We start from the raw sequence: 44,614 nt of genomic DNA on the forward strand, positions 1-44,614 counted from the left end.
CCGTGGGCGTGCTGCCCCGAAATACCCGGCTGGCAATTTGGTAGCTGTCGTCTTCTGACAACTCCTTGCCGCGCAGGTAGTTGTACACCTCGATGAAGTTGGCACCGTCTTCGGCCAGGGTGACCGCTCGCACGCGGTTGATCAGTTTGTACAGGCGCGTGGGTGTGGAGCGCAGGGTGATAATTTCGGTGAGCACCGCCAGGCCTTCTTGCGTCACAGTGGACGAGGGCTGGCCCTTGCCTAAAAAGGTGCAATAGGGCTGCGCCATGCCGTTCAGGGTGGTGCCCAAATGCACCCAGCCCTCGTGGGCTTCCAGCACGTCGATATCGTTGTTGTTGAGCTGGGCGCCCTTGCGGATTTTGATGTAATCGGTGCCGGCGGCGGCGTCGGCAGTGATGCCGTCGCTGATCATGACCCTGATGCCGTCGTTGGGAAACACCTGGCCCATGCGCAGGTTGAGCTCGGTCACGGCGGCCTCGGCGTCTATGTGTTTGGGCTCCTCCTGCATGGACTGGTGTTTCAACAGGCTCACCAGGGTGGTCTCCATGTTGGTGCCCAGCTCCGCCACCGTGGGGTCGCCGGCGTGAAATACGTCGGAGGCGGAGCCGTACAGCTCTTGCGACAGGTCGCCAAACTCATCGGTGCCGCGCGCCTCGAGCATGCGCACCACCATTTGGTATTCCCGGCAGGCCCGGCGCATCATGCCGGTGACGGGGCTCAACTGGCCCAGCTGGCGGTTGATGTCGCGCTCGATCTCGTGAAACTCCTTGCGCTTGTGGTGCGGATCAAAGCCCAGGGGCGTATTGGCGTAGTAGTCGCCGGTGACCGCTGGTTGATTGCGGCACTGCTGGGCAAAAAACTGCTGTTTGATCTGGCCGTCCCACTTCACGGCATCCAATATGCGAATGGGCTTTTGGGCCTCCACTATCCGGTCTGACAGCAGTTTGACGGCGGCGAGGTATTCGGGTGTGGCGGCCATGTGCGGGTTCCTGTGGGGCGTTGGCGCAATAAAACGCAAAAGGGGGCCTACTTTATAGTAGCTTGTGGCGCGAAAACAGGAGCATGGCATAGGCTTTCGCCTTGGGGTAGAATGCCGGCCAATACCTGAGCGCTGCACTCGGAATTGAAGGCAGCAACCGTCCGGTTAAATTGGCATTATGAAGTGGGGGTTACCAGTGGACACAATTGAGACCATCAAACAACAAATCAGCGAAAACGCCATCATCCTTTATATGAAGGGCTCGCCCAACGCGCCCCAGTGCGGTTTTTCGCAGCGCGCATCCCAGGCGATCATGGCCTGTGGCCAGCGCTTCGCGTACGTGGATATTCTGTCGAACCCAGAAATCCGCGCCGAGCTGCCCAAGTACGCCAACTGGCCCACCTTTCCCCAGCTGTGGGTGAAGGGCGAATTGATCGGCGGTTGCGACATCATTACCGAGATGCACGGCAACGGCGAGTTGAAAACCCTGCTGGACGAAGCGGCCAGCGAGTAGCGCAAATGGCACAGATCAAGCCCCTCACGCAGGGGCTTTTTTGTGGGTGGAGGGTTTGCTCCGCGGTCTTGTTAAATTAACTTTGGTTATATAAACAGCGTCAAATAATCTTAGACTTTATAACGTCGCTATTTTATGTTGCTGCGCTACAACTCTTCACTGGCGCTGGTGTCACTCCATTTATGGTGGATTTACTCGGGTATTCTGAATCTCTGTCGCTGCTACTGGTCGCGGGCCTGCTGGCGTGGATGCTGTACGCCTTTGTGCGCGAAAAATTCAGCCCGGATGTGGTAGTGGGCATCGCCGTGGCGGTGTTGCTGTTGACGGGCTTGCTCAACAGCAAAGAAGTGCTGGGCGTGCTCAGCAACAATGCCCCGGCGACTATCGCCTGTATGTTTATTTTGTCGGCGGCATTAGAGCGCACCGGCTGTGTGGACTGGCTGGCCAACCGCATTATGGCGATGTCGGGAACCAGCCCGCGCCAGGCGCTGCTGGTGCTGATGCTGTCGGCCATGGCCATGTCGGCGTTTATCAATAACACGCCGGTGGTGGCAATTTTTACGCCCGTGGCCATCGCCCTGGCCGCCAGCCGCAATATCAAACCCTCGAAGCTGCTGATCCCTCTGTCTTACGCCACCATCTTGGGCGGCACCATGACTATGATTGGTACCTCCACCAATATCTTGGCCGACGGCGTGGCGCGGGATTTTGGCATGACGCCCTTCACCATGTTTGAAATTACCGCCCTGGGCCTGGGCATGGCGCTGGTGGGCGTGACCTTTATCGTGCTGTTTTCGCACCGGCTGCTGCCCGACCGGGAGACCCTGTCCAACCAGCTGCGCATCAGCGGCGAGCGCACCTTTATGACCGATCTGATGGTGCCTCACAATTCGCCCATGATTGGCAAAACCATCGCCGAAGCGGATTTAAACGGCAACAGTGGCAACCAGGTATTGCGCATTTTTCGCGGCGACGAGGAACTCACCGAGCCCGCCCGCACCACCACGCTGGAGTCCGGCGATCGCCTGATACTGCACACCAATATGCAAGACGTAGTGGAGCTGCGCGAGAACGGCCTGCTGGAATTTACCGCCAACGGCGACGAAAAATTTGAAACCATCGCCACCCGCGATGTGATTTTGGTGGAGGCCATTGTGGGCCGCAACTCGCGCTATTGCGATCGCCCCATGCGCGACCTAAACCTGACCGCGCGCTACGGTATTCACGTTTTGGCTGTGCACCGGCAGGATGAAAATATCCAGACCAACCTCGATGATCTGCAGCTGCAGTTTGGCGATGTGATGTTGGTGGAGGGCAGTGCCGGGCAAATTAAGAAGTTTTCAGACAACGGCGACATGATTTCCTTGAACGCCGTGCAGGAGCGCGCCTACCGCCGCGACAAGGCACCCCTGGCCATATTGTCTGTGGTGGCGGTGATGGTACTGGCTGCGTTCAATGTGATGCCCATCGAAGGCTTGGCCATCGTAGCCGCCGCCACGGTCATCATGACCGGCTGCCTGGATGTGGACGACGCCTACAAATCCGTCGAGTGGCGTATTTTGATGATCATTCTGGGGATGCTGGCCTTTAGCATCGCCATGACCAAAGTGGGGCTGGTGCAATTGATTGTGGATCAGTTTCTGGTGTGGGCGCCTTACCTGGGGCCCTGGCTGATGCTGAGTCTGATTTATTTGTTGACCTCGGTGCTCACCGAGATTCTCAGCAACAATGCGGTGGCGGTGCTGGTGGTGCCAGTGGCTATCGGCCTGGCCCAGCAGATGGGCGTAGACCCGCGCCCCTTTGTGGTGGCGGTGATGTTTGCAGCCAGCGCCAGCTTTGCCACGCCCATTGGCTACCAAACCAATACCTTCGTGTATTCGGCCGGTGGCTACCGCTTCAGCGACTTCCTGCGCCTGGGCGTGCCCCTCAATGTCACCATGTGGCTGGTGGGCTCTGCCGTGATTCCGCTTATTTGGGCTTTCTAAGCCACCTTCAAACCTTGCTTTAACACCCTGTCGGGCGTCGAATTCGGTGCCAGGCAGGGCTGTGGGCCGTCTGGCGACTCTAATCGTAAGCAAAAGTTCAATGACATTGTAGATGCAGTTGATAATGTTTCTCAAAAGCATTAACATCCGCGCCATCTTGAATTCAGACCCACCTAAGGAAGGTAGCATGTTGAAAAAATCCCTGTTGGCGCTGGCTGTAGGCAGCATCGCAATGAGCGCCGCCGCGCAAGAGCCCACCAGTGCGGAGTTGTACCAGCTCATCAAACAGCAGCAGGCGCAAATTGAAGCCCTGCAAAAGAAGCTGGAAGCAACTGACAAGAAAGTGGTGGTGACCGAGCAAGACCTGAATGCCAAGCTCGAAGCTACAGCCGACGCCGTCGAGCAATCAGCTGCCAGCAGCAGCGCCTCTAAGACTTCTATCGGCGGTTACGGCGAGTTGCACCTGAACCGCTTGAACGGCGTTAACGGTGTCGCCGACGCCAACGAGATCGACTTCCACCGCTTCGTGCTGTTCTTTGGCCACCAGTTCAACAACAGTGTGCGTTTTTACTCTGAGTTTGAGCTGGAGCACGCCCTGGCAGGCGATGGCAAGCCCGGTGAAGTCGAGTTGGAGCAGGCTTACGTTGAGTGGGACTACGCCGCTAATCAAAGTGTACAGGCCGGTGTTTTCCTGATGCCCGTCGGTATCCTGAATGAAACCCACGAGCCCGATACCTTTTACGGCGTTGAGCGAAACAACGTCGAGAAAAACATCATTCCATCCACTTGGTGGGAAGGTGGTTTGAACTTCAAGGGCGAACTGGCCGAGGGTTGGAGCTACAATGCGGCAGCGCACTCGGGTTTGTACCTGGACGACGGCAAGTACAAAGTGCGCGACGGTCGTGAAAAAGTGGCCAGTGCACCCGCCGACACCTTCGCCTACACCGGTCGCATAAAATACACCGGTATCGCCGGTCTGGAATTGGCCGCAACCCTGCAATATCAAGACGATCTGCTGCAAAGCGAAGACCGTTTAGGTCAGGGCAAGCTGGACGCCAGCCTGTTTGAAGCCCACGCGGTTTACCAGACAGGCGCTTTCGGCCTGCGCGCCCTCTACGCGCAGTGGGAGCTGAACGACATGATCGAAGATGTGAAAGCGGGTGCCAGCGAGCAGAGCGGCTGGTACATTGAGCCAAGCTACCGCATCAATGACAGCTGGGGTACCTTCCTGCGCTACAGCACCTGGGATAACCAGGCAGCCGATGCGGCGGACTCCGAGTATGTGGAGTGGTCTGTGGGCGCCAACTACTGGCTGGCTCCGACTGCAGTACTGAAGCTGGACCTGCTGCAGCAGGAGTATGCGGGCACTGCGCGCTACGAAGGCTTTAACCTGGGCGTTGGCTACTCTTTCTAAGCTGACTGCCTGAGCGAGGCGCCGCTGGGCGCCATTTCGACAGCTGTTGCCGGCCAAAGCGGGCAGCAGCTGTTTGCACATTCGGTGGATGGGTTTACAGACGATGATCTTGCGCAGTTTATTAATCACCCTTTTGCTGGCCGCCCCCGCGGCGCAGGCCCAGCGCGGTGTATTTTTAACTGTCGATCAGTTTTTGGCCCAGCACTTCACCGCGACGCCCGCTACGGAAAGTTTCTGGCTCTCGCCCGAACAAAAGCTTGCCGCCGAGGAGATCCTGCAACGCCGCCCCGGTCTGCGTGCGCGCTACTACCGCGCGGCCAGCCGCACAGCCTGGATTCTGGAGGAAATTGGCAAAGAGCTACCCATCACTGTGGGCGTGGTAGTGGAGCAGAACCGCGTGGTAAGCCTGGATGTGCTGGAATACCGCGAAGTGCGCGGCGGCGAGGTGCGCTATCCCAGTTTTACCCGGCAATTTGAAGGCGCAGCCCTTGAAACCGCTGAATTACAGCTCGATCGTCCTATCGACGGCATTTCCGGCGCCACATTATCCGTGCGCGCACTGCAAAAGATCGCTAGACTTGCGCTCTATTTTCATCAACAGATAGAGGCGGCTCACGCCGACGCAACGCCATCAACATGCTCCGAAAAACTTGGCGACCCATCCTGTGGCGCTGGCACAAACGCATCGGCCTCTCGCTGATCTTACTGCTGCTCTGGCTTTCTGTTACCGGGCTTTTCCTCAATCACACCGACGACATAGCGCTGGCTGAACAGCCCTTGCGCCACGAGCTATTGCTGAAACTCTACGGCGTGGATCAGGTGCCCGTGACGAGTTTGGCGGTGGGGCAGGCGCAGTGGTTGTCGCGCGCAGGCGACGTGTTGTATTGGAATACTCGAAAGCTCGGCCAGTGCGGCGCCGGCCCCTTTAGCGCGGCGTTAGTGGATGACGAATTGGTGTTGGCCACCTGCGGACAGGCGCTGCTGTTGCTGGCCGAGGGCGAGATAGCCGAGCGCTTGGGCGCCAGTTACGGCACGCCTCAACCCCTGGGGCTGCTGGGCCAGTGTGCGGGTCAATTGTGTATGCAAAGTGGCGCGGCTCGCTATTGGTTAGATTTGGATCAGCTGCGCTGGACGCGCACCGACGCTCCCCTTGAATCCACACTGCAGCCTGTGCCCGCGCCGGCGGCGCTCACGACCTTCCTGCGCGAACAGTGGCTGACGGCCGATGTCAACTGGGAGCGACTGATGCTCGATTTACACGCCGGTCGAAGTTTTGGTCTGGGCCCCTGGCTGATGGATGCCGTGGCTATGCTGATCATTGTGTTGTCGCTGAGTGGCTTTGGTATCTGGTTGGCGGGGCGCAAGCGGCGGCATTGAAGTCCCGTTATTTGGCGAGTAATAACTCCATCTTCAGGCCTATGGAGATAACACCCGCCAGGGTGCCCGCCTGGTAGTGGGGCCAGGCTAGGTGCGCAATGAATCGATGGCTGGATTCGTCGTAGTTTATGGCATCAATCCACATGTCGTTGGCGGGCAATTGCGCCGCCTGTAAAAATTTATCCTCGTCGCCCTGCCAGTAATCTGTGGTCTTGTGGGCCGCCGCCAACGTTTCCCCGCGCGCGCCCATGACGATGATTTCGCCAATTTCTACATGCCGCCGCTGGACGTCCACGAGTTGTGCGGATAGCGACTGAATAATGTGCGGATTCTCGTTAAAGGGTTGCGTTCGCCAGTGCGCTTCGCGCTCGCTTAATTGGCCCACCGTTAGGGGAATTCGCAAACTGCTGGCCAAGTGCGCGCGCACCAATTGATTGATCTCCGGTTGCAGTTGGCGCACAAATGACTGGGCAATGTGTTGCTCTGCCTGCGTGAGTTGCATGCTATTGCGCGCGCACTGGCCAGTGAGGTGGTTGATGTGTTGAAAGGTTTCCGGCGGGCTGCTGGCTTTTTGGTGGACCGCCATAAATAGGGGCACAAATCGCAGGAACCGACGCTGCCATTGCCGGGTATCCACTTGGTGTTTCGCCGCCAAATAGTCGAGCGAGTGGGCGTCGGCAATGAAGCGATCTATGCGTTTTTGTTGGAGCAGTTTTAACAATTGGTGTTCACTGCTCACCAACATGCTGGGCGTTTTGCCGTGAGCACTAAGCCACAGGTGTTCATTGCTGCCGCGCACGGCGCCGATACGCACTCCCTGATCTTGATTTCGGCTAATCCACTGCCAGCGCTCGATGGCTATTGGGGCTGTAAGCTGGCCGTTTTCGGGCGCGCGATACACGGGAAACAGCAGATGAGCGCGGCCTTCGCTAAAATTGTGCAGCGCGCGCGCCCAGGGTACCAGGACGATGTCCCAGTGGGTGTTTTGCGCCTGTTGAATACAGTGCAGAGTGTCTATGGTAGTACCGGTCAGATTGCCGTCGCGCAGGTATTGATAGGGCGGGCGCACACTGGTGTTGGCAATCATGTTTGCAGTTGCAGGCAGCCATAGCCCGCAACTCAACAGTGCTGCCCACAGGACTCTGATCGCAGCGCGCATGGTCCACCCTTATCGCTAGCGTTTCAGATAGCCTAGCATTACATCCAGATTTGCGGCGCCCAAATGTTTACTGCGCGCAGGCGACCAGCCGGCGTCTGGTTCGGGCGACTCAACCGTGTCTTTAAAGGGCATTTCCAGGGTCATGGCCAGGCAGTTGAACGTGTGCGCAATAAAATTGGTGCAGATACTCAAGTTAGCGGTGCCCGGTTTGTCCACTTGATAGCCTCTGGCCACCTGAAAGTCCGGATTCACCGCCATCAGCAGCTGCTTATAAAAATCCAATTCAGCTTGCATCTGGTCGTTCCAGGCCTCGATGCCTTCGGCGCCGGCAATGAAGTTGTAGGGCAGGGCTTCGTCGCCGTGCACGTCCAGGCAGAAATCCAGGCCCACGGCTTTCATTTTGTTTAGCACATACAACACTTCTGGGCTGCGTTTAGCCGTTGGCGACAACCATTCGCGGTTTAAGTTACTGCCCACCGCGTTGGTGCGCAGGTGACCGCGCCGACTGCCGTCCGGGTTCATGTTGGGCACTACGTAAAACGTGGCGCGCGCGAGGGCTTCGCGCGCCACCGGATCATCCGCATCCAACAGGCGCTCCAGGAATCCCTCGATACACCACTCGGCCATGGTTTCGCCCGGGTGTTGGCGGCCAATGACCCAGAATTTCTTTTTCGCGGGGCTCTGGTCGCCGATAACTAACAGGTCCATATCCTGGCCATCTAAGGTGTGGCCCAGGTGTTCATAGGTCACTCGGCTGTCGGTGCTCGCCCAACTGATGAGATCGGCGTGGCGCTCCATGGAGTAGGGCGCGAAATAGGCAAAGTAGATGCTATTGGTGGCCGGTGTGTGGCTGATGGTGAGCGCGTTGCCGTCAAACTGGGTGTCCACCCGGAACCAGTTTTCCCGGTCGTAGGAGGCCACTGCCCGGTAGTCTTTAAAACCGTCCACGTAGGCGGCTTTGCCGGCGTTGGTGATGCGCAACTGGCACGCCTGGCCTTCGGCTCCAGTCAGTCGAAAATAGAACCACTGGTAGAAATCGGACTGGTTGTCCGTGCGGATCGCAAGTTGAATGTCATCCGGCGCGGTGCACTGGATGACGTCGATGTTGCCGGCGTCAAACTGGCTGCTGATCTGCATAGCGAAAGTTTTCCTGTTGTCTGAAAATGGAGCGCTGTGCGCTAGTTAAGAACGCGGTAGCCGCGTCCGCGCAGGCAGTTTTTTACCACCTGCTGTTGTTCTCGATTGCCGGCCGCGGCACCCTTGGCCGCGCCGCCCACGGCGCCCGCACCGGCGCCCCGTTGGGCACCTTTGGTGCCGTTAAAGATGGCGCCGATGGCACCGCCGACGACGGCGCCGCCGGCTGCACCGGCGGCAACTTTTTCGCCGGTGTTGACCTGCTCGGCATACTGCTGGCAGGCCGCTAGGTCTTGGTGGTAGCGCGCCATATTCACGCCCTGGGTGTCGACAATGGGCTTATTGCGAGCGCAGGCCGTTATCATTGCGACGGCCATACTGAGAAGGAGTAACCGTTGTAGGGTTTGCTGCAGCGTTTGCATAGGGCGTCCTCATTGGCCGTAACAGTTATTGTACAACGCACGGGCGCGGCAATCGTTGACAGTTCACTCACAGACTAGCAGCCAGTGCCCACACCTTCGCGGTCAACCTTCGCTCGGTGGCAGCGTCGCAAGGCCCGCCACTAGGCAATCCCAAAAGGCGGCGACCGAGCCGATGTGCACTCGCTCGTCGGGCGAATGGGCGCCGCGAATGGTGGGGCCAAAGGAAATCATGTCCCACTGGGGGTAGATGGCGCCCAGTAAACCGCACTCCAGCCCCGCGTGAATCACCTTAACCGCAGGCTCCTGTCCGTACTTGTCACGGTAGACATTGCGCATGTGGGCCAGCAGGGACGACTGCATATTGGGCTTCCAGCCGGGGTAGGCGCCGTCCAGCAGTGTTTCGGCATCCAGCAATTGAAAGTGGCGCGCGATGGTGTTGGCGAGATCGTCGCGGGCGCAATCGCTCAAACTGCGCACCAGGCACCGGATTGTCAGGTGTTGTTGCGTTAGCGCCACCGAGGCCAGGTTATTGGACGTTTCGACAATGCCCGGCAGCGCTTGGCTCATGCGCAGGCTGCCGTGGGGACAGCTGAGCAGGGCGCTGACCAGCTGCCGGCTTTGCAGCGCCGAGAGAGCCTGCGAAGGTGGGGCCGCATGGCTGAGCGTCAAGGCCATTTTGGTTTCTAGGTCGCCGTAAATACCCTGCATGTCGGCACAGAACTTGTCGAAGGCGGCCGTCACGGCGTCCCGCAGGGTTGCGGGAACAACCAGCAGTGCTTGTGCCTCGCGGGCGATGGCATTGCGCAGCGTGCCGCCGTTGAATGCCGCCACTTGCACGGGCAGCGCGTCGGACAGGCGCGCGATAAAGAGTGCCGCCAGTTGGTTGGCGTTGGCGCGCCCCAGATTGATGTCGAGCCCGGAGTGGCCGCCCTGGAGGCCGCTGGCGCTCAGGTGCAAGGCGCAACTGTTGGGCGCTACGGCTTGCCAATCTGGACTGACCTGGGCGGTGACATCCACACCGCCGGCGCAGCCGACGTAGAGTTCGCCCTCGTCTTCGGTATCCAGATTAAACAGCAACCGCCCCTGTAAAAGCCCGGGCGCCAGGCCCTTTGCTCCGGTCATACCGGCTTCTTCGTCAATAGTAAACAGCGCTTCAAGGGGGCCGTGGGTCAGTTCGGTGCTTTCCATAACCGCCAAGATTGCCGCCACGCCAATGCCATTATCGGCGCCCAGGGTGGTGCCCTCGGCCGTGACCCAGTCGCCCTCGATGCGGACAGTGATTGGGTCTTGGGTGAAATCGTGCGGTGATTCACTGTTTTTCTGGGGCACCATATCCAGGTGGCTTTGCAAAATGACGCCGGGCCGATTTTCCATGCCGGCAGTGGCCGGTTTGCGCAGGATTACATTGCCGACTTGGTCGCGCACCAGTGTCAACTGGTGGCGCTCGGCGAAGTGTTGGATGTTGGCGATGACGGCCGCTTCTTGACCCGAGGGGCGGGGGGTATCGCACAGCATTTGGAAGTGTGCCCACAGGGGTTGCGGAGCGAGTTGTGACAAGGGCGACGAATCAGACATGCAGTTTCCTGTTGGCAAAGACGGGTGTTTTCAGGGCTCTGGGTCACAGACGAACGAGCCGGCAATTGCCCCAATGGGGCGCGCGCGATAGCGCCACTTGCGCAAATGCTGATCAGTGTTGGCTGAATTGTAAACAGCAAATAGCCAGGGGCGCCTGAGAGAATTGACTAAACTTAAGCAACACGGCATAAAGACGGCTCACCACCACATCTCCACGCGAGCCATCCGCCGCTGAACCAACCGGCAAAACTAAAACTATAAGGCCTCATGGACATACCGGGTTATAAAATTATCGACAGGCTGGGGCAGGGCGGCATGGCCACTGTCTATCTGGCCATTCAGGAGAGCTTTGAGCGCGAAGTTGCGCTCAAGGTGTTGTCTCCGGAATTACTGCGAGACCCGGCCTTTGGCGAGCGATTTTTGCGCGAGGCAAAAATCGTTTCGCGCCTGGTGCACCCCAATATCGTGACTGTTTACGATGTGGGCGTACAAAATGGTCACCACTATTTGTCCATGGAGTATGTGCCGGGTAAAGATCTCAAGCAATTGCGCACGAAATTGAGCCGAGCCCAGGGCCTGCAGGTGGTAAAAGACATCGCGCGCGCCTTGGATTACGCGGCGCGCAAGGGCTATGTGCACCGCGATGTAAAGCCCGAAAATATCATGCTGCACGAAGAGGACGGGCGTGCGGTGTTGATGGATTTCGGCATTGCGCGGCCGGCCGGGGTGGAAAGCGGCATGACCCAGACGGGCACGGCCATTGGTACCCCGCACTACATGAGCCCCGAGCAGGCCAAGGGCAAATCTGTGGACGCGCGCTCGGATATCTACAGTCTTGGGGTGGTGCTGTTCCAGCTTATCACCGGGCGCGTGCCCTTTGATGCTGACTCGGCGGTGGCCGTGGGCATCAAGCACGTGGCCGAACCCATTCCGCGCCTGCCTGCCGCCTTTGCCGTTTTCCAATCCATTGTGGATCAGGTGCTGGCTAAAAATCCGGACCAGCGCTACCAGACGGGCGCCGAATTGGTGGCGGACCTGGAGCAGATTGACGACGACGATTTACGGCGCGTGGATGAGCTCATTGAATTGGCTGCGCAGCGACTAGAGCAGGCGGATACCAATGCGCCCACGGTGATTAGCAGCGCGCTAGATACCCGCGAAGTGCTGGCCGCAGACAGCGACGAGGCTGCGGTGGCACAGCACTGGCCACAATCGGGACAGGGCACACCGGTGCAATCCATCGGCCGGCGCGGCAGCGATAACCCCTTTGGCGGTGGCGGCGGGGCGCTGCGCTGGGTGCGCAATGGATTGCTGCTACTGCTGTTGTGTGCAGGTATTGCCTTTGGCTTTCGACAGCAGCTGCCGGCCCCTTGGCCTGCCACCATTACCCAACTGCACCACGGCGCACTGGACTGGTTAAAGGCGCGCGCGCTACCGCTCTCGGATGCGCAGTGGCAGTGGTTGTATCAACTCGGCGGCGCCACAGTGCCGGCAACAGAGCCGACCCAAGTGGTCGCCGTACCACAGGTTACCCCAACGACTGCACCCAGCCCGGTGCTGATCGCGCCAACTCCCACGCCCGCCAGACAGCGAGCCGATGCGGTATTGGCCGATACGCGCCCGGTGCTTAGCGAAGACGGTGTGTTGGCCAAGCCTAAGGCGTCGGCGCCCACGGTGGACCCGATAAATGGCGGCGAGGCGCGCGATCGCGAGCGCCAGTTGCAGGCCGACTTACGCGCCGATTTGGCGGCGAGCGCGGCCTTGGCCGACTATTATCGCGCGCTGGCGCAACAACCGGCGCAGGCCGAACAGCTGCGTCAGGGCCAGCAGTGGGTGGCAAGTTTTTTCCAAGAGGCCTTAACCCAAGCTCAGGCGCAGGGGGATTTGGCGAGAGTACAGGCGCTGTTGGACACGGTGCAGCAGCACTTCCCGGCGTTGCAAGATGAGCCGGCCGCGCAAGCAGCCGTCGAATTTCTAGAGCGCGAGCAAGAAATTCAGGGATTGATGGCAACGGCCAGTGCGCAATTTGCGCGCGATGCATTGCTATCGCCGGCGGGCGACAATGCCGTGGACAGCTACCGGCAGGTGCTGGCGCTGGCGCCAGAGCACACCGCTGCTCGCCAAGGCTTGGCGGCGGTGGCCGAGCGCTACCGGCAGTTGGCACAGGAAAAACTCGACGCCGGCGATTGGCGCAACGCCAGCGCCTTGGCGCAGCGGGGGCTGTCGATAGATGCCGAGCACGCGGGCCTGCGCCGGTTGCGCGCCGATGCGCGGCGTGCCGAGCAGGCGGCCAGCGCGCGCGCCCAAACGCTAAAACAATTAACAGCGAGTGCCGATCAAGCGCTGGCCGCCGGCAATATCTACGGTGCCGAAGGCGCGGTGGCGCAATACCTGGCCATGCTTGAGGTGGCGCCCGAGCACGCGCCGGCGCGGCAGGGCATAGCGGCCCAGCTCGCCGCAACCCAAACACAGGTGCGCGAGTTTATTGCACAAAAACGCTTTGAACGCGCCCAGCAAAGTTTTAATCAGGCGCAGCAATTGTTGGCCCAGGAACCGACCTTGCGCGCGTTGAAATCCGAATTGGACGCCGCAGTAGCCGCCGCGATGCCGCTTATTGCGCTGGTGCGCATCGGCGCCAACACGCCGGTGGCTTTTGCCGATCGCCAACCCTTGGTGAAGGGAGCCGATCGCACGCTCTACATCGGGATGAAGTTCCACAATTTTGATGAAACGGCGGTGGTGCAGGCCATCTTGTTAGACGGCGCCCGCGCCATTCAAATCGCCCAGGTGCCGGTGGTGGTCAGCGGTCGGGTTGGCGAAAAAGTATTTCGCATCGACCGCCCGGTGGAGGGTTTTGCCGCGGGCGGCTATAACTTAGATCTTATGTTGGGCGATCAGTTACTGGTCAGTCAGCACTTTCAAATTGCCAATCCGTAAGCGCGGATAGTAACCGGGAGACAGATATGCGCAATGCCGCCGTGTGGTTGTTGCTGAGCCTGAGCCTAGTGGCCTGTCAGGCGCCAAAAAATGTGCAGCAATTACAGCAACAAAATCAGCAGCTGGAAGCGGAGCTGGCCAGTGCCCGTCAGTCGATTGCGCAGCTCCAGGCTAGCGAGGCCGCCCTGCAGGCCGACGTGGCGGAGCTAAATCGCGTGATGAATGTGCTGGGTACAGAAAAGTCGTCGCGCGTACAGGAATCTTCACAATTGCGCGGCTTGATGCGCAGTTTCGTGCAGGACCAAATTGATCTGTTGAAAGACTTTTTAGTTAAGGGCGATCTGCTGGATTATGTGGGCGGTGAATTAGTGGCGCGCAATGGCGTGGCCGACAAGCCCGAGCAGCAACTGCTGTTGGTGGACTTGCAAAACCCGCTGCCAAGCGAGGGCGTGCTCACGGGCGTGGGGGCCTACTTTACCCAGCCCGGTAGTTTTAGGGTCAAGGTGTTGCGGCGCATTGGCGACGATCTAGTGGTGGTATGGGAAAGTAAAACCCTGCCGGTGGCGGCCGCGGGCAAGCAGCGCATTAATTTTCCGGTGAGTGTGGGCGTCGAGGCGGGCGACTTGTTGGCCTATTACTTTCCCAACCAGGTGATCGTTGCCGCCGATCGGGGGACCGGCGACACCCGCACCTACAGCGGCGATTTAGCTCTCGGTAAAACCCTCGCCCTGCGCTCGCTCGACAATGCCAAGCAAAAGCGCGCCTATTCGCTGGGCGTCTACGGCTTACTTAAATCCTCTTGAATTCACTTAGGCTGGCGCGTTGCCAGCCTGTGCTCGCGCCTAAATCAGTCCTGGGTGACAAACGCAAAGTCATCGCGCCCAGGTTGCGGTGTAAAGCCAAACAGTGCGCCGTAAAAATTCAATTCCAATTCGAGCTGATCGACAATCGACTGGGCTTCTCTAAAGCCGTGGCCCTCGGTGGCAAAGGTAATATGCGCGGTGGACACGCCTTTGTTAACCAGTGCGTCCACCATTGCCTGGGCCTGATTGGGCGGCACCACGAGATCTTGTAAACCCTGGAAAAAAATCACTGGGCAATTGAGCTTATCGGCGTGGAGCAGCGGCGAGCGCGCGCGGTAAACGGCTTCGCCCGCCGGCCAGGGTGCGATCAGTGAGTCGAGATAGCGGGATTCAAATTTGTGGGTGTCGGTGGCCAAGGCGGTTAAATCGCCAATGCCGTACAAGCTGGTACCTGCGCAAAATACTTGGCGAAATGTCAGCGCCGCGAGCACCGTGTAGCCGCCGGCGCTGCTGCCTTTAATAATCAAACGCTGTGCGTCTGCCAGGCCCTGGTCTGCCAGGTACTGGGCGCCAGCGCAAACATCGTCCACATCGTAAACGCCCCATTGGCCGCGCAGGGCATTGCGGTAGGCGCGGCCGTAGCCGGTGCTGCCCCGGTAGTTCACATCCAGTACGGCAAAGCCGCGCGACGTCCAATACTGAATTTTGAAATTTAACGCTGTGCTGGTGGCACCCGTTGGGCCGCCGTGACTGAGCACGATTAACGGCGGTTGCGCGCCCGGCGGGCCCTCGAAACCTGTGTTGTGCGGCGGGTAGTAAAACCCGTGCGCGCTGGCGCCCTGGCTGGTGGGAAAGGTCACTGGTTGGGGCGAGGATAGCTGCGCCGGTTCGATTGGGTTGTCCAGCGATGCTTTGTCGCAGTGCCAGGCGCCCTCACGCCAGCGCCAAACGCCTTCGGGGGTGTGGGCATTGGCGGCCAACATGATCGCCTGGCCCGAGTGGCAGGCTATGTCGGCGATATGGGTAAAGGGCGTGGGCAGGGGTGTGAAAGCGAGAGTTTTTAGATCCAGCGTTGCGCAATGCCACAGGCCTTGCTGCGTATAGGTGACCAAGAGCGTATGTGCGTCGATAAAACCGTAGCACGACATACCGAATACCCACTGCGGGGTGGCGAATTCTGCCGCCATAGGCGCAAGGGGTTGCCAGTGGCCGCGGTCATAGCGGTAGAGGTTCCACCAGTCGCTGGCGTCGTGGGTGGCAATTAGCTCGCCGCCCGGCGACCACAGGGGTTGAAAACTGCTGCAGTTTTCGGGACTGATACACTGGGGTTCGATCACTTCGCCCGCGTCGGTCAGCTGGGCGAGCCACAATTGATTGGTATCCCAGGGCATGTTGGGGTGATCCCAGCTGAGCCAGGCCAGTTGATTGCCGCAAGGGCTGAGTGCTGGACTGGCGTAGAAGTCGGCGCCCTCGGCCAGGGTGTGAATGTCGCCATTGGACACGTCAATGGCCACTAGCCGATGAGTCGTTTGAATTGCTTCTTCGGTTTGTGTTTCCTGCACGGCTATGAGGCGATTGCGCCGCCTATCGAATCGTAAATCGGCAAACCGACTGGCGGGCGCCCGGGTAATGGGCTCGGGTGCTGAAAGTGGCTCGGTTGAAGACTGCCGGTAGATTTGCTGATCGGCGCCATTCACAAAATACACCCAGTCGGTGGCTAAGTGGTAATCGCCACCACCGTATTCGTTGGCTTTGGTGCGCACGCTAAAATTAGCGGGCGTCATATCTTGGGCTGTCGCGCCAAACTCTCGGCGCACAAGCACGGTGCGGCCGCGCTCCGACGGTCGGGATTCCAGCCACCAGCTGGCCTGGTCGTCGACTTGCGGCAGACTCAGGCGCACGCCACTTTGCGTGAGCAATTGCGCTTGCACTGGCGAAGGCCAGCTACCGTAAGGAAGTGCTTGTTTCGCGGGCATGCTGAGGTATCCTGTGGCCGAGTTGATGGGGGCACACTTTACCAAGTTGTGCGGGCAGGTTCACAGTCGCCGATGGCCGTCGTGTAGCCGTCGTACAAATATTGCGAGACTGGCAACTCGCGGCAAGGGCGATGCCTGCAGGGGAATTCGCCGGCCGAGGCCCAAATGCAAACCATCGCAGTTACCGCGTTCAATAATCTCTAACGATTTACCCGCTGCTACCGCCTGTAAATTAGGAAACCGCGCAATGGAGCCACATATTTCGGATGTACACCACCAGCTAGAGCGGCGCTATCTCGTTTTGTTAGCGGTGGTAATGGCGCTGGCGGCGCTGTTGCGCTTTTGGCAGTTATCCGCCGTGCCCCACGCATATTTTGACGAGATTAACATTCCGCAGTTTGGTTTTGCGCTGCTGCAAGACTTGCGGCAAACCCCGTTTATGACGGCGCACCCGCCGTTGCCGCATTATTTATTTGCCGGCGCTATTGCACTCTATTATCAACTGCCTTGGATTGACGGCGGTTTGCCCGACCAGTGGGCAGCGATTGATCCACTCAGCTATCGGTGGTTGACCGCACTACTGGGTGTTTTGTGCTGTGGCTTGGTGGCGGGCACCGTACGCCGCCTGGGTGGCGGCCATTGGGTGGCGTTGTTGGCGGCGTTGTTCCTGGCCATAGACGGCGCACTCATCGTGGATTCGCGGGCGGGGCTTAACAATATTGTCATGTTGTTCTTTGGTTTAGCCGCCCTATGGTTGTTTGCCCTGGCAGTGGCAGATCAGTGGCGTTGGCGTTACCTGTTGTCGAGCGGTGTGCTTTTGGGTGCCACTGTGTCGGTCAAATGGAATGGCCTGGGATTTTGGTTAGTGCCGGCTGGCTGTGTTGCGCTGCTTTGGCTTTGGTCTGTTCCTCTGCGCCGCTCCGAAGCCCTCAACGATGGAGTGTTGTTAAATCACCGGCAGCTGGACACAGGGTTGGTTGTGCGGGTAGGTGTGGCGCTGCTGTTGGTCCCGCTGGTGGTGTATTGGCTGTTGTGGCAGCCCTACTTATTGCACGAGCAACAGTGGGGTTTTGGCGAGATACACGCGCGCATGCGCGCGTTCCACACCCAACAGGTGGGGGCCAATGACCACCCCTATTGTTCGGCTTGGTACCAATGGCCCTACCAGGGGCGGCCCATGAGCTATTTTTTTGAGCGCGTACCGCTCGAGGGTGGGCAGGGGTTTAAAGCGATACATCTGTTGGCGAACCCCTTACTTTATCCCTTGAGTTTCCTGGCGGTGCTCTGGTGCAGCTGGCAGTGGATACGACAGTGGGGTGCCGTCTTGATGGCGCGGCCGGTGCGTCAACCCGTGAATATGGCGTTAATCACTTTTGTGTTACTGGGTTTTTGGGGCAATTTTTTGCCCTGGGCGCTGGTGAGCCGCTGTCTGTTTGCTTATCACTATGAGCCGGCGAGCGCCTTTGCTTTTGTGGCCCTGGCCGCTTGCTTGGTGAGTGCATGGGGGGCGGGCGCCTGGCCGAGGCGGCTGGCGGTGCCGGCAATTTTGGTGTTAATTATTGCGGCCTTCATTTACTGGTTGCCATTGGCCCTTGGTTGGCCCATAACGTCCGAGGCCTTTTATCAGCGCATGTGGTTTACCTCGTGGATCTAATTCTTGGTGGCGGTGCCTGGGGTTTATGCAGGCGGTGGCAGGAGGCGAAGCGATGACTCCTCAGCAGCAAGCACGCGCTGTGGTGCTGGTGCGCCAGGCATGCGAGGCACAACTGTCGCAGTTGTTAGATATCCCGTCGTCGCCCGCAAGGGTTTGGCTCGCCTACTCGGGCGGGTTGGATTCGACGGTGCTGCTGCATTTGCTGGCGCAACAAGGGCTGGCATTTACGGCGTTGCACGTCAACCATCAATTGTCGCCCAAGGCCGACCAGTGGCAGGCGCATTGCGAGGCCCAATGCGCGGCATTGGGGGTGCCCTTTGTGGGGCAAAAAGTACGGGTTCAGGGCCGGGGCAGGGGGCTAGAGGATGCGGCCCGCGAAGCCCGACACGCGGTATTTGAAGCCACTGTGCCCTCCGGCGGTTGGCTGTTAACGGCGCACCATCAAGACGATCAAGCGGAGACAGTGTTGCTGCGTCTGCTGCGCGGCGCCGGTGTTGAGGGTATGGCGGCCATGGCACTGACCAGACCTCTGGGCGCGGGCCAACTGCTGCGACCGTTGCTGGGCCTTACCCGCGCGGAGCTTGAAGCCTACGGGCGGGCGCACGAACTGCGTTGGGTGGAAGACGACAGCAATAGCAATACCGACTTCGATCGCAACTATGTGCGCCAGCACATAGGCCCGCTGTTGTCGGCGCGCTGGCCGGGGCAGTCGGCCAGGCTGGCGCAAACCGCCGCCCACTGCCGCGAAGCGCACGCGCTGCTGACAGAAGTGGCCCTTGGTGATGCGCCATTGCTGGATGAACGGCGCGAGCGCTGGGGCGTGTCTGTGGCGTTGACTGCACTTGAGGTATTGTCGCCTGCGCGGCTAACCAACCTGCTGCGCTATTGGCTGTCTAGCCAGGGGCTTGTGCTTTCTACCGAGCAATTTGCCGAACTCAAACGGCAGTGGCTGGGCGCTGCGGACGATGCCCAGCCGGCCCTGCGCATAGGCGCCCATCAGCTGCTGCGTTTTCGGGGTCGCGGCTACCTGATGCCCCAGTTGCCGCCCGAGGTCACACTGGCACCTCAGCCATTGGCGCCCGGCGCTGTTTTGGCGGCGGGGCCTATGCGTTTTACGCTGCGCCCGGCCGCGTCGGGTATTGCCTTGCCTCCCGAAGGGCACTGGTGGGTGCGCACTCGGCAGGCGGGCGATCGCTGCCAGCCGTTGCACAGGGCGCGCTCGCAAAGCTTGAAAAAATGCCTACAGGAGTCTGCACTCGAACCCTGGTGGCGGGCCTGGGTGCCCCTGGTGTGCGCGCCCAAGGCGCCCGAGGAAATTTGGGCCGTGGGCGATTTGTGGCTCGACAAGCGTGCGCCGCAGCCGGAGAAGGGCGGCTATCAGCCCGTTTGGTGGTTTGAAAGCGACGATTCCTGATTGAGGCAGCAGGGCTTTTCTGGTAGTCTGGCGTCCCATCTCAAGGGTGGTGGCTCTCTAATCCCCCCAGTCGCAATTGTTCGTCGGAAAGCACCGGATAACGGTGAGGCTTTCTGGCGTTTTGTGCATTTGTGTGGTGTGGGCCAGCCCAGGTTATGGCCCCGTCATGCAAGGTGTCTGGGAGCCTGGCCAGCTGTCTTTAAACACCGCAGCACTGCTGCACTTTGTTCTGGAAAAAGGTTCTCATGACCCGTTATATATTCGTTACCGGTGGCGTTGTCTCATCATTAGGCAAGGGTATTGCCTCTGCTTCTTTGGGTGCCATTCTCGAAGCCCGTGGCCAAAAAGTCACCATCATGAAGCTGGACCCCTACATCAACGTCGACCCGGGCACCATGAGCCCCTTCCAGCACGGTGAAGTGTATGTGACGAGCGATGGCGCAGAAACAGATTTGGATCTGGGTCACTACGAGCGCTTCTTGAAAAGCCAGATGACCCGCCGCAATAACTTCACCACTGGCCGGGTGTATGAAACCGTATTGCGCAAAGAGCGCCGGGGCGATTACCTGGGCGGCACTGTGCAAGTGATCCCGCACATCACCGATGAAATTAAACGTCGGGTGCTCGAAGGCGGTGCCGATTACGACATCGCGCTGGTGGAAATTGGCGGTACCGTGGGCGATATCGAATCGCAACCCTTCCTGGAAGCCGTGCGCCAGTTGAAAGTGGAGCTGGGCTCCAACCGCGCACTGCTCATTCATCTGACGCTGGTACCCTATATCGCCACCGCCGGTGAAACTAAAACCAAGCCCACCCAGCACTCCGTCAAAGAATTGCGCTCCATTGGCTTGCAGCCCGATGTGCTGCTGTGCCGTTCAGAGGTGGAAGTGGACGAAGACTCGCGCCGCAAGATTTCATTGTTTACCAACGTCGAGGCCCGCGCGGTGGTACCGCTGCCCGATTGCGATACGATCTATCGAATTCCCGGTCTGCTCCAGGCCCACGGTCTGGATAACTTTGTGGCCGAGCGTTTTGGCCTGGATTGCCCGCCGGCAGATTTGTCCGAATGGGACAGTGTGATCGATGGCAAGCTGAACCCCGAGCGCGAAATTACCGTGGCTATGGTCGGCAAATACATGGATTTGCTGGACGCCTACAAATCGCTGAATGAATCGCTGAGCCACGCCGGCATTCACACCAAAACCAAAGTCAATGTTAACTACATAGACGCAGAAGACGTAGAGAAACAAGGTACCAAGTTACTTGAATCGGCCGATGCCATTCTGGTGCCCGGCGGCTTCGGCGAGCGCGGTGTCGAGGGCAAATTAATGTCTGTGCGCTACGCGCGCGAAAACAAAGTGCCTTATTTGGGCATCTGCCTGGGCATGCAATCGGCGGTGATTGAATTTGCACGCAACGTGCTTGGCCTGGAAGGCGCAAACTCCACTGAATTTAACAAAAAGGCCGAGCATCCAGTGGTGGGCCTGATCACCGAGTGGATCGACAAAGAGGGCAAGCGCGAAACCCGCGATGAGTCTTCCGATTTAGGCGGCACCATGCGCCTGGGTGCACAGGAGTGCCGGTTGGTGGCGGGCTCGCGCATCCGCGATATTTACAATGCCGATGTGATAGTCGAGCGCCACCGCCACCGCTTTGAAGTTAACAATAACTATGTGGATCAACTGCAGAAGGCGGGCCTAAAAATCGGCGGCTGGTCGGCGGATGACACATTGGTAGAAACCGTTGAAATTGAAGACCACCCGTGGTTTGTGGCCTGTCAGTTCCACCCGGAATTTACCTCTAAGCCACGCGAAGGGCACCCGCTCTTTACCAGCTATATTCAGGCGGCCATTAAACACAGTGGCAAAGCGTAAGCTGAGTAGATTATTTTTAGGAATTTGAGGCATGAGTAAATCGATAAATGTTGGCAGCCTGACCGTGGCAAACAATGCGCCTTTTGTATTGTTTGGCGGCATGAATGTGCTGGAGTCGCGCGATATGGCGATGCAAGTGGCCGAGAGCTACGTGCAAGCCACCGAGAAGCTGGGCATTCCGTACGTTTTTAAGGCGTCGTTCGACAAGGCGAATCGCTCGTCGATCCACTCGTACCGGGGTCCGGGTATGGACGCGGGCTTGAAAATATTTCAGGAAATTAAAGACACCTTCAAGGTGGCAGTGATCACGGATGTGCACGAAATCTATCAGTGCCAGCCGGTGGCCGAAGTGGCTGATGTCATTCAATTGCCCGCTTTTCTCGCGCGCCAGACAGATCTGGTCGAAGCAATGGCGAAAACGGGCGCGGTGATCAATATCAAAAAACCACAATTTCTGAGCCCTTCGCAGATGAAAAACATTGTGGAAAAATTTCGCGAGTGCGGCAACGAACAGGTGATTTTGTGTGACCGCGGCACCTGTTTTGGCTACGACAATTTGGTCGTAGACATGCTGGGTTTTCGCACTATGAAAGAGGTTAGCGGCGGTGCGCCGGTCATCTTCGACGTCACCCACGCACTGCAGTGTCGCGACCCCTCGGGAGCAGCGTCTGGCGGGCGCAGGCAGCAGGTTGCAGAGCTGGCTCGCAGCGGCATGGCGTTGGGCTTGGCCGGCTTGTTTTTAGAGGCGCACCCCGACCCAGACAGCGCCAAGTGCGACGGACCGAGTGCATTGCCATTGAATAAACTTGAGCCTTTCTTGGCGCAAGTGAAAGCGGTGGATGATTTGGTAAAGAACTTTGCCGATTTAAACATTGATTAAGAGTCCACAGAGGCTTTAACCACAACCTACGGAATTACAGCTGGAGTTTACACAGATGACAAAGATTGTTGACGTTCGCGCGTTTGAAGTACTGGATAGCCGCGGCAACCCCACCGTCAATGCGGACGTAGTCCTTGAAAATGGCATGGTTGGCAGCGCTTGCGCACCCAGCGGTGCCTCCACCGGCTCGCGCGAAGCGCTGGAGTTGCGCGATGGCGACAAGTCGCGCTACCTGGGCAAAGGTGTGCTTAAAGCTGTTGCCAACATCAACGACACCATTAAAGGCCTGTTGGTGGGTATGGATGTGACCGATCAGCGCGCCTTGGATGACGCCATGATCAAAGCCGATGGCACCGAGAACAAGTCCAAGCTGGGCGCCAATGCCATTCTGGCGGTGTCACTGGCCGCCGCCAAAGTGGCGGCCCAGGCCAAAGGTGTGCCTTTGTATGCACACATTGCCGATGTCAACGGTACGCCCGGTAAGTACACCATGCCCGTTCCCATGATGAATATCATCAATGGTGGTGAGCACGCGGACAACAACGTCGATATTCAGGAATTTATGATCCAGCCTGTTAAGGCAGCCACGTTCACTGAAGCCTTGCGCCAGGGTGCGGAAATTTTCCACGCGTTGAAAAAGGTGTTGAGCGAGCGCGGTTTGAGCACTGCCGTGGGCGATGAGGGTGGCTTCGCCCCCAATTTGCCGTCGAACGAAGCGGCCTTGCAGGTTATTGCCGAAGCCGTTGAGAAGGCGGGCTACAAGCTGGGCGAAGAAATTACCCTGGCGCTGGACTGCGCCTCGTCCGAATTCTACAAAGATGGCAAGTACAATATGTCAGGCGAAGGCAAAGTATTCAGCGCCCCTGAATTTGCCGACTACCTGACGGCGCTGGCCGACAAGTACCCCATTCTGTCTATCGAAGACGGTATGGACGAAAGTGATTGGGATGGCTGGGCCGACCTGACGAATAAAGCGGGCAAAAAAGTACAGCTGGTAGGCGACGATTTGTTTGTGACCAAGACCAAAATTCTGCGTGAAGGTATCGAAAAGAAAATTGCCAACTCTATTCTGATCAAGTTCAATCAGATTGGTTCGCTGTCTGAAACACTGGACGCCATCAAAATGGCGCAGGATGCGGGTTACACTGCCGTAATTTCTCACCGCTCCGGCGAGACTGAAGACACCACCATTGCCGACCTGGCTGTGGCGACCGCCGCAGGTCAGATCAAAACCGGTTCTCTGTGTCGCTCCGATCGCGTCGCCAAGTACAACCGCTTGATTCGCATTGAAGCCGAACTGGGTGCAGCGGCGCCTTATCGCGGCCGCGCCGAATTTAAGGCGTAGCGACTCGCTTGAAGACGACGGGTAGCGCAGGCATCACCTCGCTACCCGTTTTTCGTTTAAGCTTGGGCTTCTAAAACCATGTTGATGCAAAGATGAAGTGGCTTCTCCCTGTTCTGTTAGCGCTGTTGGCTGCGCTGCAATATCGCCTCTGGGTGGGCGAAGGCAGTTTCGCCGAGGTTGCTCGACTCGAGGAGGCCATCGCGCGCCAGCAGGTTGAAAACGACAAGATGCGCGAGCGCAACCGGGTACTGGCGGTGGAAGTTAATGAATTGAAATCCGGGCTGGATGCTGTCGAAGAGCGCGCGCGTTTAGAGATGGGCATGATAAAAGACGGCGAGACCTTTTATATGTTGGTCGAGCCACAGCAGAACACTGCACCTAAGGGTAATCAATAGTGCCGGTTATCTGGGTCATTGTGCCCGCCGCGGGCATCGGAAGTCGCATGGCGGCTGATGTACCAAAACAATACTTGTCACTGGCAGGTAAAACAGTTTTAGAGCACACGCTGACGCGCTTGCTGCACGCGCAGTACCTGGCCGGCGTGGTGGTAGCACTGCACCCGCAGGACTCCCGGTTTGCGACACTGCCTATTGCTGCCGATGCGCGCATTGCCACGGTGATCGGCGGCGCTGAGCGGGCCGACTCTGTCATCCATGCACTGCAATCCTTGGCGCCAGTACTTGGCCCCGATCACTGGGCGCTGGTGCACGATGCCGCTCGCCCCTGTTTAACGGTGGCGCAACTCAATCGCTTTATTGAAACTATTACCAGTCAATCAGGTGGTGGCATTCTGGCTGCACCGGTGGCCGATACACTGAAGCGCGTAGACGACCGCCAGCAAATTATAGAAACACAAGATCGCCAGGGGCTGTGGGCGGCGCAAACCCCGCAGCTGTTTCCGGCGCAATCGCTATTGCAGGCGCTACTGGCAGCGCGCGCCGCGGGCCAGGCCGTGACCGATGAAGCTAGCGCTATGGAGGCCGCCGGCTTTCGCGCGCAGGTTGTGCCGGGCCCCAGCCACAACTTTAAAATAACCCGGCCTGAAGACCTGCCATTGGCAGAACTCATTCTTCAGGCGCAACACAAGAGTTAACTTCCATGCGAATAGGGCAAGGTTACGATGTCCACGCCTTTGGCGACGGCGATAAAATTGTACTGGGTGGCGTGGTTATACCCCATACGCGAGGGCTGATCGCGCACTCAGATGGCGACGTCTTGTTGCACGCATTGGCCGATGCACTGCTAGGAGCTTGTGCGCTGGGCGATATTGGCAAGCACTTTCCCGACACAGATGCTCAGTTTAAAAATGCCGATAGTCGCGCGCTCTTGCGTATGGTGTTCGCCAAAGTGAAAGCGATGGGTTTCAAGTTGGCCAATACCGACATGACGATCGTCGCACAGACACCTAAAATGGCACCCTACATCCCGCGGATGGTGGAAAATATTGCCGAAGATTTACAAGCCACGGTAGCGCAGGTGAATGTGAAAGCAACCACCACGGAAATGCTGGGATTTATCGGTCGCAAAGAAGGAATTGCCTGCTACGCGGTGGTGTTGCTGGAGCCAGCGCTTTGAGCCGCGAGTTCGATTTACATTTCCCCTTTGCCCATGGCGAGCCTAGTGCACAGGCAAATTTTCGCACAGAGTGCGAAGATTTTGTGGTCAATGAGGTATTGGGGTTTACGCCTGCCGGCGATGGTGAGCATGTGCTGCTTGAGGTGCTTAAGCGCGACGACAACACGCCCTGGATCGCCAAGCAGATTGCCCGGCTGGCCGGTGTCCAACCCATGGATGTTGGCTACTGCGGCTTGAAAGACAGGCGAGCGGTTACGCGTCAGTGGTTCAGTGTATACCTGCCCGCTCAGGCTCCGGTGAATTGGGCAGAGCTGAACAGCGACAATTGCCAGTTATTGAGCCAGACGCGCCACACGCGCAAGTTGCGACGTGGTGAACATCAGGCCAACCAATTTATTATTCGCCTGCGCGACTGTCGCGGCGATCCAGAACAGGTCGCCGAGCGACTGCGCGCCATCGGTGACCGAGGTGTTCCCAATTACTTTGGCGAACAACGCTTTGGCCGCGCCGCTTCCAATCTACTTGCGGTTGACGAGTTGTTGCAAAATGCGCAATTGGAGCGGGCGCGCAGAGGCAAAGGCAAAGGAAAAGGCGGACGAAAAAAGCCCACTGGCAGCAGCCCTAAGGGCATGGTGTTATCGGCGGCGCGCAGTTGGTTGTTTAATCTGGTTTTGGCCGAGCGCGTGCGTCTGCAGTGTTGGCAGACCCCCATGGCCGGCGAGCCCGAATCTGTGCCAACCGGCCCTCTGTGGGGGCGCGGGCGCTCGGCCGCAAGTGGCGACTTATTGGCCTTGGAAGCGCAACAATTGTCAGGCTGGAGCGACTGGTGTGACGGCTTGGAACACGCGGGCTTAAGTCAGGAGCGTCGGCCCTTAGTGCTGCAACCGAGCGAGTTTAGCTGGCGCTGGGAGACCAGTGACCTGGTGCTGAGTTTTGCGCTGCCGCCGGGCCAGTTTGCCACGTCGGTGCTGCGCGAGGTGTGTTGCCTGCACAGCCCAGACACCGAGCCGCAATGACAAGTACACCCAGGTGTGGGACGAACATGAATGGCGCTGTGATATAGTTCACAGCGCTAAAGGCCGCCAGCCGGCCCAAAAGAATAAGCAGGACTAGTGGGGATCATTGCGTGACCAATTTGTTATTGCAGGGCGTCGGTATGACGTCCCAGCGCACCCGTGAAAGACTTATCCAACGCCTGATGGACCAAGGCGTTTCCAGCGAGCAGGTATTGGATGTCATTCGCAATACACCGCGCCACATTTTTCTAGACGAGGCGCTCTCGCACCGGGCCTATGAAGATTCCTCGCTGCCCATTGGCTTTGGTCAAACCCTGTCCCAACCCTATATCGTTGCCCGCATGACCGAGTTGCTGGTGGGCGCGGCTGCGCGACTCGATAAGGTGCTCGAGATAGGTACTGGCTCTGGCTATCAAACCGTGGTGCTGGCGCAGTTGGTTAAGCAGCTCTACAGCGTGGAGCGTGTCAAGCCGCTGCAGGACAAGGCGCGCGAGCGACTGCGGACCCTGGGTGTGCGAAACGTGTTGCTACGCCATGCGGACGGGGGCTTTGGCTGGCCGGAGCAGGGGCCCTTTGACGCCATTTTGAGCGCCGCGGCACCGCGGGTGGTGCCCGAAGGCCTTAAGCAACAGTTGGCGCCCAATGGCGTGTTGGTCATTCCCGTAGGCGGCGAGCAGCAGGAGTTACAATTGATTATGCGCGATGGCGATAGCGATACCTTTGTCACCCGCAGTATTGAACCGGTTAAATTTGTGCCTTTGTTATCGGGTACCACGCGCTAAAAGGAACGCTTCCACATGAAAGCAGTCGTTGGACGTTATTTACCTGTCTTTATCAAAGGGATGGCCATGGGGGCCGCCGATGTTGTACCGGGTGTTTCCGGCGGCACTGTCGCCTTCGTGACCGGCATCTACGATGAATTTCTAAACGCACTTCGCAGCATTCGACCTGCAACGCTGGCGCTGTTGTTCCGCGAGGGGCCGGGCAGTGCCTGGCGGGCTATCAACGGCAATTTTTTGTTGGCCGTGGTGGCGGGCATCGCCACTAGTCTGTTTACCTTTGCCGGTATTATCAGCTACTGCTTGGCGACCTACCCACTGCTTGTTTGGTCGCTGTTTTTTGGATTGATCTTCGCGTCCTCGGTGTACATGTTCCGGCAGTTGGAGCGGCGCGGTGGTTTGGAGGTGGCCTGTTTACTGGCCGGGCTGATCTTTGCCTGGGGGGTGAGCATCGTGCGGCCTACGGAGTTCCCACCGCACGACTGGATGCTGTTTTTTGCCGGTGCCTTGGCCATCTGCGCCATGATATTGCCCGGCATATCCGGCAGCTTCATCCTGTTGTTGATCGGCGCCTATCCGCTGTTTCTACACGCCTTAAAAACGCCGGACTTGATTATGTTGGGCTATTTTATGGCCGGCTGTGTGACGGGGCTGCTACTGTTTTCCCATGTGCTGGGTTGGTTGTTGGGACATTTTCGCTCTCAAACCCTGGCTGTGCTGACGGGGTTTTTATTCGGCTCGCTGAGTGTGATCTGGCCCTGGAAACAGGTCATGTCGACGCGCATTAACAGCAAAGGCGAGACTGTGCCCTTTATCCAAGATAATGTATGGCCAGCACAGTTCGAAGCGGCCTCCGGATTGGACTCTCAGTGGTTGTCTTGTTTGTTTATGATGGTGCTGGGCTGTTTGCTGGTTTGGGGTATCGAGTGGATCGCCGGCCTGATGGCACGTAAGTCCTCTCGAAAATCTGAAATTGGCCAAGATGGACGTAATTCGTTCACAAACTAACCGATCGAATTTAGATAATTTTCTAATATGTTTAAGCTGTTAATTATTAAATCGAATATAAGGCCGGCGTTTAGGTTGTGGGATTGCAGGGGATAGCAGGTAAAACACGACGGAGCACTTTTGGCCAACTTGGCCGAGTGCTGACTGTATTATTCCCCCTCCTTTTTCTCTCCGCCTGCGTTTCAAATGGGGGCAGTGCACCCGTCCACGATCGCACTCGGCCTAGCGTGCCCCAGGGTGTAGATCGGCATATTGTGCAAAAAGGCGACACTCTCTATTCCATTGCGTGGCGCTATGGTGTTGATTATAAAGAACTTTCTCGAAGAAACGGCATCGATCGAAATTACACCATCTATCCGGGCCAAATTATTTACCTCTCGGGCCCCGCAAAAAGTGTGACTGCCAAGTCATCTTCATCTAGTTCCAGACCTTCGGCCACAACGCAGAGGCCAGTGGCCAAAACGCCCACCTCTAAACCTGTCATTCCTGACATTTCTGCTACTATATCTGGGCCGGTTCACTGGCAGTGGCCAGCGAAAGGGAGAATCATTCGCAACTATTCTCCCACTAGTGGCTTGAATAAAGGGATTGATATTGAGGGGCGTTTAGGCGAGCCTGTGCATGCAGCCGGTGCGGGCGTTGTGGTCTACGCCGGTGATGGTTTAAGGGGTTATGGTCAGCTGCTGATCATTAAGCATGACGAGGTTTACTTAAGTGCTTACGCCCACAACAGCAAATTACTGGTAAAAGAAGGAGAAAAAGTTAAAGGCAATCAGAGAATTGCCGAAATAGGGTCAAGTGGTACTGATACCACTAAGCTTCACTTTGAAATACGACAGAAAGGACAACCGGTAGATCCGCTGAAATTCTTACCAAAGCGGAAATAACAATAGCCGGGCCTGGAGTAAGTGCAAGCCGACATTTAGCCAATAAACGATAAGCAGTCTTAAACTGCAGGCTAAATAGTCCGTCAAGGGTGTAGGGTTTGGGAAGTGCCTGTTAGGGCTTTCTTAGATTTTGCTAACCGAGAAGAAAGGGCTAGAACTATGGCAGTACAAAATAACAGGGATATTGCATCCTACGGAATAGAAGAAGTCGCTGTTCATGGCGCCGAAGAGCTGCTGAAAACAGCCACCAAAAGCAAAAGTGATTCCACGCGATTAACCAGTGCCTTTGAAGAGGCCGGTTCCTACCAAAAAACGCTAGACGCCACCCAGCTTTACCTCAATGAAATCGGCTTTTCGCCGCTATTGTCTGCCGAAGAAGAAGTTTACTTCTCGCGCAAGGCCCTTAAAGGCGATGAGAGCGCACGCAAGCGCATGATAGAGAGTAACCTACGGCTGGTGGTCAAAATTGCTCGCCGTTACGTCAACCGCGGATTAGCGCTGTTGGATTTAATTGAAGAGGGCAACCTTGGCCTGATTCGGGCTGTAGAAAAGTTTGATCCCGAGCGAGGTTTCCGCTTTTCCACCTACGCAACCTGGTGGATTCGCCAAACCATTGAGCGCGCTATCATGAACCAAACGCGGACTATCCGTTTGCCGATTCATGTGGTGAAAGAATTGAATGTCTATTTGCGAGCCGCGCGCGAATTGGCTCAAAAGTTAGACCACGAACCCACGCCGGACGAAATTGCTAACCTGTTAGAAAAGCCCGTTGCCGATGTAGAGCGCATGCTCAAGTTAAATGAGCGCGTCACCTCGATGGATGTGCCCATGGGGCCCTCTTCGGACAAGGCGCTGGTCGATTCGATCCCCGACCAACAGGAATCTGATCCAGTTATGTTGCTGCAGGATTCGGATTTGCACGAAAGTCTAGATGGCTGGTTGTGTGAATTAACGGAGAAGCAGCGCGAAGTGATCGCTCGTCGGTTCGGCTTGCGGGGTTTTGAAACCAGTACACTCGAAGAAGTGGGCCGGGAAATTGGATTAACCCGCGAGCGGGTGCGTCAAATACAGGTTGAAGCCTTAAAGCGGCTTCGCGATATTCTAGAGAAGCAGGGGCTCGACGGCCAGGCACTGTTCAGCGCCATGTAGCCGTGTCGTAACCATAAAAAATAACCCGGCATGCCGGGTTATTTTTTGCCTGCTATTTGGTAGAGGTTACAGCAGCGTAAAGTTTAATTTGCGGGTGTCGTTTTCTATGGCATCCAGTCTTACTCGTACCGAGGCATCCAGATGCAATACGCGAGCTTGTGCCTGTTCCTCGGTGGGCGGTAAAGTGAGCGTGAGTGCAATAGGATCGAAATCGGGTTTGCAGTCGCCTGTGCGCACCAGTGCAAAGCCTTCAGCCCCGTTTTCCACCAACCGGATACCAATGCCGGCGCTGTTAACCATGCTGATCTTGCCCTCAAACTCCGCGCCGATTTGATTGGCCAAGAATTGACAAAGCAACCAGCTCTCCGTTTGCCTTACCGCTTGGCGACCGCGACTTACGCGATCTTGCAGCAGCGCAATCTCCTGCTCCGGCAGCGCGGGTAGCGGCTGGTCGGTGAGCCAGGCGACAATAAGTAGTTGATTGTATAAGTCGTTAAAGCGGCGGATTGGCGACGTGATGGTGGCGTAATGGGTAAAACCCAGACCCAGATGCGGCTTGGCCTCGCCAGAAAGTTGGCCGGGTTGCAGTTGACGGCGGAAGTTAGACAGCAGGTGCTGCTGATCCTTGGCCTCTAGGGTCTTCACCAATTGCACGTAACCTGCCAGGCTTTGGACATCCAGCGCTGCCAGTGCTTCGTCGCCTGCCAGCATCTGCCTGATGGTGTCCAGCCGCTCTTCCCGGGGCCCCGCATGGCTAGAGTAAATAGCGGGTAAAGATTCGCGCGCGAAAAATTCGCCGGCTGCCACATTGGTAGCGAGCATGGACTCTTCAACTATTTGGTGGGCCTGCGTGCGTGCAACCACTGCAACTTCTTGAATTTTTAAGTTGTCATCCAGGGTGAAGGAATAGTCAGGTCGGTCTTCCATGATCAGGCAGTGGCTTGCTCGCCATTGGTGGCGGGCTTGGCTGAATGCATAGAGTTGCGCAACGGGTTGGTGCAGTGCCTCGGGAATAGCGCTGTTTTCGCCGTCGATAAACTGTCCAATTTGCTCGTAGCTCAGCTTTGCATGGGATTTAATGGTCGCTAAACAAAACTGCGTTTGGCTGATGGCGCCCTGGGCGTCAATGTCTAGCTTAGCCACCAGTGCCGGCCGCGGCTGCTCGGCAATCAGTGAAAAACTCTCGTGCGACAAAGCTTTCGGCAGCATGAGCTTTTGATTACCGGGAAAATACAAGGTATTGGCGCGCAACAGGGCCTGTTTGTACAACGGCTCCTGTGGGGTGACCAGACAGCTGGGCTGCGCGATGGCCACTTGTAGTTTGAAGCCGCCATCATCCTTGGCTTCCACGTGCAATGCGTCGTCCATATCCTGTGTGGTTGCACTGTCTATGGTGACGAAGGGCAGGGCCGTTAAATCTTCTCGTGCGCTGTCGGCAATCGCCTGAGGCAATTGGTCCGCCAAGACTTGCACGCTCTCGTCTGACTGTTTAGGGTCGTCGTGGTTGAGCACTGCCAAGTCGAATTTAGCGAGCATATATTCCGTTTCGATGCCGGGCTTGTCATCGCTGCCCACAATGCGCTCGACTCTGGCCTGCGCTTTACCTTGGTGGTGAAATGGGTGTTGGGCAATAGTGCACAGCAGAAAATCGCCGGGTTTGGCATTCCTTCGCGCCTTGGGGGGTAAAAAGATCCACCGGCTGAGTTGTGGCAAATCCGGCGCGACAAAATGGCCCTGGCCGCGCACGGTGTAGCGCCCCACAAACCGACCGAGGGTAGTTTCGAGAAGCTTTTCCAGTTTGGCCTCAAATTTTCCCGCTTGCTTGCCCTCGGTGACCTCGGTCACCTCCACTTGAACTCGGTCGCCAGGTAGTACGCGATCCATTTGCTCGGGCGCCAGAAAAGCGTCGCGACCATCGTCCAAATTAACAAAACCAAACCGCGATTGGGTTCCGCGTACAGTGCCTTGTGCGATGTCTTTGTTGTCGCGAATGGTTTGCTTCAGCTGCGTGAGTTGCTGCAGGGCTGAGGGATCAAGCATGGGAGATGTCTCTTGAGGTGAGCAGGGCGCACATAATAACAAAAGAGTTTGCTGGGGGCTCGCTTTTAGCCCCGCCTGCTAGAGGCACCACAAAATAGTTGGCCCACGCACCGACAAATGTCGTCCAAGTGGCTGGAATCGGCGTACACGCCGTCAATGACGAGCTGTGCCAGGCCGTGCAATGTGCCCCAGGTAACCTGTGTCAAGCGTAAGCTATCGTGAGTGGTTGGCAGTATGCCCGCCGCCTGCCAGCGTTTGACGGCAGAGACATGCAGCCGAAAAGAGCGGTAGGCGGTTGCCTTGAGCTGTTCATCGGCAAGTTTTTCGCGCCACAAGGCATGCCCAAACATCAAGCCATAGCGGGCGGGATTTTGGCTGGCATAGTCGAGATAGGCGCGAGCAAACTGGCTGTAGCGCAACGCCGGCGAGTCGGCCTCCGACACATTCAAATCGTTCATCAACCGATCCAGCTGGGAAAAGCCCTCTGCCGCCAGTGCGCACAGCAGTGCGTGTTTATCTTTGAAATGGTGATAGAGCGCGGTGCGCGATACGCCCAGGCGATCGGCCAGCCGACGCAAGCTGAGCCCGTCGATACCGGCGTCGCGGAGTAATTCGGCTGCTTCGCGCAGCAAGCTGGCGCGCAGATCGCCGTGGTGGTAGGGCTTGGCAGATTTTGGCATGGCGTGAATTTAGCAGCGAATCTTGACACTGTCAAAATGGCACACTAATCTTGACGCTGTTAAGTTGTAGGACGGTGCAGGCACTTGGCGCCTGTTGGTTGCGGCAACCCTCGAAATAAGGAATCCCCATGCACCCTTTGGAACAGCAATTCAGCGGCCTGGAAGCCTTTAAGCTAAGTGTTAGTCAGCAGGTGGCTCATTTACAGCTCAATCGGCCAGACGCCTTGAATACCATGAACTTGGCTTTTTGGCGCGAATTGCCCCAGTGTCTAAAGGCGGTGGATGCCGCCGGCGATGTGCGGGTTTTAGTGATGTCCTCCACGGGCAAACACTTTACCGCCGGTATGGACTTGGCGGTATTTGCCGGCCTGAACGGCCCCGAATTTCAATTAGAGGCCTCGCGTCGCGCCGAACTGATACGGCGTTGGGTGTTGGAGTTACAGGCCTGTTTTAGCCAATTGGAAGCCCTGCGCATGCCTGTGCTGGTCGCGGTGCAGGGCGGCTGTATTGGCGGCGGTATCGACATGATCGCCGCCGCCGATTGCCGCTATGCCACCGAAGACAGTTATTTCACGATTAAAGAAACCGATTTGGCCATTACTGCCGACCTGGGCACCTTACAGCGCTTGCCACACCTGATGCCCCAGGGCGTGGTGCGCGAGCTGGCGTTTACCGGGCGCAAATTCAGCGCGCAAGAAGCTAAGCAGTGGGGTTTTGTGAATCAGGTCTATCCCGATCAGGCGCAAATGCTGGACGCGGTAATGGCGCAGGCCACAGCGATAGCCCAAAAATCACCACTGGCGGTGCACGGTGTGAAGGAGATGTTGAATTACAGTCGCGATCACGCCGTGGCCGACAGCTTACGCTACGCGGCCACTTGGCAGAGCGGCATGTTTCACGCCCACGAGGTGTTAGAAGCCATGGGTGCGGCCTTTGAGAAGCGCAGCCCCAACTTTGAAGACCTACAACCGAATAAACCCAAAATTACTGAATAAAGCGAGTGAACTCATGGCACATGCAACCTATCCACATCTACTCGAGCCACTGGATCTAGGCTTCACACAACTTAAAAATCGCGTGCTGATGGGCTCGATGCACACAGGCCTGGAAGAAGCGGAAAACGGCTTTGAACGCATGGCGGTATATTTTGCCGAGCGCGCTCGCGGCGGTGTGGGTTTAATCGTGACAGGCGGGTTTGCGCCGAACCGCGAGGGCGCCACCAGCGACCACGCCGGTGGCATGGAAACCGAGGCCGATGCGCAGAATCACCGCAAGATTACCGAGGCCGTTCACCAAGAGGGCGGCAAGATCTGCATGCAAATCTTGCACACAGGACGCTACGCTTTTTCCGAAAAGCTGATTGCACCGTCGCCTATTCAAGCGCCTATCAATTTTTTTACACCGCGCGAAGTCACTGAAGCCGACATTAATCAACAAATCGCGGACTTCGTGCGCTGTGCCGCACTGGCGCAAAAAGCCGGTTACGACGGCGTGGAAATCATGGGCAGTGAAGGTTACTTCATTAACCAGTTTATTGTGACCCATACCAATAAACGCGACGATCGCTGGGGTGGCGACTACGAAAATCGCATGCGCTTTGCCGTGGAAGTGGTGCGTGCCGTGCGCGAAAAAGTCGGGCCGGAATTTATTATTATTTACCGCCTGTCTATGTTGGATTTGATAGAGCAAGGTAGTAGCTACGAGGAAGTGATTACTCTTGGGCAGGCCATTGAAAAAGCGGGCGCCACCATCATCAATACGGGTATTGGTTGGCACGAGGCGCGTATTCCCACCATTGCCACTAAAGTGCCGCGCGCTGCGTTCACCTGGGTGACCGCCAAAGTTCGCAAAGCTTTAAGTGTACCGGTGATCACTTCAAACCGTATCAATACGCCCGAAGTGGCCGAACAAGTGCTGGCCCGTGGCGATGCCGACATGATCTCCATGGCGCGCCCATTTCTGGCCGACGCGGAATTTGTTAACAAAGCCGCAGAGAATAGGGCCGATGAGATAAATACTTGTATCGGTTGCAATCAGGCCTGCCTGGATCATGTGTTTAGCTTAAAAATGAGCAGTTGTCTGGTTAACCCACGCGCCTGCCACGAAACGGAGTTGGTAATTAGCCCAACAACTGAGCCGAAAAAATTTGCAGTGGTGGGCGCGGGCCCCGCCGGTTTGGCCTTTGCTACCACGGCGGCCGAGCGCGGCCACAGCGTGACATTATTCGACGCTGCAGCCGAAATAGGCGGCCAGTTCAATATTGCCAAGCGCGTGCCGGGCAAAGAAGAGTTTTATGAAACTCTGCGCTACTTCAAGCGCCGCTTGGAGCTGTTAGCGGTGGATGTACAACTCAATACCCGTGTGGATGTCTCCGCCTTAAACGATGGCGACTACGACGCGGTGATACTGGCTACCGGTATTTCACCGCGCACGCCGGAGATTCCCGGGATCGATCACCCCAAGGTATTGAACTACTTGGATGTCTTTGCCGGTAAACCGGTAGGTGACAAAGTGGCGATTATTGGCGCCGGTGGTATCGGCTTTGACGTAGCCGAATATATTACGCACTCTGGGCAAGCGACATCGCTCAATGTGGAAGCGTTTATGGCCGAGTGGGGCGTCGATATGTCAATGCAGGCGCGCGGTGGCGTGGCTGGTGTACCTAAGCAGCAAGCGCCATCAACACGTGAAGTGTGGTTGCTGCAACGCAAGGCGTCCAAGGTGGGTGCCGGGCTGGGTAAAACCACTGGCTGGATTCACCGTACTGGGTTGAAGCACAAGGGCGTGCACATGGTCCCCGGTTGCGAATACGTTAAGATCGACGACCAGGGTTTGCACATTAAAGTGGGTGACGAGTCGCAACTGATTCCGGCCGATACCGTAATCGTTTGTGCCGGGCAGGAGCCGCGCCGCGAACTGGAGGCCGGTTTAAACTTGCCCGTTCATTTAATTGGCGGTGCCGATGTGGCAGCGGAACTGGATGCCAAACGCGCAATTAACCAGGGCACGCGTTTAGCTGCGGCACTTTAATGCCGCGGGAGATGGGCTCGGAGACCACCGAGCCCAGATGCTCCCAAGTGCGCTTAGACGGCGACTGGGCGCGTTCGACTAAAGGTCGGCTGATTTTATTGTGTCATTAGGCCTAGCAGGGCTTGCGCAGGGTGTCGCAGTGCAATACCAGCTTCGCGTTTAGTTTGGCTGCGGCAGGAGTAGCCGGTCGCCAACAGTTGTGCCTCTGTGTTCGCTTCGATTGCTTTGCGCCAACTCATATCAAATAATCGGGCGGAGTTTTCTCGGTTGCGGCTTTCGTGGCCATAGGTACCCGCCATGCCGCAACAGCCGGTTTCCTCAATCTGCAAGGCCGCTCCTGCCCGCTCAAAGATCCGCTGCCAGTCTTTAAGGCTGGCGGCGGCATTGGTTTTTTCCGTGCAGTGAGCCAGCAGTTTAAAGTGGTGCTTTGATCCGGACTCACCGTGCGCAGTGTCGGCTGGCCATTGCCAGTCTGCGGTTGCCAGCCACTCTTGCAGAAGGGCTACCGACGGCGCCTTGTCTGCGCCCAGCGTTTTGACATACTCGGCCCGGTACGCCAAGGTCATGGACGGCTCAATACCCACCAGCGGTATGTCGGCGTTGGCCAACTGATTGAGCATGGCGGCGTTGGTTTGCGCTGCCTTTTCAAAAGGCGCTAAAAACCCGTGTACATGCAACGGTTTACCATTGGGTTTAAAGGGCGCTAACAGGGGCGTGAAGCCCAGCACTTTTAGAAGTTGCAAATGGTCGAGTAGCAGTTGTGTTTCAAAATAGCTGACAAAAGCATCTTGAACGATAACCACTGCGCGTTCTTTTTGCTCGTCGCCAAGTTGTGCGATGTTGTCGGGTGTCGCCCACAAAATGCCAGCAGCCGCAATAGACTTTTCAATGGAAATGCCCGATAGCAAGGGGCTGTCTACCATGCCGGCGACGCGGTCCAGTAAAAACTTAACGGGCGCAAACTTCATCATGCTGTTATACAGCCAGGGCACTCGGGCCAGGGTTGGCACCATTAATTCCAGGCCGCCAATAAAATAATCTTTAAGCGGTCTGAGATAGCGGCTGTGATACAGCTCTAAAAATTTCGATCTGAACTCGGGCACGTCTACTTTAACAGGGCATTGGCCAACACAGGATTTGCAGGCCAGGCAGCCCTGCATGGATGCCATCACTTCGTGTGAGAAGTCGTAGTCGCGATTCAGGGAATTTTTAATGCGCCCCGGTAGCTGTGCAAGGAAGGATTTTTTACGGCTGTGCGCGGCGACTGCAAGAGGGTCGACGTTGCGCTCGGACAATTGCTTCAACCATTCCCGCACCAACGAGGCGCGCCCCTTGGGCGAGTGAATGCGCTCGCGGGTGACCTTCCAGCTGGGGCACATGGCATCATTCGGATTCCAGTTGTAGCAAGCGCCGTTGCCATTACAAAACATGCCCTCGCGATAGCCTTCCCATACTTGCACGGGAATCTTTCGGTCTTCGTCGCCGCGCGTGGGCGCGCCATCGAGCGGTGTCAGCGCGAAACTGCTGTCGGGTGTGGCAATTTTTCCGGGGTTGAGCTGGTTGTAGGGGTCGAAGACACCTTTGATGCGCTGCAGCTGACTGTAAAGATCGCCAAAAAATGCCGGCGCATATTCGCTGCGCAAGCCCTTGCCGTGCTCGCCCCACAAAAGCCCATTATACTTTTGCACCAGCGCCACAACCGCGTCGGTAATGACGCGCACCCGGGCAATCTCCGCCGGGTTTTTCATATCGAGAATTGGGCGCACGTGCAACACGCCGGCGTCCACGTGACCAAACATGCCATACTGCAGTTGATGGCTGTCGAGCAGCGCGCGGAACTCGGTAATAAAATCGGCTAGGTTTTCGGGCGGTACGCAGGTGTCTTCCACAAAGGGCATGGGGCGCGCCTCGCCATCTACATTGCCCAATAGCCCCACCGCTTTTTTACGCATTCCCCAGATTTTATTAACGCTAGCGTGGCCGCGAACCACTGAAAAATCGCAGTTTTTATTGGCTGTGCCTTTCACAGCGGTGAGTTTGGCGCTCAGTGCGGCCAGCTTTTCTTCGAGCGCCGCTTCGCTGTCGGCCGTGTATTCCACCAAGTTAATGCCTGCCACCTGGTCATCTACCGGCGGGAAAAAGTCGCTGACCGAATGCCAGACAATGTCATTCTTGGCCAGTGCAAAAACGCGCGAATCGATGGTTTCAATGGAGGTGGGTTCTGCGCGCATTAATTCGGTAGCGTCTCGCAGCGCTGCATCAAAATTTTGATAGAGCACGTTTACCAGGGCCGTGTACTTTGGGATAGGCAGCAGGTTGAGCTTTGCCTCGGTTATAAACGCCAGTGTGCCTTCTGCACCGCACAAAATACTGTTTAGGTCTAACTTGCCCTCGGGCGTGTAAATGTGGGCCAAGTCATAGCCCGTTAGGCAGCGATTTAAGGCGGGAAATTTAGCGGCAATGGCAGCCCCGTGTTCTTTGGCAATGTCGCGCAATACCCGGTGCGCTTCGCCCACTCTGTCCTGGCGTTCGCAGATGGCGTTGAGCTCGAGTTCGCCCACTGGGTGCGAGCCCCAGTGACTGCCATCTAAGAAAACGCTGTGCAGCTCAAGTACGTGGTCCCGTGTCTTGCCGTAGAGGCACGAACCCTGGCCTGAGGCATCGGTGTTAATCATGCCGCCTATGGTGGCGCGGTTACTGGTGGACAATTCCGGGGCAAAAAACAACCCGTGGGGTTTAAGGGCGGCGTTTAATTGGTCTTTGACCACGCCACACTGCACGCGCACCCAGCGCTCTCGTACATTGATTTCCAGAATTTGGTTCATGTGCCTGGAGGTGTCTACCACTAGGCCATCGGTTAGCGATTGGCCATTGGTACCGGTGCCACCGCCACGGGCGCTGAGCACAATATTTCGAAAGCGTGGTTTGGCTGCCAGTGCAGTGATCAGCAGCAGGTCCTCTGTGTGCCGCGGGTAGACCACGCCCTGGGGCAGCACTTGGTAGATGGAGTTATCGGTAGAGAGCACCGTGCGATTGGCGTAATCGGGGTTCAGCTCCCCGGCGAAACCCTCGGCTTTTAAGGCGTCGATGAAGTCCAGATAGTGCTGCTGGACGGGCGATGTAGTGCGAATAGCTGGAATCATCTTGGGGCGCCTACTGGCAATCAATCCTGTTTCGGGGGCGCATTTTAGCGATTTCGTGGCGCGCTGGCCAATGCTGTGCAACGGCTTCAGTAAGGCGTGCTAAACAGCGCTTCACTGGCGGGTGGCTCGCGGCACTCGTCCAGCGCCAGGTTAAACGCCGGCAAAAACGCCGGGAATTGCGCCAGAAATGCCTTGCTGAAATAGGCGTGCATGGGCGCCTGCTCCAGCCGTTTACGGGTCAGTGGCAACATGTCGGATTGGGTACTCAGGGTGGCGTCGATAAACATTTCCGAAGCGACCAGTGCGCCAATGCGCGCCGTTTGCAGCATGCGGGCGAGCTGCTCGTAGCTGTCGACCACTGCGATCGGATGGTTTAAGGATTCCGCCAGCGCGAGCTCGTAGTGCGCGCCCCGCATGACTCCTACGTAACTCAAAAGCTGTTGCGGGTTACTGGGTTGGAAGTCGGGGCGCGACAGCAACACCTTGTAATCCGCCATCAGTGCTGCCGACGGTTCCGCAAACTGATCCCGCCTGGCCGTTAAGTTAGCGGGGAAAAATCCGTCTACATCGCCGGCCTCCACATTGCGCTGCGCACGCACAAACGGCATACCGGTAAACTTGAAGTGAATGTGCAGGTGATCGCCGACGCATTTAAACAGGAGGGGGTAGCGGCCCTGCAGTTCGTTCTCCTGATAGCTGAGCAAACCGGGAAAATTAGCTGAATCGGGTCCCAGCGTTTGCAGGCGCACCTCGGTGGGCAACTCGGCCCTGGCTGTCAGGCCGAAGCTAAATAAGACCAGCAAGGTCGTGCTCCAGCGTCTTAGTAAGCGCACGCAAACTCCTTTAGTGAACATTCTTGGTATATATAGCTCTAGCGCATCGTTTTTTTGGCGATTAATTGCGCAGGCACTATAATGCCTGCTCAACCACCTCTAGGAGCAAGGATAGATGCGATTGATAGGTACAGCCTTTTTGGCACTGTTGATAACGGGTGCGACACAGGTTTGCGCCCAGGGTTTTGCCGGATTATACAAGGATAGGGCGGGTAGAATGGAAATCTCTTTGGGAGCCAATAATTTAGGCGCCTGGGATGCAAAGGGCAGTAATGGCGCACAAATGTCAGTGGCGTCCGATGTGGGTTGGAGTTTTGGCATGGGTTACAACTTCGACAATCACTGGAATCTTTCCTTTGCGGCTGACTATAACAGCCCAAAATTTGACGCTACAGCAATCAATTCAGACGGTGATTCGGTAGATATTAGCCATAAGCTAACCACCTATAGCGGTCAGGTGAACGGTACCTACCATTTTATGGAAGGTGCTTTTACGCCCTATGTACAAGCGGGGCTCGGCTGGTCCTATGTGGATACTAACGTCAGCGCCGGGCTGCCCTCCACAGGCTGCTGGTGGACCTGGTATGGCTATGTTTGTTCATCCTACTACAACACCTATAACGCCACTGAATTCTCCTACAGCGCCGGCGCTGGTCTGCGCTATGAGTTTAATCGCAACCTGTTTGTCCGGGCCGGCTACACGGGCCTGTGGTTAGACTTGGGCAGCTCCGACGCGCGCGTGGACATAGGTCGCTTAGAAGTGGGCTTTATGCTTTAAAGTTTTTCACATAGGTCAAAAACCCGCGTCTGCGGGTTTTTTTATGCCTTCCATCCACAAAATGACGGGATAGACCTGTGGATAACCTCAGGGTAACCGCCGGTATCCCCGACGGCAGCTGGTGTTGCAGGGGGCGGTGTGTTTTTTGAGCGGCCTTATAGTATTTTTTGTTCTTTGAAGGTTGTGCGAAAGTCCAAAGTGTCTTCTATCTTTATACAAGGGGAGCCTGGGTGTGATGGCCCGGGGATAGGAGCGCGGTCGGACGGTCGCGATAACACGCTGGAATAATAGGACTCAACTTGAAGCGAAGAGACTTGCTTACCGGCCTTTTTGCCGCATCATCGTTTGCACTGGGGAATGCGTGGCTTTGGAAGCACGCGCAAGATATCTATAGCCCAACCACCGCAAATGACCCACTAGTCACTGGCGATATATCGGATTCTGAAAGCGCACTGGCCATCGCCGGTCAGCCGCCTGCAGCCCGTAATTCCACGCCAGCTGCCAGCGCTGCACCGTCGCCGGCTGTGTCGCCGTTACCACACAGTGAGCCAACGCCAACATTTGTGGGCGAGTCGCCGCAGACTGTGGAAAAAACTGTCGCCAGCACCTCGATTGCGACACCGAGCAGTCAGGATCGCATACTGGAAAAGGTGCGCAATTTCGAACAAGAATTTGCCGACGATATTTACCTGTCAGAGCAAGAGCGTATCGTAATGCTGTCGGTATTGACGCGCTTAGAGCGAGCAGAAGCGTTTATCGGGCACGGCAATTACAATATTTGCAGTTTTGACTACCTGTTTAAAGTGGCCAACCGTTTTCCACAGGTAGGCGCCTTTAGCCAGGTGGAGCTGGATTTTATCGAGCGGATATTTTTTACCGACGCCAAACAGTACGGCTTTATGGGCGAAAAGGTGATTCCGGATTTGACCGCGCAGATTCCGGATGCCGACGTATTGAAGGTACCTTACAGTGGTCAATATGTATTTAAGGGGCAGTCTGAGCAGTACTACCAAAAGCTCAAACGCGACATTGGCGAAAGTATTATTTTAACCTCGGGTATTCGCAGTAACGTCAAGCAAATGCACCTGTTCTTGGCGAAGGCCGCGGTGTCCAACTTCAATCTCTCAAAGGCCTCGCGCTCCCTGGCGCCACCGGGGCATTCGTTCCACGGCGTGGGAGATTTTGACGTAGGTAAAGTGGGTTGGGGCATCGCAAATTTCAGCGACAAATTTGCCCAAACCGACGAATTTAAACGCATGCAAGATCTGGGCTATGTCCAAATACGCTACACCGAAGACAATCGCCTGGGCGTGCGCTTTGAGCCATGGCACATTAAAGTCGTGTAAACTGAGCCCTGTTCATCGCGCGGTTAGAGGCACCCATGGGCGAGGTCATTCCCTTTAAAAAACCCAAGTTAAAAGACAAGTTTAAGGGTAAAACCCTGTGTCGCGAAGGTTTTCACAAGTGGGTGGTGGTGACCGACAATAAATTTGACGTAAAACAAGGGCGGCTGGTTACTGTGTACCGTTGTCAGCGCTGCGGCGAGCAGAAAACTCGCGCCCATTAAACTAAATGTGGCTCAAACATTTCCCAATCCGAGTCCTTGCGGTAACTCCCAGCGCTATTTCGGGATCAGTTGTGTGCGCGTGCGGCTGAACAGGTCGTGCAAGGTCTGCTGATCTTTGTCGATTAACGCCCACCAGTAGCCCAGGCCCGCGCACGCAAGCGAAAGTACCGCCAGCAGCCAGCGCAGCAGGGCAGTGGCGAAATCCAGCCGTTCGCCACTCTGTTTGACCACCGCTATTCGCCAGGTTTTCATGCCGAGTGTTTGTCCAGAGCGAATCCAGAAAAAACTGAAGTAGAGTGCCAGTAAAACTATCCAGCCCACAAAGCCAGGCCAGCCTAGGTTGGCTTTCTCCCCTTCTGCCAGCGCGTAGCCGAACAGGGCGACCTTGGCCCATAGAAAGGCTGCACCGTAGGCGATGCTAACAGCAATCACCAGCAGGCTGTCGTAAAGCATCGCGCCCAGACGGCGCAACAAGGAAGGGTATTGAGCTTCGGTCATGGCTGTGCGTGTGTGCTTGTGTAGGTCAGGGTAAAGGGTGCTTGTTCGGCCGGGCAGCCTAAACTAACCAGCCCGCAGCCATCAAGAGGCAGTTCTTCGCGACGCAAATAAATTTCTCGCTGACCCTCGGGGGTGACATAGGTGCCATTTGTGGAGTGGTCCACCAGCACAAACTTCCCCCTACGGTACAGCAAATGGCAGTGCTCGCGCGAGGCCAGGGGGGTATCGGTTTGCAGGGCATTACTGCTGGCGCGGCCCAGGTGAAAGGGCGTTTGGCTGGGTAATATATCGACGCTGCCGTTGGGGGTATGCAATTGCAGGCACTGCCTGTGCACCTGTTGGGTAACGTGCATAAGCGACATCACCTGGGTGGCATTGTGGAGCTCCCGGGCTGCCTGCCACTGCACCCGATAGATCAGCGACCGCTCGGCGCCACCTTTTAAGGCGACGCGGTCAAATTCTCGGCACTGCTGTTGGTGTGTGTCCTTGAGGCTAGTAAACAACTTCGCAGTGATAATGATTTCCTCTGCCCGGGCTATTTGGGCCACGAAGGCGGCGTCGTTCACCGTTTCGCCGAAAATGTCGTCATCGGTGATCAGCACATCGCCAAAACAGATGCCAATGCGCAATTGCAGGGCGCCCTCTTGGGTTAGCCGCTGAATGGCTATGGCTGCTTGCAGGGCGCTGTCGCTGGATTGAAAGCACACCATCACTTCGTCGCCAATGGTCTTAACCAGTTTGCCCTGGTGTCGGTGCACCTCAACCGTCGCCCGCTGCAGTAGCTGGCGAATCTTAAATTCAGCCGCGTGGTTGCCCAGCTCCCGGTACAAGTGAGAGCTGCCGCACACATCGGCGAATAAGATGGCCCGGCGGCCCGGTGTAGTTGGCATGAATCGCTCTCTGGCAGAAAGGGCCAATTATGAAGGCATGTGCGGCTGGTTACAATTCACCCACTCGGCAACAAAATTAAACACGGCAGCCCCAAATAGACTACAGCTGTTAGCAGAGTTTGCTATCCTGCCCGCTGCAGTCCTTCTGGCGGCAGGTGCAGCCCCGAGGTCTAGGCCCCGATTTTAAGCGCCCGAACAAAATGGGCATTCGTGAAACGTAAAGGAGAAGTGAAATGGCAACAGTGACACTGCATGGAAACCCCTTTGAAACTGTAGGGTCTTTGCCCGAAGTTGGCAGCGCAGCACCTGCTTTTACTCTGGCCAAGGCCGATTTATCCGATGCCACCCTGGCAGGTTTAGCGGGCAAGCGCGTTGTGCTGAATATTTTCCCATCGATCGATACGCCCACTTGCGCCACCTCGGTGCGCGAGTTCAACAGCAAGGCGGCCGCCTTGGATAATGTAGAAGTTGTGTGTGTATCGGCGGATTTGCCGTTTGCCCTCGGTCGTTTTTGTGGCGCAGAGGGTATTAGCAATGTCACCGTTGCTTCCAGTTTCCGTTCCAGCTTCGGTAACGACTACGGCGTTGCCTTTAAAACTGGTCCGCTTGCGACCCTGCTCTCTCGGGCGGTGGTAGTTATCGATGCAGAAGGCAAGGTAATTTACACCCAGCAGGTAGCTGAAACAGGCGATGAGCCAGATTACGCTGCTGCGTTAAACGCGCTGGCCTAACTGAGTCTACCTAGCTTATCCCTCGCCCACTGGCGAGGGAGATGCAAGCCCCTAAAAAGCCTCGGCCAGTGGTCGAGGCTTTTTTATGGATAAGCCAATGTGGTTGGGCCTAAGGCAATAGATATTAGGTGCTATGGCCATTCATTGGCGCTCGTTCAAACTGTTGCACTGTGTGTCGAACTTGGGTGCCTGTGCTCGCAGGTCTCTGACAGCCACAAAAGGTGCTGTCCAAAAAGCGCGATTCAATGAGTGAAAACCTTATTTGGGAAGGGGACGGCCGGATTAATGGTAATAGCCTAGGGGCTATTACCACCCCTGCGGGGCTTTCTGGCGCTCGTTCAAACTGTTGCACAGTTTGTCGAACCGGGGTGCCTGCACTCGCCGGCCACTGGTAGTCACAAAAGGTGCTGTCCAAAAAGCGCGATTCAATGAGCGAAAACCTTATTTGGGAAGGGGGCGGCCGGATTAATGGTAATAGCCTAAGGGCTATTACCACCCCTGCGGGGCTTCGCTAGCGGTCGTTCAAACTGTTGCACAGTTTGTCGAACCGGGGTGCCTGCACTCGCCG

At 56.9% G+C, this 44,614-nt stretch carries 38 protein-coding genes; 26 read left to right on the forward strand and 12 right to left on the reverse strand.

Going from position 1 to position 44,614, the window contains the following annotated elements:
• The coding region (locus ACW8F6_RS08550; protein WP_491575439.1) for a peptidase MATCAP family protein at positions 1–979 on the reverse strand (979 nt) is incomplete at its 3' end.
• Positions 980–1,175: 196 nt separating this feature from the next.
• Here ACW8F6_RS08550 and grxD point away from each other — a divergent pair.
• From grxD to ACW8F6_RS08575, 5 genes are all read left to right on the forward strand, one after another.
• Positions 1,176–1,493 (forward strand): Grx4 family monothiol glutaredoxin, encoded by a 318-nt coding sequence (gene grxD, locus ACW8F6_RS08555; protein WP_491575440.1) that lies wholly within the window; start codon positions 1,176–1,178, stop codon positions 1,491–1,493.
• Positions 1,494–1,675: 182 nt separating this feature from the next.
• On the forward strand, positions 1,676–3,478 hold the full coding sequence (locus tag ACW8F6_RS08560; RefSeq protein ID WP_491575441.1) for an SLC13 family permease: 1,803 nt from the start codon (positions 1,676–1,678) through the stop codon (positions 3,476–3,478).
• A 187-nt stretch (positions 3,479–3,665) separates the two neighbouring features.
• On the forward strand, positions 3,666–4,892 hold the full coding sequence (locus ACW8F6_RS08565; RefSeq protein WP_491575442.1) for a porin: 1,227 nt from the start codon (positions 3,666–3,668) through the stop codon (positions 4,890–4,892).
• Positions 4,893–5,001: 109 nt separating this feature from the next.
• Positions 5,002–5,592 carry an FMN-binding protein gene (locus tag ACW8F6_RS08570; protein ID WP_491575443.1) on the forward strand — a complete coding sequence of 197 codons (591 nt, stop codon included), beginning with the start codon at positions 5,002–5,004 and terminating at the stop codon, positions 5,590–5,592.
• Positions 5,529–6,269 carry a PepSY domain-containing protein gene (locus tag ACW8F6_RS08575; RefSeq protein ID WP_491575444.1) on the forward strand — a complete coding sequence of 247 codons (741 nt, stop codon included), beginning with the start codon at positions 5,529–5,531 and terminating at the stop codon, positions 6,267–6,269. The genes ACW8F6_RS08570 and ACW8F6_RS08575 overlap by 64 nt, the downstream gene beginning before the upstream one ends.
• Before the next feature lie 7 nt (positions 6,270–6,276).
• On the opposite strand, the gene ACW8F6_RS08580 is transcribed toward ACW8F6_RS08575, so the two are convergent.
• The 4 genes from ACW8F6_RS08580 to ACW8F6_RS08595 all read right to left on the reverse strand — a co-directional run bounded on the left by ACW8F6_RS08580 (position 6,277) and on the right by ACW8F6_RS08595 (position 10,559).
• Positions 6,277–7,428 carry a substrate-binding periplasmic protein gene (locus ACW8F6_RS08580; protein ID WP_491575445.1) on the reverse strand — a complete coding sequence of 384 codons (1,152 nt, stop codon included), beginning with the start codon at positions 7,426–7,428 and terminating at the stop codon, positions 6,277–6,279.
• 15 nt (positions 7,429–7,443) lie between these two features.
• Positions 7,444–8,565: a M14 family metallopeptidase gene (locus ACW8F6_RS08585; protein ID WP_491575446.1), complete on the reverse strand. Its 1,122-nt coding sequence runs from the start codon at positions 8,563–8,565 to the stop codon at positions 7,444–7,446.
• A gap of 41 nt (positions 8,566–8,606) precedes the next feature.
• Complete coding sequence (locus ACW8F6_RS08590) at positions 8,607–8,984, reverse strand: glycine zipper family protein (protein WP_491575447.1); 378 nt, start codon at positions 8,982–8,984, stop codon at positions 8,607–8,609.
• A 102-nt stretch (positions 8,985–9,086) separates the two neighbouring features.
• Positions 9,087–10,559 (reverse strand): aminoacyl-histidine dipeptidase, encoded by a 1,473-nt coding sequence (locus ACW8F6_RS08595; RefSeq protein ID WP_491575448.1) that lies wholly within the window; start codon positions 10,557–10,559, stop codon positions 9,087–9,089.
• 267 nt (positions 10,560–10,826) lie between these two features.
• Here ACW8F6_RS08595 and ACW8F6_RS08600 point away from each other — a divergent pair, with 267 nt between their 5' ends.
• Positions 10,827–13,496, forward strand: coding sequence for a protein kinase domain-containing protein (locus tag ACW8F6_RS08600; protein ID WP_491575449.1), 2,670 nt, complete (start codon positions 10,827–10,829; stop codon positions 13,494–13,496).
• A 26-nt stretch (positions 13,497–13,522) separates the two neighbouring features.
• Positions 13,523–14,299: a hypothetical protein gene (locus ACW8F6_RS08605; RefSeq protein ID WP_491575450.1), complete on the forward strand. Its 777-nt coding sequence runs from the start codon at positions 13,523–13,525 to the stop codon at positions 14,297–14,299.
• 44 nt (positions 14,300–14,343) lie between these two features.
• Here ACW8F6_RS08605 and ACW8F6_RS08610 read toward each other — a convergent pair whose 3' ends face one another.
• A complete protein-coding gene (locus tag ACW8F6_RS08610) occupies positions 14,344–16,275 on the reverse strand; it encodes a dipeptidyl-peptidase 5 (protein WP_491575451.1) in 1,932 nt (643 codons plus the stop codon).
• Between the two features lie 247 nt (positions 16,276–16,522).
• Here ACW8F6_RS08610 and ACW8F6_RS08615 point away from each other — a divergent pair, with 247 nt between their 5' ends.
• The 13 genes from ACW8F6_RS08615 to rpoS all read left to right on the forward strand — a co-directional run bounded on the left by ACW8F6_RS08615 (position 16,523) and on the right by rpoS (position 29,856).
• Positions 16,523–17,929 (forward strand): phospholipid carrier-dependent glycosyltransferase, encoded by a 1,407-nt coding sequence (locus tag ACW8F6_RS08615; protein WP_491575452.1) that lies wholly within the window; start codon positions 16,523–16,525, stop codon positions 17,927–17,929.
• A 52-nt stretch (positions 17,930–17,981) separates the two neighbouring features.
• On the forward strand, positions 17,982–19,343 hold the full coding sequence (tilS, locus tag ACW8F6_RS08620) for a tRNA lysidine(34) synthetase TilS (protein WP_491575453.1): 1,362 nt from the start codon (positions 17,982–17,984) through the stop codon (positions 19,341–19,343).
• A 245-nt stretch (positions 19,344–19,588) separates the two neighbouring features.
• Entirely contained in the window at positions 19,589–21,217 is a 1,629-nt protein-coding gene (gene pyrG, locus ACW8F6_RS08625) for a CTP synthase (protein ID WP_491575454.1), read from the forward strand.
• Between the two features lie 31 nt (positions 21,218–21,248).
• Positions 21,249–22,097, forward strand: coding sequence for a 3-deoxy-8-phosphooctulonate synthase (gene kdsA, locus ACW8F6_RS08630; protein WP_491575455.1), 849 nt, complete (start codon positions 21,249–21,251; stop codon positions 22,095–22,097).
• A gap of 55 nt (positions 22,098–22,152) precedes the next feature.
• Positions 22,153–23,442, forward strand: a complete 1,290-nt coding sequence (gene eno / locus ACW8F6_RS08635) for a phosphopyruvate hydratase (RefSeq protein WP_491575456.1) — start codon at positions 22,153–22,155, stop codon at positions 23,440–23,442.
• A 92-nt stretch (positions 23,443–23,534) separates the two neighbouring features.
• A complete protein-coding gene (gene ftsB / locus ACW8F6_RS08640; protein WP_491575457.1) occupies positions 23,535–23,837 on the forward strand; it encodes a cell division protein FtsB in 303 nt (100 codons plus the stop codon).
• Between the two features lie 20 nt (positions 23,838–23,857).
• Positions 23,858–24,535 carry a 2-C-methyl-D-erythritol 4-phosphate cytidylyltransferase gene (gene ispD, locus ACW8F6_RS08645; RefSeq protein ID WP_491575475.1) on the forward strand — a complete coding sequence of 226 codons (678 nt, stop codon included), beginning with the start codon at positions 23,858–23,860 and terminating at the stop codon, positions 24,533–24,535.
• Between the two features lie 5 nt (positions 24,536–24,540).
• A complete protein-coding gene (ispF, locus tag ACW8F6_RS08650) occupies positions 24,541–25,017 on the forward strand; it encodes a 2-C-methyl-D-erythritol 2,4-cyclodiphosphate synthase (RefSeq protein WP_491575458.1) in 477 nt (158 codons plus the stop codon).
• The gene (truD, locus tag ACW8F6_RS08655; protein ID WP_491575459.1) at positions 25,014–26,033 is read left to right on the forward strand and encodes a tRNA pseudouridine(13) synthase TruD; all 1,020 of its coding nucleotides are present in this window, start codon (positions 25,014–25,016) and stop codon (positions 26,031–26,033) included. Before ispF ends, truD begins: the two co-directional genes overlap by 4 nt.
• Before the next feature lie 140 nt (positions 26,034–26,173).
• Positions 26,174–26,815 (forward strand): protein-L-isoaspartate(D-aspartate) O-methyltransferase, encoded by a 642-nt coding sequence (locus ACW8F6_RS08660; protein WP_491575476.1) that lies wholly within the window; start codon positions 26,174–26,176, stop codon positions 26,813–26,815.
• A gap of 15 nt (positions 26,816–26,830) precedes the next feature.
• Positions 26,831–27,820, forward strand: coding sequence for a DUF368 domain-containing protein (locus ACW8F6_RS08665; protein WP_491575460.1), 990 nt, complete (start codon positions 26,831–26,833; stop codon positions 27,818–27,820).
• Positions 27,821–28,074: 254 nt separating this feature from the next.
• On the forward strand, positions 28,075–28,707 hold the full coding sequence (locus ACW8F6_RS08670) for a peptidoglycan DD-metalloendopeptidase family protein (protein WP_491575461.1): 633 nt from the start codon (positions 28,075–28,077) through the stop codon (positions 28,705–28,707).
• 159 nt (positions 28,708–28,866) lie between these two features.
• On the forward strand, positions 28,867–29,856 hold the full coding sequence (rpoS, locus tag ACW8F6_RS08675; protein WP_491575462.1) for an RNA polymerase sigma factor RpoS: 990 nt from the start codon (positions 28,867–28,869) through the stop codon (positions 29,854–29,856).
• 66 nt (positions 29,857–29,922) lie between these two features.
• Here rpoS and ACW8F6_RS08680 read toward each other — a convergent pair whose 3' ends face one another.
• Both ACW8F6_RS08680 and ACW8F6_RS08685 read right to left on the reverse strand, forming a co-directional pair.
• Complete coding sequence (locus tag ACW8F6_RS08680) at positions 29,923–31,896, reverse strand: VacB/RNase II family 3'-5' exoribonuclease (RefSeq protein WP_491575463.1); 1,974 nt, start codon at positions 31,894–31,896, stop codon at positions 29,923–29,925.
• A gap of 65 nt (positions 31,897–31,961) precedes the next feature.
• Complete coding sequence (locus ACW8F6_RS08685; protein WP_491575464.1) at positions 31,962–32,576, reverse strand: TetR/AcrR family transcriptional regulator; 615 nt, start codon at positions 32,574–32,576, stop codon at positions 31,962–31,964.
• 128 nt (positions 32,577–32,704) lie between these two features.
• Here ACW8F6_RS08685 and ACW8F6_RS08690 point away from each other — a divergent pair, with 128 nt between their 5' ends.
• Entirely contained in the window at positions 32,705–33,571 is an 867-nt protein-coding gene (locus tag ACW8F6_RS08690) for a crotonase/enoyl-CoA hydratase family protein (protein ID WP_491575465.1), read from the forward strand.
• A 13-nt stretch (positions 33,572–33,584) separates the two neighbouring features.
• Complete coding sequence (locus ACW8F6_RS08695) at positions 33,585–35,606, forward strand: oxidoreductase (RefSeq protein ID WP_491575466.1); 2,022 nt, start codon at positions 33,585–33,587, stop codon at positions 35,604–35,606.
• 95 nt (positions 35,607–35,701) lie between these two features.
• Here ACW8F6_RS08695 and ydiJ read toward each other — a convergent pair whose 3' ends face one another.
• Together ydiJ and ACW8F6_RS08705 are read right to left on the reverse strand one after the other, a co-directional pair.
• Positions 35,702–38,749, reverse strand: coding sequence for a D-2-hydroxyglutarate dehydrogenase YdiJ (gene ydiJ, locus ACW8F6_RS08700; protein WP_491575467.1), 3,048 nt, complete (start codon positions 38,747–38,749; stop codon positions 35,702–35,704).
• Between the two features lie 86 nt (positions 38,750–38,835).
• On the reverse strand, positions 38,836–39,582 hold the full coding sequence (locus ACW8F6_RS08705) for a substrate-binding periplasmic protein (protein WP_491575468.1): 747 nt from the start codon (positions 39,580–39,582) through the stop codon (positions 38,836–38,838).
• A 115-nt stretch (positions 39,583–39,697) separates the two neighbouring features.
• Between ACW8F6_RS08705 and ACW8F6_RS08710 the strand changes: the two genes are divergently transcribed.
• The 3 genes from ACW8F6_RS08710 (at position 39,698) to ACW8F6_RS08720 (ending at position 41,927) form a co-directional block, all read left to right on the forward strand.
• A complete protein-coding gene (locus tag ACW8F6_RS08710) occupies positions 39,698–40,360 on the forward strand; it encodes an outer membrane protein (protein ID WP_491575469.1) in 663 nt (220 codons plus the stop codon).
• A gap of 299 nt (positions 40,361–40,659) precedes the next feature.
• Positions 40,660–41,706 (forward strand): M15 family metallopeptidase, encoded by a 1,047-nt coding sequence (locus ACW8F6_RS08715; RefSeq protein ID WP_491575470.1) that lies wholly within the window; start codon positions 40,660–40,662, stop codon positions 41,704–41,706.
• Positions 41,707–41,741: 35 nt separating this feature from the next.
• Complete coding sequence (locus tag ACW8F6_RS08720) at positions 41,742–41,927, forward strand: hypothetical protein (RefSeq protein ID WP_491575471.1); 186 nt, start codon at positions 41,742–41,744, stop codon at positions 41,925–41,927.
• 54 nt (positions 41,928–41,981) lie between these two features.
• On the opposite strand, the gene ACW8F6_RS08725 is transcribed toward ACW8F6_RS08720, so the two are convergent.
• Positions 41,982–42,425 (reverse strand): RDD family protein, encoded by a 444-nt coding sequence (locus tag ACW8F6_RS08725; RefSeq protein ID WP_491575472.1) that lies wholly within the window; start codon positions 42,423–42,425, stop codon positions 41,982–41,984.
• A complete protein-coding gene (locus tag ACW8F6_RS08730) occupies positions 42,422–43,315 on the reverse strand; it encodes an adenylate/guanylate cyclase domain-containing protein (protein WP_491575473.1) in 894 nt (297 codons plus the stop codon). The genes ACW8F6_RS08725 and ACW8F6_RS08730 overlap by 4 nt, the downstream gene beginning before the upstream one ends.
• 233 nt (positions 43,316–43,548) lie before the next feature.
• On the opposite strand from ACW8F6_RS08730, the gene tpx reads away from it, so the two are divergent.
• On the forward strand, positions 43,549–44,046 hold the full coding sequence (gene tpx / locus ACW8F6_RS08735) for a thiol peroxidase (RefSeq protein ID WP_491575474.1): 498 nt from the start codon (positions 43,549–43,551) through the stop codon (positions 44,044–44,046).
• The last annotated feature ends 568 nt before the right edge of the window (positions 44,047–44,614 follow it).

It is taken from the genome of Simiduia sp. (genome assembly GCF_058345725.1).

Coding starts and splice junctions, on each gene's coding strand:
- ispF (WP_491575458.1), top strand. CDS start 24,541: ATGCGAATAGGGCAAGGTTACGATGTCCACGCCTTTGGCGACGGCGAT.
- ACW8F6_RS08605 (WP_491575450.1), top strand. CDS start 13,523: ATGCGCAATGCCGCCGTGTGGTTGTTGCTGAGCCTGAGCCTAGTGGCC.
- ACW8F6_RS08680 (WP_491575463.1), bottom strand. CDS start 31,896: ATGCTTGATCCCTCAGCCCTGCAGCAACTCACGCAGCTGAAGCAAACC.
- eno (WP_491575456.1), top strand. CDS start 22,153: ATGACAAAGATTGTTGACGTTCGCGCGTTTGAAGTACTGGATAGCCGC.
- ACW8F6_RS08560 (WP_491575441.1), top strand. CDS start 1,676: ATGGTGGATTTACTCGGGTATTCTGAATCTCTGTCGCTGCTACTGGTC.
- ACW8F6_RS08600 (WP_491575449.1), top strand. CDS start 10,827: ATGGACATACCGGGTTATAAAATTATCGACAGGCTGGGGCAGGGCGGC.
- ACW8F6_RS08710 (WP_491575469.1), top strand. CDS start 39,698: ATGCGATTGATAGGTACAGCCTTTTTGGCACTGTTGATAACGGGTGCG.
- ACW8F6_RS08695 (WP_491575466.1), top strand. CDS start 33,585: ATGGCACATGCAACCTATCCACATCTACTCGAGCCACTGGATCTAGGC.
- kdsA (WP_491575455.1), top strand. CDS start 21,249: ATGAGTAAATCGATAAATGTTGGCAGCCTGACCGTGGCAAACAATGCG.
- ACW8F6_RS08690 (WP_491575465.1), top strand. CDS start 32,705: ATGCACCCTTTGGAACAGCAATTCAGCGGCCTGGAAGCCTTTAAGCTA.
- ACW8F6_RS08580 (WP_491575445.1), bottom strand. CDS start 7,428: ATGCGCGCTGCGATCAGAGTCCTGTGGGCAGCACTGTTGAGTTGCGGG.
- ftsB (WP_491575457.1), top strand. CDS start 23,535: ATGAAGTGGCTTCTCCCTGTTCTGTTAGCGCTGTTGGCTGCGCTGCAA.
- ACW8F6_RS08730 (WP_491575473.1), bottom strand. CDS start 43,315: ATGCCAACTACACCGGGCCGCCGGGCCATCTTATTCGCCGATGTGTGC.
- ACW8F6_RS08610 (WP_491575451.1), bottom strand. CDS start 16,275: ATGCCCGCGAAACAAGCACTTCCTTACGGTAGCTGGCCTTCGCCAGTG.
- ACW8F6_RS08565 (WP_491575442.1), top strand. CDS start 3,666: ATGTTGAAAAAATCCCTGTTGGCGCTGGCTGTAGGCAGCATCGCAATG.
- ACW8F6_RS08615 (WP_491575452.1), top strand. CDS start 16,523: ATGGAGCCACATATTTCGGATGTACACCACCAGCTAGAGCGGCGCTAT.
- ydiJ (WP_491575467.1), bottom strand. CDS start 38,749: ATGATTCCAGCTATTCGCACTACATCGCCCGTCCAGCAGCACTATCTG.
- ACW8F6_RS08585 (WP_491575446.1), bottom strand. CDS start 8,565: ATGCAGATCAGCAGCCAGTTTGACGCCGGCAACATCGACGTCATCCAG.
- ACW8F6_RS08685 (WP_491575464.1), bottom strand. CDS start 32,576: ATGCCAAAATCTGCCAAGCCCTACCACCACGGCGATCTGCGCGCCAGC.
- ACW8F6_RS08660 (WP_491575476.1), top strand. CDS start 26,174: ATGACGTCCCAGCGCACCCGTGAAAGACTTATCCAACGCCTGATGGAC.
- ACW8F6_RS08595 (WP_491575448.1), bottom strand. CDS start 10,559: ATGTCTGATTCGTCGCCCTTGTCACAACTCGCTCCGCAACCCCTGTGG.
- pyrG (WP_491575454.1), top strand. CDS start 19,589: ATGACCCGTTATATATTCGTTACCGGTGGCGTTGTCTCATCATTAGGC.
- ACW8F6_RS08665 (WP_491575460.1), top strand. CDS start 26,831: ATGAAAGCAGTCGTTGGACGTTATTTACCTGTCTTTATCAAAGGGATG.
- ACW8F6_RS08575 (WP_491575444.1), top strand. CDS start 5,529: ATGCTCCGAAAAACTTGGCGACCCATCCTGTGGCGCTGGCACAAACGC.
- tilS (WP_491575453.1), top strand. CDS start 17,982: ATGACTCCTCAGCAGCAAGCACGCGCTGTGGTGCTGGTGCGCCAGGCA.
- ACW8F6_RS08725 (WP_491575472.1), bottom strand. CDS start 42,425: ATGACCGAAGCTCAATACCCTTCCTTGTTGCGCCGTCTGGGCGCGATG.
- ACW8F6_RS08590 (WP_491575447.1), bottom strand. CDS start 8,984: ATGCAAACGCTGCAGCAAACCCTACAACGGTTACTCCTTCTCAGTATG.
- rpoS (WP_491575462.1), top strand. CDS start 28,867: ATGGCAGTACAAAATAACAGGGATATTGCATCCTACGGAATAGAAGAA.
- tpx (WP_491575474.1), top strand. CDS start 43,549: ATGGCAACAGTGACACTGCATGGAAACCCCTTTGAAACTGTAGGGTCT.
- ACW8F6_RS08720 (WP_491575471.1), top strand. CDS start 41,742: ATGGGCGAGGTCATTCCCTTTAAAAAACCCAAGTTAAAAGACAAGTTT.